Annotated in this window: 46 protein-coding genes; 27 read left to right on the top strand and 19 right to left on the bottom strand. The window is 47.6% G+C overall.

The genetic code is table 11. From position 1 onward, the window contains the following. Positions 1-110 precede the first annotated feature (110 nt). Both GWO68_RS07785 and GWO68_RS07780 read right to left on the bottom strand, forming a co-directional pair. Positions 111-566 carry a hypothetical protein gene (locus GWO68_RS07785; protein ID WP_162345870.1) on the bottom strand — a complete coding sequence of 152 codons (456 nt, stop codon included), beginning with the start codon at positions 564-566 and terminating at the stop codon, positions 111-113. A 194-nt stretch (positions 567-760) separates the two neighbouring features. Beyond that, on the bottom strand, positions 761-1,219 hold the full coding sequence (locus GWO68_RS07780; RefSeq protein ID WP_202923701.1) for a YbhB/YbcL family Raf kinase inhibitor-like protein: 459 nt from the start codon (positions 1,217-1,219) through the stop codon (positions 761-763). Positions 1,220-1,599: 380 nt separating this feature from the next. Between GWO68_RS07780 and GWO68_RS07775 the strand changes: the two genes are divergently transcribed. Both GWO68_RS07775 and GWO68_RS07770 read left to right on the top strand, forming a co-directional pair. Then, the gene (locus GWO68_RS07775; RefSeq protein ID WP_162345869.1) at positions 1,600-2,064 is read left to right on the top strand and encodes an Hsp20/alpha crystallin family protein; all 465 of its coding nucleotides are present in this window, start codon (positions 1,600-1,602) and stop codon (positions 2,062-2,064) included. 602 nt (positions 2,065-2,666) lie between these two features. Next, complete coding sequence (locus tag GWO68_RS07770; protein WP_162345868.1) at positions 2,667-9,173, top strand: malectin domain-containing carbohydrate-binding protein; 6,507 nt, start codon at positions 2,667-2,669, stop codon at positions 9,171-9,173. 106 nt (positions 9,174-9,279) lie between these two features. Here GWO68_RS07770 and GWO68_RS07765 read toward each other — a convergent pair whose 3' ends face one another. Then, a complete protein-coding gene (locus GWO68_RS07765) occupies positions 9,280-9,588 on the bottom strand; it encodes a hypothetical protein (RefSeq protein ID WP_202923700.1) in 309 nt (102 codons plus the stop codon). 303 nt (positions 9,589-9,891) lie between these two features. Here GWO68_RS07765 and GWO68_RS07760 point away from each other — a divergent pair, with 303 nt between their 5' ends. The 7 genes from GWO68_RS07760 (at position 9,892) to GWO68_RS07730 (ending at position 16,415) form a co-directional block, all read left to right on the top strand. Then, on the top strand, positions 9,892-10,452 hold the full coding sequence (locus tag GWO68_RS07760) for a c-type cytochrome (protein ID WP_235941985.1): 561 nt from the start codon (positions 9,892-9,894) through the stop codon (positions 10,450-10,452). Positions 10,453-10,490: 38 nt separating this feature from the next. Then, positions 10,491-12,536: a Sec-dependent nitrous-oxide reductase gene (nosZ, locus tag GWO68_RS07755; RefSeq protein ID WP_162345867.1), complete on the top strand. Its 2,046-nt coding sequence runs from the start codon at positions 10,491-10,493 to the stop codon at positions 12,534-12,536. Between the two features lie 86 nt (positions 12,537-12,622). Then, complete coding sequence (locus GWO68_RS07750; protein ID WP_162345866.1) at positions 12,623-13,234, top strand: hypothetical protein; 612 nt, start codon at positions 12,623-12,625, stop codon at positions 13,232-13,234. After that, positions 13,231-13,692 carry a nitrous oxide reductase accessory protein NosL gene (locus GWO68_RS07745; RefSeq protein WP_162345865.1) on the top strand — a complete coding sequence of 154 codons (462 nt, stop codon included), beginning with the start codon at positions 13,231-13,233 and terminating at the stop codon, positions 13,690-13,692. The genes GWO68_RS07750 and GWO68_RS07745 overlap by 4 nt, the downstream gene beginning before the upstream one ends. Next, a complete protein-coding gene (locus GWO68_RS07740; RefSeq protein WP_162345864.1) occupies positions 13,676-14,974 on the top strand; it encodes a nitrous oxide reductase family maturation protein NosD in 1,299 nt (432 codons plus the stop codon). The genes GWO68_RS07745 and GWO68_RS07740 overlap by 17 nt, the downstream gene beginning before the upstream one ends. Continuing rightward, positions 14,937-15,644, top strand: a complete 708-nt coding sequence (locus GWO68_RS07735; protein WP_162345863.1) for an ABC transporter ATP-binding protein — start codon at positions 14,937-14,939, stop codon at positions 15,642-15,644. Before GWO68_RS07740 ends, GWO68_RS07735 begins: the two co-directional genes overlap by 38 nt. 3 nt (positions 15,645-15,647) lie before the next feature. Beyond that, entirely contained in the window at positions 15,648-16,415 is a 768-nt protein-coding gene (locus GWO68_RS07730; protein WP_162345862.1) for an ABC transporter permease subunit, read from the top strand. Between the two features lie 63 nt (positions 16,416-16,478). Here the strand turns inward: GWO68_RS07730 and GWO68_RS07725 are convergent, their stop codons facing one another. From GWO68_RS07725 to GWO68_RS07710, 4 genes are all read right to left on the bottom strand, one after another. Then, entirely contained in the window at positions 16,479-16,703 is a 225-nt protein-coding gene (locus GWO68_RS07725) for a hypothetical protein (protein ID WP_162345861.1), read from the bottom strand. A 153-nt stretch (positions 16,704-16,856) separates the two neighbouring features. Continuing rightward, positions 16,857-18,053 carry a proline dehydrogenase family protein gene (locus GWO68_RS07720; protein WP_162345860.1) on the bottom strand — a complete coding sequence of 399 codons (1,197 nt, stop codon included), beginning with the start codon at positions 18,051-18,053 and terminating at the stop codon, positions 16,857-16,859. Between the two features lie 2 nt (positions 18,054-18,055). Then, a complete protein-coding gene (locus GWO68_RS07715; RefSeq protein WP_162345859.1) occupies positions 18,056-19,417 on the bottom strand; it encodes a cbb3-type cytochrome c oxidase subunit I in 1,362 nt (453 codons plus the stop codon). 8 nt (positions 19,418-19,425) lie between these two features. Beyond that, the gene (locus GWO68_RS07710; RefSeq protein ID WP_162345858.1) at positions 19,426-19,878 is read right to left on the bottom strand and encodes a c-type cytochrome; all 453 of its coding nucleotides are present in this window, start codon (positions 19,876-19,878) and stop codon (positions 19,426-19,428) included. Positions 19,879-20,091: 213 nt separating this feature from the next. On the opposite strand from GWO68_RS07710, the gene GWO68_RS07705 reads away from it, so the two are divergent. The 3 genes from GWO68_RS07705 to GWO68_RS07695 are packed head-to-tail and all read left to right on the top strand — an operon-like array spanning position 20,092 to position 22,529. Beyond that, a complete protein-coding gene (locus GWO68_RS07705; RefSeq protein WP_162345857.1) occupies positions 20,092-20,724 on the top strand; it encodes a thioredoxin family protein in 633 nt (210 codons plus the stop codon). Positions 20,725-20,778: 54 nt separating this feature from the next. Then, positions 20,779-21,219 (top strand): hypothetical protein, encoded by a 441-nt coding sequence (locus tag GWO68_RS07700; protein ID WP_162345856.1) that lies wholly within the window; start codon positions 20,779-20,781, stop codon positions 21,217-21,219. A gap of 5 nt (positions 21,220-21,224) precedes the next feature. Continuing rightward, positions 21,225-22,529: a hypothetical protein gene (locus GWO68_RS07695; protein ID WP_162345855.1), complete on the top strand. Its 1,305-nt coding sequence runs from the start codon at positions 21,225-21,227 to the stop codon at positions 22,527-22,529. A 30-nt stretch (positions 22,530-22,559) separates the two neighbouring features. On the opposite strand, the gene GWO68_RS07690 is transcribed toward GWO68_RS07695, so the two are convergent. From GWO68_RS07690 to GWO68_RS07680, 3 genes are all read right to left on the bottom strand, one after another. Beyond that, positions 22,560-22,988: a hypothetical protein gene (locus GWO68_RS07690; RefSeq protein WP_162345854.1), complete on the bottom strand. Its 429-nt coding sequence runs from the start codon at positions 22,986-22,988 to the stop codon at positions 22,560-22,562. A 13-nt stretch (positions 22,989-23,001) separates the two neighbouring features. Then, positions 23,002-23,397 carry a group III truncated hemoglobin gene (locus GWO68_RS07685; RefSeq protein WP_162345853.1) on the bottom strand — a complete coding sequence of 132 codons (396 nt, stop codon included), beginning with the start codon at positions 23,395-23,397 and terminating at the stop codon, positions 23,002-23,004. Between the two features lie 123 nt (positions 23,398-23,520). Next, positions 23,521-26,820 carry a vitamin B12-dependent ribonucleotide reductase gene (locus GWO68_RS07680; RefSeq protein ID WP_162345852.1) on the bottom strand — a complete coding sequence of 1,100 codons (3,300 nt, stop codon included), beginning with the start codon at positions 26,818-26,820 and terminating at the stop codon, positions 23,521-23,523. A 486-nt stretch (positions 26,821-27,306) separates the two neighbouring features. Here GWO68_RS07680 and ric point away from each other — a divergent pair, with 486 nt between their 5' ends. The 10 genes from ric to rnk all read left to right on the top strand — a co-directional run bounded on the left by ric (position 27,307) and on the right by rnk (position 37,051). After that, a complete protein-coding gene (gene ric / locus GWO68_RS07675) occupies positions 27,307-28,269 on the top strand; it encodes an iron-sulfur cluster repair di-iron protein (RefSeq protein ID WP_162345851.1) in 963 nt (320 codons plus the stop codon). A gap of 138 nt (positions 28,270-28,407) precedes the next feature. Next, positions 28,408-28,911: a hemerythrin domain-containing protein gene (locus tag GWO68_RS07670; protein ID WP_162345850.1), complete on the top strand. Its 504-nt coding sequence runs from the start codon at positions 28,408-28,410 to the stop codon at positions 28,909-28,911. A 2-nt stretch (positions 28,912-28,913) separates the two neighbouring features. Then, positions 28,914-29,747, top strand: a complete 834-nt coding sequence (locus tag GWO68_RS07665; RefSeq protein ID WP_162345849.1) for a DUF2249 domain-containing protein — start codon at positions 28,914-28,916, stop codon at positions 29,745-29,747. A 7-nt stretch (positions 29,748-29,754) separates the two neighbouring features. After that, positions 29,755-31,062, top strand: a complete 1,308-nt coding sequence (locus GWO68_RS07660; RefSeq protein WP_162345848.1) for a hypothetical protein — start codon at positions 29,755-29,757, stop codon at positions 31,060-31,062. Continuing rightward, positions 31,043-31,360: a metal-sulfur cluster assembly factor gene (locus GWO68_RS07655; protein ID WP_162345847.1), complete on the top strand. Its 318-nt coding sequence runs from the start codon at positions 31,043-31,045 to the stop codon at positions 31,358-31,360. Before GWO68_RS07660 ends, GWO68_RS07655 begins: the two co-directional genes overlap by 20 nt. 44 nt (positions 31,361-31,404) lie before the next feature. Continuing rightward, positions 31,405-31,893 carry an RrF2 family transcriptional regulator gene (locus GWO68_RS07650; protein ID WP_162345846.1) on the top strand — a complete coding sequence of 163 codons (489 nt, stop codon included), beginning with the start codon at positions 31,405-31,407 and terminating at the stop codon, positions 31,891-31,893. A gap of 58 nt (positions 31,894-31,951) precedes the next feature. Continuing rightward, complete coding sequence (gene nadA / locus GWO68_RS07645) at positions 31,952-32,998, top strand: quinolinate synthase NadA (protein ID WP_162345845.1); 1,047 nt, start codon at positions 31,952-31,954, stop codon at positions 32,996-32,998. 163 nt (positions 32,999-33,161) lie between these two features. Then, positions 33,162-34,727 (top strand): L-aspartate oxidase, encoded by a 1,566-nt coding sequence (nadB, locus tag GWO68_RS07640; RefSeq protein ID WP_162345844.1) that lies wholly within the window; start codon positions 33,162-33,164, stop codon positions 34,725-34,727. A 350-nt stretch (positions 34,728-35,077) separates the two neighbouring features. Further along, the gene (locus tag GWO68_RS07635; RefSeq protein WP_162345843.1) at positions 35,078-36,640 is read left to right on the top strand and encodes an FMN-binding glutamate synthase family protein; all 1,563 of its coding nucleotides are present in this window, start codon (positions 35,078-35,080) and stop codon (positions 36,638-36,640) included. Positions 36,641-36,646: 6 nt separating this feature from the next. After that, complete coding sequence (rnk, locus tag GWO68_RS07630) at positions 36,647-37,051, top strand: nucleoside diphosphate kinase regulator (RefSeq protein ID WP_162345842.1); 405 nt, start codon at positions 36,647-36,649, stop codon at positions 37,049-37,051. Between the two features lie 228 nt (positions 37,052-37,279). Here rnk and hrpB read toward each other — a convergent pair whose 3' ends face one another. The 9 genes from hrpB to GWO68_RS07585 all read right to left on the bottom strand — a co-directional run bounded on the left by hrpB (position 37,280) and on the right by GWO68_RS07585 (position 50,071). Next, positions 37,280-39,826, bottom strand: a complete 2,547-nt coding sequence (gene hrpB / locus GWO68_RS07625) for an ATP-dependent helicase HrpB (protein ID WP_162345841.1) — start codon at positions 39,824-39,826, stop codon at positions 37,280-37,282. Between the two features lie 144 nt (positions 39,827-39,970). Continuing rightward, a complete protein-coding gene (locus GWO68_RS07620; protein WP_162345840.1) occupies positions 39,971-42,277 on the bottom strand; it encodes a nitric-oxide reductase large subunit in 2,307 nt (768 codons plus the stop codon). Positions 42,278-42,513: 236 nt separating this feature from the next. After that, a complete protein-coding gene (locus GWO68_RS07615) occupies positions 42,514-42,651 on the bottom strand; it encodes a hypothetical protein (RefSeq protein WP_162345839.1) in 138 nt (45 codons plus the stop codon). A gap of 81 nt (positions 42,652-42,732) precedes the next feature. Then, positions 42,733-44,226 carry an amino acid permease gene (locus GWO68_RS07610; RefSeq protein WP_162345838.1) on the bottom strand — a complete coding sequence of 498 codons (1,494 nt, stop codon included), beginning with the start codon at positions 44,224-44,226 and terminating at the stop codon, positions 42,733-42,735. A gap of 109 nt (positions 44,227-44,335) precedes the next feature. Continuing rightward, positions 44,336-44,692 (bottom strand): hypothetical protein, encoded by a 357-nt coding sequence (locus GWO68_RS07605; RefSeq protein ID WP_162345837.1) that lies wholly within the window; start codon positions 44,690-44,692, stop codon positions 44,336-44,338. A 24-nt stretch (positions 44,693-44,716) separates the two neighbouring features. Further along, positions 44,717-46,453 (bottom strand): amino acid permease, encoded by a 1,737-nt coding sequence (locus GWO68_RS07600; protein ID WP_162345836.1) that lies wholly within the window; start codon positions 46,451-46,453, stop codon positions 44,717-44,719. Between the two features lie 15 nt (positions 46,454-46,468). Continuing rightward, entirely contained in the window at positions 46,469-47,563 is a 1,095-nt protein-coding gene (locus GWO68_RS07595; RefSeq protein ID WP_162345835.1) for a lysylphosphatidylglycerol synthase transmembrane domain-containing protein, read from the bottom strand. Between the two features lie 12 nt (positions 47,564-47,575). Further along, the gene (locus tag GWO68_RS07590; RefSeq protein ID WP_162345834.1) at positions 47,576-49,513 is read right to left on the bottom strand and encodes a KUP/HAK/KT family potassium transporter; all 1,938 of its coding nucleotides are present in this window, start codon (positions 49,511-49,513) and stop codon (positions 47,576-47,578) included. 195 nt (positions 49,514-49,708) lie between these two features. After that, positions 49,709-50,071 carry a hypothetical protein gene (locus GWO68_RS07585; RefSeq protein WP_235941984.1) on the bottom strand — a complete coding sequence of 121 codons (363 nt, stop codon included), beginning with the start codon at positions 50,069-50,071 and terminating at the stop codon, positions 49,709-49,711. Positions 50,072-50,258: 187 nt separating this feature from the next. Here GWO68_RS07585 and GWO68_RS07580 point away from each other — a divergent pair, with 187 nt between their 5' ends. From GWO68_RS07580 to GWO68_RS07560, 5 genes are all read left to right on the top strand, one after another. After that, the gene (locus GWO68_RS07580; RefSeq protein WP_162345832.1) at positions 50,259-51,911 is read left to right on the top strand and encodes a peptide MFS transporter; all 1,653 of its coding nucleotides are present in this window, start codon (positions 50,259-50,261) and stop codon (positions 51,909-51,911) included. A 169-nt stretch (positions 51,912-52,080) separates the two neighbouring features. Beyond that, positions 52,081-52,983, top strand: coding sequence for a magnesium transporter CorA family protein (locus tag GWO68_RS07575; protein WP_162345831.1), 903 nt, complete (start codon positions 52,081-52,083; stop codon positions 52,981-52,983). 124 nt (positions 52,984-53,107) lie between these two features. Continuing rightward, a complete protein-coding gene (locus GWO68_RS07570; RefSeq protein WP_162345830.1) occupies positions 53,108-53,485 on the top strand; it encodes a hypothetical protein in 378 nt (125 codons plus the stop codon). A gap of 100 nt (positions 53,486-53,585) precedes the next feature. After that, a complete protein-coding gene (locus GWO68_RS07565; RefSeq protein ID WP_162345829.1) occupies positions 53,586-55,877 on the top strand; it encodes a TonB-dependent receptor in 2,292 nt (763 codons plus the stop codon). 21 nt (positions 55,878-55,898) lie between these two features. After that, positions 55,899-57,164 carry an exo-alpha-sialidase gene (locus GWO68_RS07560; protein ID WP_162345828.1) on the top strand — a complete coding sequence of 422 codons (1,266 nt, stop codon included), beginning with the start codon at positions 55,899-55,901 and terminating at the stop codon, positions 57,162-57,164. Positions 57,165-57,671: the final 507 nt, after the last annotated feature.

Raw genomic sequence — 57,671 nt, 5'->3', positions numbered from 1 at the left:
GTTGTAACTTTATTTACGGAAGTGCAATACTTACTTTCGATGATTTTTACAGAACGGGCTTACTACTAATACAACAGCAGCTTAAAAGTATAGTGCAGCATTTGAGTTGGTTATAAGGTGTGATTAGTGTTTGGTACCAGTATTTTGGCCGGCAAACGATAAAACTGCATGTTCGGTATCAGCCAGGCCAGCGCTTCTTCTTCTGTCTCAAAAATCTCCATAAACTTTGTTTTCCCGAAAATACGGTACGCCTTTTCGCGTAAGGAAAGCAGCACAGGGTAATGCAATGAATTGGCAGGAACAACGGTTGCAATATATTTTATAGGGCTCTGTGTAAGCATCAGCCCAAAATCTTCAGCTACCCATTTCTGGTCTTCCAGGGCGCGTGGCGAAAGGTGGGTACTGTTCTGGAGCCACCGCGTTATCGCATTATCTTTTATCAGCTCGTAAGTATACTTCAGGCCTGACTGGTATTCGGCATTATTTACATCGCGCAGCCATTTGCCGTACAGCAGTTTTTTGTCTGCATCTAACCTGAACTCTATAAAATCAAATGGGTTCTCCATAGTAGTAAGCCGGCTGGCATGTTACGTAAAACTAATGATTAACTATAGTTGCACGGCACTACCTGCCATATAGCTGTTATAGTTATACTTATAATAATACAACAGTAAATATAACTAACTTATAACTACATAAGCAAGCCCATTTGTTTACGTTAAGTATGCCAGGATGTGTAGCTATAGTTGGTGGCTATAGGTTAGGAAGCATGGCTATACAGCCCCATTAACTCTCCTGATCCTATTACATGATACTCCATTGCTTTCAGTAATTCCTCGCGGGTGCTTCCGGTTGGTAACTCCAATGTTGTATCGAGAGCATAAACCCTGAAAAAGTAGCGGTGAATACCAATAGGAGGGCAGGGACCCTGGTAGTTTGTCGTTCCAAAATCGTTTATGCCCATAGTTCCTGCCTCACTTTTCTCTGCAATGTTAGTACCTGGGGCAATATCCCATACAAGCCAATGCGTCCAGGTGCCGGCCGGTGCATCGGGGTCATCCATTATCAAAGCCAGCGAGCGGGTGTCCGGTGGTATATCATTCAGTTCCAGGGCAGGATTAACGTTTTCACCATCGCAGGTATAGCGAGTAGGTATAGTGTCGCCGGCCTCAAACGACGGGCTTTTCAGAAGCATTTTCAGGAGAGTTGCCTGTTCCATAAAATTATAAGTGGTAAAAGTGTATGTGCAGCAGCCATTGTGCTAAACCGTTAAGCTATAGTATAAGCAGAGGGAATTTGCCGGGGGGTATAGTGCCTTGCCAAATAACGTAGGGTAAAGGCATACTGTCTATACGTTTGCTGTGGCGTTTCATACTGCTAATTGCTACTTAAATTTAGTGGATGTGTACTTGCACCGATTTTTACTTACGAACTATAGTTACCAACCTTAAATAGGTGTGATGTGTTGCCTTGTTAACACGCTGTAAAACAAGGTGTATTGGCTTAAAAATATCAACCTCCGGATTTTTTAACTCGTATAGCAAGATAGGTGAAGTATAACTATAGCTTCAAATTATATAATCTTAAACAGGAGGTAAAATGAAATCGTTATCAAGAAGAGAAGAACAGAAACCGGCCCAGCGCAACATGTTCTCTAACTTTTTCAGCGACATAGATCGTATGTTCGACGATGATATGTTTTTGATGCCCATGCACCTGAGCCGTTTTGGCAACAGTAACTTACCTGCCGCCAACATCCGCGAAACAGATAAGGACTATAACATTGAGCTCGCCGTGCCTGGCATGAAACGCGATGACTTTACAATAGAAGTAGACGAAAATATGATCTCGATCAGCAGCGAAAAAGAAGAGAACATAAACGAGGATAAAGAAAACTACCAGCGCCGCGAGTACAACTATAGCTCGTTTAGTCGTTCGTTCCGGTTGCCGGAAGCCGTAAAAGCCGACAGTATTAAAGCTCAGTACGATAACGGGGTGCTACACATAAAAGTACCTAAAGCAGAGCAGAACGTACAGCGCAAAAAACGCATTAATGTAGACTAACAGCAGGCATATTATAATCTAAATATTTAAAACCGGGGTTTACTAAAAGTAGCTCCGGTTATTTTTTTGTACATACTTATCTGCCGCGACTTATATTATATATACGGAAGCTGTGATAAACAGAATAGTTCAATTTGTTTAACAACATATAGTTGCACTGATTTATAGTAATATTAAAACTTAAACAGACTGATTAGCGTACTTTTTACAACTAACCTTTGTTTTTTTATAAGTTTATCAAGTTTTTAATTTGTGTCATTTTGAAGCTGCCGATTGTTGCTTGTTTTAATCGTACAATTCTTCCAATGCTTCTCATTTTACACTTGTAACACTAATGAGCAGGGAGGTGGCATCTGTGCAAACTATAGCCAGGCTGTAGTAAAGCAGGGAATACATGCTTCGGGCTTTCACACAAATTGCATGTTATGGAAAACATCTGTGCTCTTTTCATATTTCTTTTGCTGGCCTCAATTCCTGCATCTCCCGGAAAAATTGTCCAGACCATAGCGTGCACTATAAATTATTCCGGCAACTATAACAGCTACGGCACTGCATAGCCGGTTTTACAAAAAAACCTCCAACCCACCTTACCCTCTAACAATATGAAATATAACTTTACTATTGCTTTTAAAGGATCATCTTTTGTTTATAGTTTACTCATTATACTTTGCAGCGGCTTATCTGCCAGGGCTATTCAAAATGCTTTCAATACATATACCAAACCAGAAAATACACGCGTAGCAGCTGCCGATAACCAGCAATTTAATTTTGCAACCAGTAATCTGATCGGGGCAGAAATTGTAAATCCAACGTCGCTGCAGTTTGGGCCCGACGAAAGGCTTTATGTTTCGCAACAGGACGGCATCATAAAAGCATTTACCATTAACCGCCAGGCATCAAACAACTATAGCGTTAGCGCTACCGAAACGATAGACCTTATAAACCGCATACCTAACCACAACGACGATGGTTCCCTGGCCCCGGATATAACAACCCGACAGGTTACCGGCATTTTGCTTACCGGCACCCGGGAGAACCCTGTGCTGTATGTTTCATCAAGCGACAGCCGCATTGGCGGGCCGGAGGGCGATACCAACCTCGATACTAACTCCGGTATTATTTCGCGGCTGACATGGTCGGGCAGTTCGTGGGTTAAGGTAGACCTGGTGCGCGGCCTGCCCCGCTCCGAAGAGAACCATTCCAACAACGGCATGCAGCTTGATAAACAGACCAATACCTTGTATGTAGCAATAGGTGGGGCAACTAATGCAGGTTCGCCATCGGTAAATTTTGCTTACTGCAGCGAGTTTGCTTTGGCTGCGGCTATAGTTTCAGTAGACCTGAATACCATAGACGCCATGCCTGTAAAAGGTAGCGGGGATACTGCATATGTTTACGACCTGCCAACCCTGGATGACCCGAGCCGTCCGAACAACCCCGACGGGACAGACCCGAACGATCCTTTTGGGGGAAATGACGGCCTTAACCAGGCTAAAATTGTTCCGGGAGGACCGGTGCAGATCTACGCGCCCGGTTTCCGGAATGCCTATGACCTGGTGATTACAGAATCGCGCCGCATGTATACCGTAGATAACGGAGCAAACCAGGGCTGGGGTGGCTACCCCGATAAGGAAGGAGCTGACGGAACTGTAACCAATAACTATGTAGAAGGCGAACCAGGCTCTACCGGCCCCGGCGTTAACGATCCGCAGGTGAATAACCTGGATAATTTTCATTACATCGGCCACCTCGACAGTTATGTTCCCAACTCATATTATGGCGGGCATCCAACACCAATCAGGGCAAACCCGGCTGGCGCAGGCTGGTATACTTATAGCAATAACAAAGGCGTTTGGCGCACCAGCAAAACTGGCCTAAACCCACTGCCTGCCGACTGGCCGCCACTCCCTCTGGATATGGCCAACCCGATAGAGGGAGATTACCAGGCCCCCGGTGAAACTAATAGTGCCCTGCTGACTTTTGTAAACTCTACAAATGGCATTGCCGAATACCGGGCTACAAACTTTAACGGCGCCCTGAAAGGGAGCCTGCTGACTGCAAGTTTTGACGGCGCTATTTACCTTATAAACCTTACAGCAGATGGTACCGATGTAACTAACCATCGCGCTGCAGATAACAAGCTGAACGAAGCAACTCCTTTTGCAACAGGTTTTGGAGCTATCCCGCTGGATGTGATCGCACAGGCTGATGATGAGATATTTCCGGGTACAGTGTGGGCTGCAACCTATGGCGATCATGCCATTACCATTTTTGAACCCCAGGATTTTTTTGAATGCAGCGGTGCTTACACAACTATAGATGAGGACAAGGACGGGTATACAAATGCCGATGAGATAGATAACAATACCAATCCTTGCTCCGGGGCAAGCAAGCCCCGCGATTTAGACGGCGATTTGATCTCTGACCTGAACGACCCGGATGATGACAACGATGACATTGGAGACAACCTGGATTATTTTGCCATAGATGCACAGAACGGGAAAGCCACAAATCTGCCTGTAAAGTATGATTTGTTCAATAATAACCCCGGCACGGGACTTTTCGGGGTAGGTTTTACCGGCCTGATGACCAACCAGAAACCGGACAACAACTATAGCAAACTATACGATAACGGTAACCTGATTGCCGGCGGAGCAGTGGGCGCTTTTACGGTAGTTAATGTGAGTAGCGGCGACGCCCTCGGAACACAGAACAACCAGGAAAATGCTTTTCAGTTTGGGGTAAATGTAAGCGCATCTACAGGTCCTTTTACTGTTCGGTCACGCATGCTGGGCTCTTTCTTTAATAACCGCGCCCCTGTAAACGGGCAGTCGCAGGGGTTATTTATTGGCACCGGCGACCAGGATAATTATTTTAGTATCAGCCTGAATGCAAACGGAGGCGTCGGAGGAATAAAAGTGATACACGAAAATGGGGGAGAGCCTGTAAGTTACCAGTATCTACTTGCAGCAGGTATCCCAACTTCAACAATAGATCTTTATCTGTCCGTTGACCCTGTAGCCGGTTTTGTACAGCCAAAATACAGCGCCGACGGAGGTCCGGAGATTGCGTTAGGCGAACCTATTCAGCTAAAAGGAGACCTGTTGCAAACTCTTCAGGGTACCGATGCATTGGCCGTTGGTATTGTTTCAACTACAGGCGGCGCTTCAGCATTTACTGCCACCTGGGATTACCTGTATATCACCACCGACCCAGTACAGGTTTCAGGCTCTTGGAACGAAATTACAGCTGCATCTGGTACGCCTGTTGCGCGCCACGAGAGTTCTTTTGTGCAGGCTGGTGATAAATTCTACCTGATGGGCGGGCGTGGCATCAAACCGGTGCAAGCGTATATTCCTTCTTCCAAAACCTGGACAGATCATGCGCAGACACCAATAGAACTGCATCACTTCCAAGCTGTTACATTAGATGGGCTTATCTATGTGGCAGGCGCTTTTACAGGCGGCTATCCTTACGAAACGCCAGTACCACATCTTTATATCTACGATCCGGTAAAAAATACCTGGATACAGGGTCCGGCCATACCAGAAAACCGATTACGCGGCTCGGCGGGTGCTGTAGTATATAACAAAAAGCTTTACCTGGTAGGGGGCCTTACCGACGGGCATAATTCCGGTCATGTAACCTGGTTTGACGAATACGACCCTGCAACAAATACCTGGAAAACAATGCCTGATGCACCCAGAGCACGCGACCATTTTCATGCGGCTATAGTTCATAACAAACTATACTTGGCAGGGGGCAGGCGCTCGTCTTACGGCACCGGCGAAACCTTCAGCCTGACAGTGCCCGAAGTTGATGTTTTTGATTTTGCAACCGGAACGTGGCAAACCTTACCTGCCGCAAGCAACATACCTACACCGCGTGCCGGCACCACTACTGCTGTGCTCGGTGAAGAAGTTATAGTGATAGGCGGGGAAAGCGTAGCCCAGACCCAGGCCCACCAAGAAGTTGAAGCGCTTAACATAAACAACCATACCTGGCGACGGCTTGCCAACCTGCAGCAGGGGCGGCATGGCATGCAGGCTATCGTAAACAACAACGGAATTTATGTGGCAGCAGGATCGGGGCAGCAGGGAGGCGAACCGGAGCTTAATACCCAGGAAGGCTTTTATATGTTTGCGCCATCCCAGCCTACCGGCACTGCGCTTTCAGCCGGATCGCTGGTAGCACCTTCAGCATTAAATTTTGGGGCATCAGCAGGTACAAAAATAATTGCAATTGCAAATAATGGCACAAACCAGGCAGTTGTAGTAACCGGTTTAACTATAAGCGGCTCTTCTGATTTTAGACTGAAAGAGGCAGTAGCATTCCCATTTATAGTTGCACCGGGAGCCAGTAGAAATATTGAAGTTAACTTTACTCCACAAACTACAGGCGAACAGTTTGCTACTTTAACCCTGCAACATTCCGGGTCAGGCGGTAGTGTAACAGTAGCACTTTCGGGCGGTGAAACTGCACCTACACAGCCTTCCACAGTGCTTCGCATAAACGCAGGTGGCAGCCAACTAACCAACTCCATCGGCACCTTCTCAGCGGATAACTACTTCGTGCCAGTACCTGGCTTTACATACACTAACGCAGTAGCCATTGCCGGAACTTTAGACGATGCCATGTACCAGACCGAGCGCAGTTCAGTAGCAGACAATGGTTCCTTCAGCTATAGTATCCCGGTGGAAAATGGCCAGTACACGGTAAAGCTACATTTCGCGGAACTGTTCTGGTGGGATCAAGGCCAGCGCGTGTTCGATGTGAGCGCAGAAGGTGTGAAGGTGCTCGATAACTATGATATCGTGCAGAAAGCAGGCGCTTCGGAAAAAGCCGTGGTGGAAACGCTAACCGTAAATGTAGCGGACGGAAAACTCGACCTTTTCTTTACTGCAGCCATTGCGGAAGGAGGCAAGAACCGGCCAAAAGTTTCAGCTATCGAAGTGCTGGGCACAGGTCCTGCGCCAAACCAGCCACCTGTAGCCAATGCCGGTCCCGATAAAACCATAACCCTACCCACTAACAGTGTGCAGCTTACCGGTTCCGGCACCGATGCCGATGGTAGTATTGCAGCCTATAGCTGGTCGCAGGTTAGCGGGCCAAATACGGCTACGTTCAGCAGCAAAACTATAGCCCAGCCAACTATAAGTAACCTGGTGCAGGGCAGCTATAGTTTCAGCCTGCTAGTTACGGATGATAAGGGGTTAGTCAGCGAAGCCGACCAGGTTATAGTTACCGTGAATCCTGCATCAACACAACAAACAGCTATAGTCCGGATTAACTCCGGTGGCGGGCAGCTTACGAACTCCATTGGCACTTTCGCAGCAGACAATTATTTCTCGCCGAGCCCTGGTTTTACATACACCAATGCTGTGGCCATTGCCGGAACTTTAGACGATGCCATATACCAGACCGAGCGCAGTACTACAACAGACAATGGTTCCTTCAGCTATAGTATTCCGTTAAGCAACGGTCAGTACACAGTTAAGCTACATTTTGCAGAACTGTTCTGGTGGGATCAAGGCCAGCGCGTGTTCGATGTGAGCGCAGAAGGTGTGAAGGTGCTCGATAACTATGATATTGTACAGAAAGCAGGCACTTCGGAAAAAGCCGTAGTGGAGACCATAACCGTAAATGTTACAGATGGGAAGCTTGACCTCTTCTTTACTGCGGCAACTACAGAAGGAGGCATAAACAGGCCGAAGGTCTCGGCGATAGAAGTGCTAAGTTCAGGTCCGGCTCCGAACCAGCTACCAATAGCCAACGCCGGGCCAGACCAGACCGTAACGGCTGCTTCGGATGGTTTTGCAAGCGTACAGCTAAACGGCAGTGCTTCTTATGATCCTGACGGTACGATAATAGCCTATAAATGGACCAAGGGAAGCACACAGCTTTCAACTAATGTTTCCTTTAATATCAGTCTGGCAACGGGCACGCATACCTTCACGCTTACAGTTACCGACGATAAGGGTGTCACAGCTTCAGATGATGTGGTTGTAACTATAAATGCTGCCACTGCAAACCAACCACCTATAGCCAATGCAGGTCCCGATAAAACCATAACCTTACCAACTAACAGTGTGCAGCTTACCGGTTCCGGCACCGATGCCGATGGCAGTATTGCAGCCTATAGCTGGTCGCAGGTAAGCGGCCCGAACACCGCCACTTTCAGCAGCAAAACTATAGCCCAGCCAACTATAAGTAACCTGGTGCAGGGCAGCTATAGTTTCAGCCTGGCAGTTACGGATGATAAAGGTTTAGCCAGCGCAGCCGACCAGGTTATAGTTACCGTGAATCCTGCACCAACAAAACCAACAGCTATAGTTCGTATCAACGCAGGCGGCAGCCAGGTCAGCAATTCAATCGGCACTTTCGCAGCAGACAATTATTTCTCGCCGGCGCCTGGTTTCACATACTCCAGCGACGCACCTATTGCCGGCACTACCGACGATGCCATGTACCAGACCGAGCGCATTTCAGCATCAGACAACGGTTCTTTCAGCTATAGTATCCCGGTGGAAAATGGCCAGTACACGGTAAAGCTGCATTTCGCGGAACTGTTCTGGTGGGATCAAGGTCAGCGCGTGTTCGATGTGAGTGCAGAAGGCGTGAAGGTGCTCGATAACTATGATATTGTGCAGAAAGCAGGGGACTCGGAAAAAGCCGTGTTAGAAACGATAACCGTAAATGTAGCGGACGGAAAACTCGACCTTTTCTTTAGTGCAGCCATAGCGGAAGGAGGCAAGAACCGGCCAAAAGTTTCAGCTATCGAAGTGCTGGGCACAAGTTCAGTTTCAAGCGCGACTACTATAGCTACTTTATCTAAGGCATCTACAGTCTCAGGTCTGCAGGTTTATCCCAATCCTGGAAAGGGAGACATGGTTAAAGTTGATGTGGAAGGCTTTGAAGCAGGCGAAGCAGTTATGCTGAAACTATACGATATGAACGGCCGGGAGCTTTATACCGAAACACTTACTACCGACCTGCATGGAAACGCAAACACAGACCTTAAACCAGAAAGGCAACTTAACAGTGGTGTTTACCTTATCAGGGCACAATCAGAAAAACATAAAGCCACTGTAAAACTTGTTATACTATAGTTCTGATCACGAGTTCTGATCACGCCTCATTTTTTACCTTTAAACAAAAGCCCCGCCTATAGTTGGCCGGGGCTTTTGTTTTAAAAGAGTAAGTAAAGCGCTTGTCTTAACGACGGTTGCCTTTATCCACTTTATCGTGGCCTTCTACTTTTACGATCTTGTTATATAAACCAAGCAGCAGGAATGGGGCAGGCCACTGACCTACAAAAAGGGCTTCATCGTCCTTCTTCATAATTTTAAGTGTAGCCGATACTGCCATAGATCCCAGCGCTGCCCATAAAAATAAATCAGATGGTAGCTTGGCAGTATATTCTTCTATAGTTCGGGCAACAGGGCCTTCTCTGTGGTCCGGGTTCATTCTGTCGGCTTTATTCTTCAGATCCTGTGCTTCCTTTTTCAAATCTTGTGTTTCCATAGTTTGTTATAGTTTATAGTGTAAAACTGTATTGCATTAAAAAAACGGATAAGTAGCCTTAAAGTTTACCGTATTGCCAAATTCATAATACAACCAAGGAAAAATATAGTAAAAATAACCTACAGTTTTACCAGACGTACCATAAGCTTATTGTTCAGAGAAGCCATTATACAAGAAAAGATGACAAAGGTCATTAATAAAAGAGATAAAGGTCTTTTAATAGGTGCAGATTGAAGCATACTTTTGCTATGTAAACAATCACCACCCTATGTTTATACACTTACAATTTAAGTTTTAAAAATCATGAAAAACCAGATTAACAAAGTAACAACCTCCCTAACTACTGACTTACTGAAGTCTGTGAAACTTGGTATGATGGCAATGTTTTTCAGCGCCGCTCTTTTCAGCTGCTCATCAGGTGAGAACGAGAACCAGGGTGCCGATGCAGCCGAAGAGCCAGGCCTGGCACAAGAGCAGACTACCGATGAAGCTGCAGCCACAGAAGAAACAGCTGCTGCCGATGATGGCAAAGGCGTAGGCCCTGTAACTACTGTAGAAGTAGGCGCTGACATTGACGAAGCCCTTGCCGGTACCGGTAAAACTTTGTTCGAAGGTAAATGCTCTGCCTGCCACCAGTTATCTGACCAGAAAGTTGTTGGTCCTGGCCTGGCTGGTGTTACCGAGCGTCGCAAACCAGAGTGGATCATGAACATGATCATCAACCCTGAAGAAATGACCAAGCAGGACCCGACTGCTAAAAAACTGTTAGCTGAGCACTTAACTCAGATGACAAACCAGAACGTTAACGAGCAGGATGCAAGAGCTATACTTGAATTCCTGAGAAAGAACGACAAAGCTAGCTAAGCTTTAAAAAAAGAAACAATAGCTAAATAATCCATCATATGGAAACTCTGATCAATAAACTAAAAACCGCAGCGCCTAAGGCCGCCCTGCTGATGGCTATCGCGGCCGGCTCAGCGCTGCAAAGCTGTTCCAAGTCAGATGGTAGCGGCAACGGTGGTGCCACCGCCGATGCCCTGTCTTCTGATGCTGCTTCGGCAGTGTATGTAGCACCAGGCAAGCACGATGAGTTATACTCCTTCCTGTCAGGTGGCTTTAACGGACAGGTGTCTGTGTACGGCATACCTTCCGGCCGATTGTTAAAGATCATACCGGTGTTCTCGCAGCACGCCGAGAACGGTTATGGTTACAACGAGGAAACCAAGGCCATGCTGAACACCTCGCACGGTTTTGTGCCCTGGGATGACCTGCACCACCCTAAACTGTCCCGTGCAAACGGAACAACCGACGGGCGCTGGTTATTCGTGAATGGTAACAACACGCCACGCGTTGCCCGTATCGACCTGAAAACGTTCGAGACTGTGGAGATCATGGAGATACCTAACTCTGCTGGTAACCACTGCTCGCCTTATCCAACCAACAACAACGAGTATGTAATTGCAGGTACCCGTTTCTCTGTTCCGCTGGATATGAAAGGTGGTACAAGCGATGTGTCGCTGGAGAATTACGAAAAAGAATTCCGTGGCTCTATCTCTTTCATCAAGATCGATCCGAAAGAAGGCGACATGGAGCTTGATTTCCAGATTCTGGTACCAGGTTTCGACTACGACTTAGCTAACGGTGGCAAAGGCCCTTCAGAAGACTGGGTATTCTTTACAACGTATAACTCTGAAAAAGCCGGTACATTAAAAGAGATTGGTGCTTCTCAGAACGATAAGGATTACCTGGCTGCAATTAACTGGAAACTGGCTGCCAAGTATGCCAAAGAAGGTAAACTGCACGAAATGCCGGCTAACTACTATCACAACAAAATGGATAAGGGCACGCATACTGCCAAATCTACTGTGAAGAAAAATGTACGTTACCTGCTGCCGGAAGAGTGCCCTGGTATGATGTACCTGCTGCCTGCACCTAAATCACCACACGGTATCGACGTAGACCCATCAGGTGAGTTTATGGTTGTAAGTGGTAAACTGGCCTCAGCTATTCCGGTGTTCTCTTTTGCTAAAATGCAGGATGCTATCAAAAACAAAGCGTTCGATGGTGAGAAAAACGGTATCCCAGTACTTAAGTACGAGTCTGTACTGAAAGGCGAAGTAAAAGAGCCGGGCTTAGGACCATTGCACACTGAGTTTGACGGCAAAGGCAACGCCTATACTTCAATGTTCGTGTCTTCTGAAGTTGTAAAATGGAAACTGAACGACCTGAAAGTGGTAGACAGAATTCCGGTATACTATTCAGTTGGTCACTTAATGATACCTGGTGGCGATACAAAAGAGCCATATGGCAAGTACCTGGTTGCGATGAACAAGATCACAAAAGACCGTTACCTGCCAACCGGACCTGAGTTAGCGCACGCTGCCCAGCTGATCGACATCTCTGGCGAGAAAATGAAACTGCTGCTTGACTTCCCGACTGTTGCTGAACCACACTACGCCCAGGCTATAGTTGCCAACAAGGTGGCGCCAAACAGTGTTAAGTTCCACAAACTGGATGAGAACAAGCACCCGCAGGCAGCTAGAAAAGAAAGCGAAGCCAATGTAACCCGCAAAGGCAATGTAGTACACGCGAAGATGACCTCTATCCGAAGCCACTTTACACCAGATAACATTGAAGGTGTGCAGGTTGGAGATACCGTTTACTTCCACGTAACTAACCTGGAGCAGGACTGGGATGTACCACACGGATTTGCCGTAATGGGTGCCAACACTTCAGAAACCCTGATTATGCCAGGCGCTACACAAACCCTGAAATGGGTACCTAAAAAAGCAGGTGTTTACCCAATGTACTGCACTGACTTCTGCTCTGCGCTGCACCAGGAAATGCAGGGATACATCAGGGTATCTCCAAAAGGATCCAACGTGCCGATCAAATTCTCGACCGGTAAAAAGAAACAGAATATTCCAGGAGTAGCATCAACTAAATAGTGCTTTAACTGGGCAAATCAGCGGAGGTTGCCCCCGGTAGCCTCCGCTGAATTTTTTTAAAACATTTCACCTTAACCTATAAAAGGATGAAAGCTTTTCACAGAGTGCTGATGATCATTGCGGCACTATCCCTTGGCTTGCTGTTTTTATTCCCGATGTGGAAGATCTACCTCAAAGCCCCCCAATACCCCGAAGGTCTTGAAATGCATATTTGGGTAAACAAAATATCCGGCAGTTCAGAAAGTGTCCTTCAAAACTTCAATATCCTGAACCACTACATTGGTATGGAACCGATCCATGCAGAGTCTTTTGCTGAGCTCAAATTTATGCCTTACATCGTGATCGCGTTTATGATTACCGGTGTACTGATAGCACTGATAGGCAAACGAAACTTAGCCGGGGCCTGGACGGGACTATTAATGGGAGCCGGTGCAGCCGGTATATTCGATTTTTATCTATGGCTGGTTAAATTCGGTACCAACTTAAGCCCGCAAGCGCCTATAAAAGTACCCGGCATGACCTATATTCCGCCGCTGCTTGGCCGTAAAACGTTGCTTAATTTTGAGGCCCTTTCGTTACCGGCCCTGGGCAGTTTAGGCATCTTCCTGGCAATTTTATTTGGTATACTTGCCTTTTATCTGAGCTACAGAACAGCCAAAAAAAAAGTAGCAAATACACCAGTACATTCAGCCGCATGAAACCAGTTGCAACTATAGTTGGCCTTTTGTTGATACTTTGTGTTATAGTTAGCTGTGCACCAGAGCAAAAACCCATACCGTATGGCGCTGCCAACTGTGCGCATTGCAACATGACCGTAGCCGATAACCGGTACGGGGCCGAACTGGTAAACGACAAAGGCAAAGCTTACTTTTTCGACTCGGCGGAGTGTTTGATGGCTTATGTAAACGAGCAACCCGAGCTGGCCGAAAAAGCTGCCTTTTTACTGGTAAGTGATTTTACTAACCCCGGTAACCTGACAGATGCCAAAAATGCACAATACCTGCAATCTAAAGCGCTGCCAAGCCCAATGGGATTTTACATGACGGCCGTAGCCGATAAAGCTGCAGCCACAAAAATGCAACAGGAGTATGGCGGGCGCCTGCTAACCTGGAACGAAGCGGTTAAAGCCGTTAAAAATAATGAAAAACCCGAATAAACATATTTTAACTATAGTAAGCACTTTGGTGATGCTGCTGTGGGCTCCTCTTGCTTTCGGCAGTACACTTAAGGTGTGTCAGTCCTGTACCTACACGTCGGTAAAACAGGCGGTAAAAAAGGCAAAGGCCGGCGATACCGTGCTGATACAGGGAGGTGTGTACCGGGAACATGGAATTGTAATTGATAAACCGCTGACGGTACTTGGTCAGAACAAGCCGGTGATAGACGGAAACTATAAAGGCCAGATAATAACGGTTGTAGCAGACAATGTAACTATAGAAGGCCTTACCCTTAAAAATATTAAAACCAGTTACCGCCAGGATGATGCCGCCATCCGCGTGGTAGAACGTAGCAACATCCGCATCCTGAACAACATTATCCTGAATACATACTTTGGTATTTACCTGCAAAACTCCGATAACTGCGTGATAAAAGGAAATGTGGTGAGCGGTCGCGATGTAACAGGCTTAAACGAATCGGCGCTGGGCAATGCCATACACTTATGGTACTGCAACAACGCCGACATCAGCAACAACAAAGTAAGCGGCCACCGCGACGGCATATACCTGGAGTTTGTGCAGGACAGCGAAGTAAAGAATAACCTGAGCCAGCTTAACTTGCGCTACGGGCTGCACTTCATGTTCTCGGATGGCAACGTGTACACGCATAACACCTTCCGTAAAAACGGTGCCGGCGTGGCCGTTATGTATACCCACAACATCCGGATGGAGCATAACACGTTTGAAGGTAACTGGGGTGCTGCCGCCTATGGTTTGTTATTAAAAGAGATAACAGCCAGCGTTATTAAAAGTAACACGTTCCGAAGAAATACCACCGGCATTTACATGGAAAGCTCCAGCCGCCTGGATATACAAAAGAACGAATTTGACAAGAACGGCTGGGCCATACGGTTACTGAGCAGCTGCATAGATGATACCTTTAAGCTGAACAACTTTACAGGTAACTCTTTTGATGTGAGCACAAACGGCAACTCCAATATGAACCACTTCGAGAACAACTACTGGGACAAGTATACTGGCTACGACCTGGATAAAAACAGGGTAGGAGATGTGCCGTATCGCCCGGTTAGCCTGTACTCGATGCTGGTAGAGAAAGTGCCGCCATCTGTTATGTTTATGCGTAGCTTTATGGTGGATATGCTGGATAACATTGAAAAAGTGCTGCCGAGCTTTATACCGGAAAGCCTGATAGATGAACAGCCGATGATGAGGAAGATAGATTATGATAACGATAGAAAACTTACGCAAGTCGTACGGTAAGCTGCAGGTTCTGAAAGATATCAACGTCAGTTTTGGCGCTGGCAGGGTTATATCTATTATCGGACCTAACGGCTCTGGCAAAACCACCATGAGCAAAGCTATACTTGGCATGGTGCTGCCCGACAGCGGCGATATTAAAGTTAACGGCGAAAGTATAGTTAAAAAACACGCCTACCGCAGCCAGATAGGCTACATGCCACAAATTGGCCGCTACCCCGAAAACATGAAAATCCGCCAGGTGATCGATATGATCCGCGACATACGGAAAGATGTGAAGCAGGCAGATGAAGAGCTGATCGGGTTGTATGGGCTGAAAGACATGTATGAAAAGCGCATGGGGTCCTTATCGGGTGGTACCAAGCAGAAGGTAAGTGCCGCACTTGCCTTTATGTTTAACCCGCAGATTCTGATCCTGGACGAACCAACCGCCGGCCTCGACCCGATCTCAGCAGAGATACTGAAAAGCAAAATACTGAAAGAAAAGAAGAAAGGGAAGCTTATACTTATCACATCCCATATTATGAGCGAGGTGGAAGAAGTAGCCGATGAAGTGATGTGCCTGGTAGACGGACAAGTGAAGTTCCATGAAACGATAGCTGACATTAAACTGCAGACGCAGGAAAGCCGTCTGAGCCGCGCCATTGCCAAAATTCTGAACGAGGAGGACTAAGCCATGAACAAGATCATAAAATACGTTTTCTACGACATCATCCGTAATAAGATTGTACTGGCTTATACCTTGTTTCTGCTGTTACTTTCTTTCGGTTTATTTAACCTGGGCGGCAGCCCCGACAAAGCTATACTTAGCCTGCTGAACCTGGTGCTGCTAACCGTGCCCTTGATAAGCATTGTGTTTGCTACTACGCATTTTTACAACTCTTATGAGTTTATGGAACTGCTGGTAGCGCAGCCAATCAACCGCAAGAAGATATTTATGAGCGAATACCTGGGGGTGGCCTGTTCCCTTTCCGGGGCATTTGTACTTGGCGTAGGCATACCGATGCTGCTTTTTGGGGCAACTATAACTGGCTTATACCTGGTACTGACGGGCGTCTTTATCACGTTTATATTTGTGGCGATGGCGTTCCTGGCATCGGTTATAACCCGCGATAAAGCTAAAGGAATAGGTATAGCGCTGTTGTTGTGGTTTTATTTTGCCCTGATCTACGATGGTATTGTGCTGTTCATCCTTTACTCGTTCAGCGATTATCCACTAGAGAAAACTACCCTTACCCTGACAGCACTTAACCCGATAGACCTGGGCAGAATTATAGTCTTGCTAAATCTGGATGTGTCGGCGTTGATGGGCTATACCGGTGCGCTTTACAAGAGTTTGCTGGGCAATTTGTGGGGTATCGGGTTAGCGTTTGGGTTGTTGCTGCTTTGGGTTATTTTGCCGCTGTTCAGTTCCAGAAGAATTTTCTCGAAAAGAGATTTATAGTATTGTAAGTTTAAATGTTTGGTGATTTTTAAGAGCGCAGGGCTACACCCCTGCGCTCTTTTTTTATTGTTTCTGCTCGTTTGCTTCGGTGGCTGTAGAAATGGTATCTACCTCCAGGCGTGCGGAATCATCATCTACCTCCAACTGTGGCGATACATCTTCGCCGGCGCCGGCATCCATACCTTCTTCAGTAGCGGGGGCATCGTTGGTGGTTTCATTTTCTTTATTACCGGTATCTCCACAGGCAAACGCGAAAACTCCAAGTGCTATAATCAGTAGCTTTTTCATAGTTGTAGTATTTGGTTAAGCTATAAAAACGTGCTGCAGCTGAGGGAGTTACAGTAAACTATAGTTGAGGGTATGCTTCCTGTTCAGGCAAAATAAAATGGCCCTGACTGTAGTTGAACGGTCAGGGCCATGAAAAGAGCAGTGTAAGGTAAACTATAGTTTGCGGCGGCGCATTTCTTCCTGCAGCATACTTAGCTCACGGCCCATTTGCCCTGCTATAGAGGTGTTTTCTTCAGCCCTCCGGATAAGGTAAGGTACAGCTGTGGCAACATCGCCGTAAGGCACATACTTGGATGCGTTAAAACCGGCATCGGCCAGGTTAAAGGTCAGGTTATCGCTCATGCCGTATAGTTGCGAAAAATGGATCCGCTTCTGCTGGTTCTCGATGTTATCTTTCCGGATGCGCTTGGTGAGGTATGTGGTGCTGTACTCATTGTGGGTAGCAGCGCAGAGTTCGGCCTGTTGCAGGTGGTTCAGGGTGATATCAATGGCCTGGTTAAAGCTGTGGTCGGTATCTTCTTTAACTGTAAACACCGGGCAACTATAGTTATACTTGCGGGCACGCTCCTGTTCTTTTTCCAGGTACGCACCGCGCACTATTTTTATACCAGCAATTACCCCGGTTTCTGCGCAACGTTTCAGGCAGGCCTGCAGGTACGCAACCCGGTCTACGCGGTACATTTGCAGGGTATTAAAGATCACGGCCCTGTTTCTGTTATACTTAACCATCATCTGCTCGGCCAGCTTATCCATCGGGTCCTGCATCCAGCTTTCTTCGGCATCAATGTACAGGGTAAGGTCGGCTTTGGCTACGGCACTGCAAACGGCATCCAGGCGCTGTTCGGTACGGGTATAAGCGGCCTGTTCAGCCTCCGTCAGCAACCTTTTTTCCTGTAGTTTCTCAAAAATATCTTTATGGCCTATACCGGTAAGCTTTATACTCAGGTACGAAAAAGATTTAAGTTTATCGGCAAGGGCAATATTTCTCAGTATCTCATCGCGAACGGCATCAAAACCAGCTTCGGTTTCCTGGGCTTCGGCGGCATAATCCAGCACGGTATGCACGCGGGCAGCTGCCAGCCTGGCCACCACCTCCTGGGCTTCCTGAACGGTTTCGCCGCCACAAAAATGCCTGTATACCGTTTTCCGGATCAATCCTTTTATAGGCAGGCCCATTTTTAGCCCCCAGTTAGTTGCCACGCCACCCATTTTTACCAGCGCAGGTTTCCCCATCATGGTAAACAGGAAATTGGCCAGCTTTAGCTCGTCGTTTGTTTTGGTGCAGAAAGCCACTTGCAGATTGCCAGGTTCGAAGCGGCGGGTTGGTTGTTGTACGGTTGTATGATTCATGATTAGGATGGCTGTAATTGTCGTTTTTGAAGTTGTTGTTTGTTTTTCCGGTTAAGTATGGATGCCAGCAGGGGCCAGATGATAAGTATAATGCCGGATGCGATACCGAAACCTGACACGGCAAAGCCCACAAACCACGGTACAAGCTGCTGCATGAGCAGGGCATGGGGCAGGTTTGGATTTCCGGTCTGGAGCACTGTTTTACTTATACCCGCCCCGATCAGGGCAACCCAGAAAATGAGCAGTGAAAAGTTGCTCAGGTAGAGGCCGCGGTTGAGCAGTTTTAGTTTGGATGCGGTAAAATCTCCCAGGAAGCGCTTGCAGGCATAACATACTGAGGCCAGCAGCAACATGGTATTTATACCTATAGTTGTGCCCATGGCATGTGCTACCGTTATATGTGTACCGTGCGTGTAAAGGTTAATGGCCGGCACCGACATAAGTATAGCCATTACCAGGTTCAGCAGTATCCAGATATCGGCGGCAGTAAAGAAGCGGTAGGCCAGTATGTGGCTGTGTTTTTTGGCATGGGTAAGGCTGCTGCGCCAGTTCCAGATAATTTTGGCAAGTATAAGCAGCTCCGTCATGCTCACAATATAAGCCGTGTAGCGAATGGTGTTGCTGACAGGCAGGCTGTAGATGTGGTGGCCCCAGTTAAACATGAGGTTAAACAAGCCCAGGAAAAACATAAAATAAGTGAGTGGCTTGCGGGCTGCGGTTTTGTCGCCGCTTATCTTTTCCATCACAAAAAGGGCGCTTCCGTTTATCAGCATGTTCCAGGAACCTACCAGCGAGCCGTATGATTTCCATTGCACGGCCATGTCGCGCACCAGGTTTTGCTTAAAGTAGGGGATGAGCCACAAATACGATTCGGCAAAGGATAAGATGAAGAACAGGATACCGGAAAACCACATCCAGCGGTAAACAGGCCAGGGCTCGGTTGCAGGCTTGTGCCGGATACTTTTATAAAAATTGATACCCAGCAGTACAAACGATGCCGCAATTAAAGCGCCAAGCACAGGCGGGTACTCCCAGTACTCGCGGCCGCCAAAAATGCCAGCCACATAGCAGCCAAGTATAGTTATTGCCGCCGTAAAAAGAAGCATATACTGACCCAGCCCCAGTTTGGTAGCCAGCCTGTTTTTATGTTTCGGTAAGTATAGGTACAAGCCGCCAATGGCTGTAAAAAGTATCCAGAAAATTATGGATGAGACGTGCAGCGGCCGTAGTTTGGTAAAGGGCAAAAGGTCGCGCAGATCCTGCGGAAAGAGGTAAAAGATACCGCCCAACGTACCGAATACAATACCTGCTACCAGGAAGCAAAGTCCGGTGGCTATACTTAAAAATCCAAGAGACTTGCTCATGCGTGGGGTTATTTTTGTGGAGGCTTGTTGCCTTTTGGGTGTATCTGGCCATAGGTGTCGGCCATAAAATGGTGTCTTTCAGATTTACCTGTTTTGTCCGCCTCCTGCAAAAAAGCAACCAGCGCATCTATGTCTTTCAGGGTAAGGTTAAAGTTGGGCATGGTAGCGGTGCCGTGCGTAAGTATGGCGCGTACATAGGTTTCTCCTTTGCCTTTTGCAGAGATTACATTAGTAACATCGGGGCCGATGTAGCCGCCCAAACCGTAGAACTGGTGGCAGGCACCGCAATTTTGTTTCTGCCAGATATGTTTGCCCTGCAAGGCTAATTCGCGGGTAGGTAACGAAGTCGTATCAGGTACTTGGGAGGTATAAACGAAAGCCGTAAAAAACAGGAAGCACACAAAAAGGCTTCCATAGATCAACTTTATTCCGAACGATGTACTGATGATACGATCTGCCATAAGCGTAAACGTTGGTACTAAAACATCCTGCAATGTAGCTATAGTTACCAGTGTCAGAAATGAGCATCATCAGTCCCAAAAGTGACTTCCGTCATTTACCATCTATAATATGAGTACCACGTGGGTGAACTGATAAAATACTTAGTATAAGTGACTTGTATCACTTTATAGGTTTACTGTTTGTGTTATACTTGCAGGGTAAAAAAGCACATCATGACAACTGCAGAAACATACTATAGCGAACTGGTAAACCCGATGACCTACCAGCAATTTAAAACCTTAACAGAAGACCTTGTTGCCCAGGGAAAAACAACCGGCGATGAGCAGACAGAGCAACGGATAAATTTTACAAAACTGAACCAGCAACGCATGAAACGCGTGGAGAAACAGTTTGTAATAGAGCCTGAACTCAGCGCGCTGCTTGTTCAAAAAAAGCAGGACTGGAACTGGCTGGTGCTGGTTGAAAGCTGGTGTGGTGATGGTGCTCAGTTGCTGCCTGCCATTACGGCCATTGCCGAGCAAACACCAGGCATAACCCTGACCGTACTGCTGCGCGACGAAAACCCTGAACTGATGAATACCTGCCTGACGAACGGAAGCAAATCGATACCAAAACTGATCTGCGAAGATGCTGAAACCGGTGAACGCTTATTTACCTGGGGCTCTCGCCCGTCAGCCATTCAGCAACAGGTAGTTCAGTTTAAAGCCGGAAACCCGGATGCAGGCCACGACGAACTGGTGCAGCAGGTGCAACTATGGTATGCCAAAGACCGCAGCCATGCCCTGCAACAAGACCTTATTAGCTTAGTGCGCGAAGCGCTTACAGCCCGCGAAACTATAGTTTAAGTTAGATAAACAGTGTAATTTGGATGGTATATTTGTAAACTTAAATCGGTGATTATGAGATTTTACCTTGTAGTGTTAGTTGCAGTAAGTCTGCTTTTTTCCTGCACGCACCAGCACAACGAAGAAGCCGGCCATAGCAAGGTGCACGCTGCCCAATCAGAACTTTCCCTGAACGGAACAGAGCGCTGGCAGGCCGATGCTGCTACCAACGAAAACATACAGCAACTACAGCAACTGATGCAGGACCACCTGCGGCAGCCCGATGCCAATGACCTGGAAGTGGTAAACGAACTTAGCAACGTACTGCAGCTTGGGTTTGATGAGGTATTTAAGGAATGCCGTATGGAAGGCCCGGAACACGATATGCTGCATGTTTACCTGGTGCCCATGCTGGACGATGTAAAAGCCATGAATACAACAGATCAGAAAGCAGCCGTAACTGCCCGCGACCAACTGGCATCCAGGCTCGATGAGTATCAAACTTATTTTAAATAGTGGCTGTGACCTCAACTAAAGCAACTATAGCAATAGGCCAGTGGCGACTGCCCCTGTTAAGTGCCCTGCTCAGCCTGGTTATTATTGCCTTGCTGGGTCTGGTGCTGCGCTATACGTTTGTAGCACCTATTCCCGGCCTCAACTATAAGTACCTGTTGCATGCACACTCGCATGTAGCGCTGTTGGGCTGGCTTTTTCCGGTGCTTTTTATAGCATTACTGCACACTTACCTGCCAGCCTCTTTCCGCGACAAAGCCGTTTATAGGTGGCAATTCTGGCTGGCGCAGGTAGCGGTACTGGGTATGCTATTGAGTTTTCCGGTGCAGGGCTATGCGGCAGTTTCCATTACTTTCTCTACGGCCCACATTTTAATCACTTACTGGTTTATTTACCGGTTTTTAAAAGATTCAAAAGCCGCAAAGGTAAGTGCTGGTAGCTATAGTTTGTCGTTCCGGTTTGTGAAGGCTGCCCTGTTTTTCCTCGCGCTTTCGTCGCTGGGGCCATGGGCTATGGGGCCTATTATGGCTACCGGGCACAGCGGTTCTGAACTATACTATAATGCCATTTACTTTTACCTGCACTTTCTCTACAACGGTTGGCTGACCTTTGCTGTGTTTGGCCTGTTGTTCTGGCTACCCGAAAAATATAACATCAGTTTTAACCGGAACTATAGTTTGCTGTTTTTCAGGTTGATGTTCTGGGCGTGTCTGCCAGCATACTTACTGTCTGTGCTCTGGATAAAACCGCATGCTATAGTTTACCTAGTGGGTGGAGTTGCAGCTCTAGCGCAAGTGGTAGCGCTGGTGTTCTTTGGAGCTATAATTTGGTCGGTTAGAAGGCAATTGCTTAGCTTATTTGGTACCTGGAGCAGAGCTATTGTTTTACTGGCTGCAACTGCTTTTGTGTTTAAGGTTTTAATGCAGTTCTCAACAGCTTTCCCGTACATGGCCGACCTGGCATATACTATTCGCCATTTTATTATCGGTTATCTGCACCTGGTACTGATCGGCTTTGTAAGCTTTTTTATAGTTGCTTTTTGTGTTCAGCAGGGCTGGCTTAGTTTTAAATCAACGATGAGCCGTTTGGGGATTGGTCTGTTTATTACAGGCTTTATCAGCAGCGAAGCATTGCTTTTTTTGCAGGGTGTTTTCTATTGGGCGGGAGCCGGAACTATAGCAAACTATCACGAAATGCTTTTCGGAGTAAGTATACTTTTGCCAGTTGGGTTAATTCTGTTCTTTATCTCGCAGCTGCAAACCTTAAGCGTAACCGCTGAAATTAAAACTACATCTGTTATGAAGAAAGCGTAGTCAGATATATTCTGCAAAACCACTTGCCGTTTACAGATTTCCGAGCAGCGTAACACCGAATGCGAATAACAGAACAACCTTTACAAGCTCAGCCCCAATGTAATAGAAGTGTAAAGCAGATTTAGGTAACTCTGCACCCGAAATAACCATTTCAGCACGTTTATCCATGGCAGGTAACAGCCAGGTAGTTTGCAAAAGCAGAACTACGATAGGTATGAACAGGAGAAAGGACGTTGTAATACCTAGGCTGCCACTACCGATAATCAACACCAGAGAAGCCAGTCCGAAGAACCATTCCACTTTGTTCATTCCGCGAAAGATAAGGCGGCCTATACTTAAACCGATTGGTAAGGTAACGCCAGGTGCCCTGAACTTGAGCCAGGCTTCCATAAAACTGATCGCGCTTACAAAGCCAACCCATAAAAAAGTCAGCAATATGAGATACTGTTCGGAGTTCATTTATAGTTGAGTTTTAGAGGATGGTTCTGCCTTTGTTCTGCTTATAAAATTCGATTTTGCTGGCGAACATGTCGGCCATTTTCTGGGCACGCCACTTTGCTTCTTCTGCTTTATGGCCGGTAAACAGCTCATCTATAGTTGTAAAAAAAATACTGATCCACCGGTCAAAATGCTCAGCGCCAACCGGCAAGGTAATATGCTTTGTACCCGGACTACCCTGATACGTAAGTTCTTCCAGCAACACAGTCTGCCAGAAACGATACATAATATCCAAATGCTTCGCCCAGCGGTCCTGTATGCGTTCGTCAAAGATCGGCCCCAGCAACTCATCGGCTCTTACCCTAGTGTAAAAGGTATCTACCAGCAATTTTACATCTTCTAAAGTCAGTATATCTTTCTTTTCCGTCATGTTGCAAGTTACTTAAATATTGTCTGGAACGTAATAACCTCCCCCAAACCCCCTCCTAAAAACAGGGAAGCTTTTTTATAAAACCTCCCCTGTTTTTAGGAGGCTGGGGTGAGGTGATACTTGTTAACTACAGCCTAAACTATTGCCGCAGTTCAAACATTTATAACAGGTGCCGGAGCGTATAGTTATGTGGCCGCACACGTTACAGATCGGGGCGTCGCCCATCATGTTGGCCAGCACCTGCTGCGTTTGCTCCATCAAAACTGTTCTGCTTTGTGTAACAACTGAGTAGCCTTTTCCATTGCTTTTTGTAGCTGAAGTTTCAGAAACTATAGTTACCGCTTGCTCCGGTAAGTTCTCTGTAGCAGGTTTTTCATCTATGATTTCCGGTTCTTCGGGGTGCACATGCACCAGGTCCTTTCTGTTCAGGTACTCATAGCCCAGCATCCTGAAAATATAGTCGAACACTGATGTGGCTGATTTTATGTTCGGATGCTCCACGCGGCCTGCCGGCTCAAAACGGGTAAAGGTAAAGCGGTTCACAAACTCATCCAGCGGTACGCCATACTGCAGCCCCAGCGAAACCGAGATGGCAAAGCAGTTCAGAATAGACCGGAAGGAGGCCCCTTCCTTATACATATCTATAAACAACTCGCCAAGTGACCCATCAGCATACTCGCCTGTTCTGATGTAAACCGTATGACCGTCAATTTTTGCTTTCTGGGTAAATCCGTTGCGTTTGTCTGGTAGTTTGCGGCGTTCTACCATGCGTGTCAGTTCCTCCCGGAAACCGTTGTTGGTAGCATCAGCAAGTATGGCTTTGGCAGCCTGTAACACCTGTTCGGCGTTAAATTGCGCTTCGGCTATAGTTGCCTTTTCTTCGGATGCTTCCTCGCTTTCTGTGCTGCTGCTTTTTGAGGTGAGCGGCTGCGAAAGTTTGCTGCCATCGCGGTAAATAGAGCAGGCTTTCAGGCCCAGTTCCCACGACAGTTCGTAGCAATGCGCCACTTCTTCCACAGTGGTTTCGTTGGGCAGGTTGATTGTTTTAGAAATAGCGCCTGATATGAACGGTTGCACGGCAGCCATCATTTTAATGTGCCCTTCGGCATGGATAAAGCGCTTGCCTTTGTTACCGCAACGGTTGGCGCAATCAAAAACAGCGTAATGTTCCGGTTTCAGGTAAGGCGCGCCTTCTACGGTCATGGTGCCACCTACATAATCGTTCGCTTCCTCTATCTGGGTTAAACTATAGCCAAGTTCCTGCAGCAAATTAAATCCGGGCTTCTGGTACTGTTCCGAACTATAGCCTAACCGTTCCAGGCAAGCCTCCCCAAGTGTATACACATTAAAGAGCGACGACAGATCGTAGGCTTTTGGCAGAGCTGCTTCCAGCAGGGTAATTTCTTCTTCCGTAAAGCCTTTTTGGAGCAGGGTTTCCGGGTTGATGTGTGGTGCGCCTACAAGTGTACTATGGCCTTTTGCATAGTTTACGATGGCATCTATCTCTTCCGAACTATAGCCCAGCCTGGTAAGCGCACTTGGTATAGACTGGTTGATGATCTTGAAATAACCGCCACCTGACAGTTTTTTATATTTTACGAGCGCATAATCCGGCTCTACGCCAGTCGTGTCGCAGTCCATCAGCAAACCTATAGTTCCGGTTGGGGCAATTACAGTGGCCTGTGCATTGCGGTAGCCATATTTTTCGCCTTGTGCCAGGGCCTCGTTCCAGGAGTTCTGGGCTGCTTTCAGCAGGTAATCCGGGCAAAGTTGCTGGTCCAGGCCGTGCGGTTTAATGCTTAGCTTATCATAGTTTTCGGCTTCGTTGTAGGTAGCAAAGCGGTGGTTGCGGATCACGCGCAGCATGGCGTCGCGGTTCTGGTCGTACTTGGCAAAAGCACCCAGACAGGCAGCCATTTCAGCGGATGTGCGGTAAGCCGTTCCGGTCATCAGCGAGGTGATACCAGCCGACAACGCACGGGCTTCGGCGCTGTCGTAAGGCAGGCCCTGCACCATCAGCAGCGCGCCTAAGTTGGCATAGCCTAAACCAATAGTTCTATAGTCGTAAGAGCGTTGCGCTACAGCTTCTGAAGGGAACTGCGCCATCAGTACCGATATTTCCAAAACTACTGTCCATAGTCGGCAGGCATGTTCAAAAGCGGCTACATCAAATTTTTGTTTTTCTTCATCGTAAAAGCGTAGCAGGTTCAGCGATGCCAGGTTGCAGGCCGTATCGTCCAGGAACATATATTCCGAGCACGGATTAGAGGCATTTATTCTGCCTTCCGCCGGAGAAGTATGCCACTCATTTATAGTTGTATCAAACTGCAGACCCGGGTCGGCACAGGCCCAGGCTGCATCGGCTATCTGGTTCCATAAACTACAGGCCGGTATCGATTTCAGCACTTTGCCATTGGTGCGGGCAGTCAGGTGCCAGTCGCCGTTCTGGTGCAGCGCTTTAAAGAACGAATTTGGTACCCGTACCGAGTTATTGGAGTTCTGGCCTGATACCGTATTATAAGCTTCGCCTTCAAAGTCACCGGAGTACCCGGCTGCAATAAGGGCAGCTACTTTTTTCTCTTCGTCCTTCTTCCAGTTTATAAATTCCTGTATTTCAGGGTGATCTAAATCTAGGCACACCATTTTAGCGGCCCGGCGTGTGGTGCCTCCCGATTTTATAGCCCCGGCTGCGCGGTCGCTCACCCTTAAAAAAGACATCAGCCCCGACGAGGTTCCGCCACCAGATAAAGCTTCTTCTTTACCCCGGATATTCGAAAAGTTAGTGCCCACACCAGAACCATACTTAAATACCCGCGCTTCCTGCACCAGCAAATCCATAATGCCGCCTTTCTGTGCCAGGTCGTCCTGCACCGAAAGTATGAAACAGGCATGTGGCTGCGGTCGCTCAAAAGCAGAGGTCGACTCTTTCATTTTGCCGGTGTCGGGGTCTACATAATAATGGCCCTGCGATTTGCCAGAAATACCATAGGAATTGTAAAGCCCGGTGTTGAACCACTGCGGCGAGTTAGGAGCAGCATACTGACCCAGCAGCATATATACCAGTTCATCATAAAACACCTGCGCATCTTTTTCGGATGCAAAATAACCATACTTGGTGCCCCAGTCCTGCCAGCACTTTACCAGGCGGTGCACCACTTGCTTTGCAGATCTCTCAGCACCGGTTCTACCATCGGCCTGAGGTACGCCAGCTTTACGCAGGTACTTCTGAGCAAGGATATCTGTCGCGATCTGCGACCACTGTGCAGGTACTTCCACGTCGTTCAGCTCTGCTACCACATCGCCGGTCGGGTTGCGGATAGTGGAGGAGCGGAGCTCGTAACGGAACATGTCGTAGGCATTTTGCGCTGCGGTGGTAAAGTGCCGGGCGAAGGACAGGCCGGCAGTTCTCTTACTTTTCTTCATAGGGGTAGCTCTATAAATTTTTAAGGGTTTCGGATTAATGTTTTGCGCTTTTGCCTGCGGCGGGTTGTATGCCGGTAGGGCCGTTAACTATAGTTGTGCCACAAATACTAACTATAAAACTATAGGGTGCAGGCAGCAACCAGAACGGCTATATATAAAACCGCTATACTTTGAGTTCACTAAGCTATCAACTATAAACCCGACCCTTAATGAGCAAGGTCACTCAAATAAATGACTTCGGTCATTTTTGCCCCTTCAGGATAGTGGTAAACTTGTGTAATTAATTTAAGTGGCTGTAAATCAAAATTATAGTTGCTGTTTGCACCCCTTAAAAATAATTTTAAAAGTAAAATCTGCTTGTTAATGAACCTGTTGTAAAGGTAACACGTTGAATAAAATAATAAAATACCTTTTTATCTTTTATTTTAAAAAATCGTCTTATACCTTTACGCCGGTGATTGATTACAACAACAAAAAATAACCAATATGGAAACCACACAACTTACAGAAAAAAAATTAGACGTTACCGTTCTGGAACCACGCATGAAGCACCCAACCATTTTTGAATGGTTTGATGCCCTGAAAGGTGGGGAATCTTTTGTGATACATAACGACCACGACCCGAAACCACTTTACTACCAGTTACTAGGTGAGCGCGGCAACATATTTAAGTGGGAATACCTGGACCAGGGACCTGAGATCTGGGAGGTACGCATCAGTAAACTAACACCTGAAGAAGGCGAGACGGTAGGCGAACTGGTAGCAAAGGATTACCGCAAGGCTCAGGTGTTTAAAAAGTTCGGTATCGATTTCTGCTGCGGCGGTAAAAAGTCTGTGAAGCAGGTGTGCAAAGAGAAAGGTATCAGTGAAGATCAGCTGGAGCAGGAACTATTGGCCCTGGATGCAACTGAAAAAGCGCGCGAAACAGAATATGATAAGTGGGAACCGGGCTTCCTGGCAGACTATATCGTGAACATGCACCATAAGTATGTGCGTGAAGCCATCCCTGCTTTATATGAATACACCACTAAAATTGCCCGCGTACACGGCCAGCGCCACCCTGAGCTATTGGAGGTAGTGAAACACTTTACCAATGTAGCCAACGAGCTGGAGTCGCATATGCCGAAAGAGGAGCGCGTGCTGTTCCCGTACATCAAACAGCTGGACGAAGCCAGGAAAAGCGGTGTGAAAATGGAGCCTGCTGCCTTCGGATCTATCCAGAACCCGATAAACATGATGGAAATGGAGCATGACCATGCCGGCCGCGAGCTTGAAATGATCCGTGAGCTGACCAACGACTATACATTGCCTGCTGATGCCTGCGCTACTTATACTGTAGCTTTCAAAAAACTGCAGGAGTTTGAAGATGATCTTTTCCGTCACATCCACTTAGAGAACAACATCCTGTTCCCGAAAGCGCTGGAAATGGAAAAAGAAGTAGTGAAGTAGAACTATAGTTTACGGGCTTGAAGGATTGGCAGGATTACCAACTATACTTTTCCTGCGATTAAAAAAAATCCTGCTGATCCTGATTTCCTGTAACTACCTGGTTTAGAAATTACAAAACGGGCACTGCCCACCACTGCCATGAAAAAGGCGATTACTCCCCAAAAAAGAGATAAAAGTTTAGTACCGCTGTCGCGGGAACACCACTTTGGCCTGTTGTTCTGCTGGAAGCTTCGTCAGGGGCTGAAAAACGGAACCGACCTGAGCCTGATGCGTGCCTATGTGCGCTATTTCTGGGATACTATTTTAAAAGCGCATTGCGACGAAGAAGAATGGGTGCTGAAAAGACTGCTGAAAGCCGATGACACCGTGCGGGGCCGCCTGGAGGAAGAACACCGTTTGCTGCACTCGCTGGTTGAGTTGATTGAAGACGGCAGCCCGATGAACAAAGACCTGTTTAAAGTGCTGGAGCAGGACCTGACCGACCACATCCGTTGGGAAGAACGCGAGCTGTTTCCGTACCTGCAATCTGTGGCGCACTCTGATGATTTGGAACTGGTAGGAGAGCTGCTGAGCCACAAACACGATCCGCGTATGGATAATTTTACCCCTGAGTTCTGGACAAAAAAAGCGCAGGCCGAATAGCCATGAACATAGCTGCCAACACCAAAATATCGGCGCTGATAAAAGAAAACCCTGCCGCCATAGATGCGATTGCTGGTATAAACAAGCATTTCGAGAAACTGCGTAACCCGGTGCTGCGCAAAATTCTGGCATCGAGGGTAACTATAGCCGATGCGGCCCGCATAGGTGGCTGCGATGTAAAGCAGTTTTATGAAAAGCTTGCCCCACTGGGCTTTATAGTCAGCGAAACCAATAACGGAAATATCACAAACCAGACAACAATGCAGACACCTGAAACAACAACTACTGCCATGCCGGCTTACTTGGCACAACTACCCGAGCCAAACATACATACCCTGGATGTGCGCGAAGATATAGCCACCGGTAACGATCCGTTTTTAAAGATCATGAGCGCAGTAGATGAAATAAAGGAAAACAATGCCTTGCTGATCATCAACACTTTTGAGCCAACGCCACTCATCGCCATCCTGAAAAAGAAAAGCTATAGTTTCTGGACTGATGTGAAGCATGAGAACCTGGTTTATACTTACTTCTGGCAGGAGAACACACCTGAGCCTGAAGCCGATGCAACTATAGCAGCCCAGGAAAATAGCTTTGAGGAGGTAATGACCCGCTTTGCCGGCAACGTAAAACGCATTGATGTGCGTGCCATGGAAATGCCGCAGCCTATGGTAACCATACTTGGCGAGCTGGAGGTTTTGCCAATCAACCAGGTACTATACGTAGTACATAAACGTGTGCCACAGTTTTTATTACCCCAGCTGCAGGACCGTGGCTTTAACATAACTATAAAAGAGATCGGCCCTAACCAAGTTGATTTACTGATCTATAAATAACAAACCGATGAGCACTGCCACTACATCCAATTCGCCGGGCAAATGGGTTGTGCTGCCGCACTACGCTTTTGCAGCCCTGGCTTTTGTAGCGCTAAGTATTTTACTGCTTTTCTCTACGGATGCTTTTGGCGGGCACTACTTTCACCCAAAACTGCTGACCTTAACGCACGTAGCGGTGCTGGGCTGGGCCACCATGCTTATTTTCGGGGCGCTTTACCAGTTATTGCCGGTGGTACTGGAGTGTAAACTATACTCTGAAAAGCTGGCAACTATAGCTTTCGGGTTTTTAGGAGCAGGTACTATACTTTTGGCTTGGTGCTTCTGGCATTTCGAACTGGGCTGGCCCATGCATGTCGCCGCCTGTAGCCTGGTCATTTCGTTTATCCTTTTCAATATCAACGTTATCCAGACCGCGCGGCTGGCACCCAAATGGACCATCGAATCTGACTTTATAGTTACTTCGGCTATCTGGCTGCTGGTTACGGGTATAGTTGGGCTGATCATGGTGCTGAACTTTACAATAGCTTTTCTGCCGGTAGAGCACACCCATTACCTGAAACTGCACGCACACATTGGTATGGCCGGTTGGTTCCTGCTGCTGATAATAGGAGTAGGCTCTAAACTGATCCCGATGTTTTTGCTGGCCCATGCCGAGAGCACCAAAAAACTGAACTGGAGCTATAACCTGATCAATGCCGGGCTGGTGTTTTTCATTTTCGATCACCTGTTCTTCCACACGGCTTTGGTGCCGGTTTATGCAGGCCTGGTGGTTGCTGGTATTGTGCTGTTTATGCTGTTTATTTACGAAACCAGCAAAACCCGCCAGCGCCATGACGTGGACCTGGGCATGAAACAGACTTTTGTCGCGCTCGCTTTGCTGGTAGTACCCATCGTGCTGGTGTTTATTGTTAGCAGTAAGGTAGCTTTGCCACAGCAGCTTTTATCAGCAGTTTATTTAGTGTATGGCATCTCGGTTTTCCTGGGCTTTATATCAGCTATTATACTTGGACAGACCTTTAAAACCTTGCCGTTTATAGTTTGGATGCACGCTTACGAAGACCATGTAGGCAAGTTTAAAACCCCGCTGCCAAAAGACCTTTACAACCATACCTTGCAGCGTTTACAAAACTATAGTTACCTGGTAGGGTATGTACTGCTGGTAACCGGAGTGCTGCTGCACAACCAACAGATCATCCTTGCCGGTGCTATCGGCTTTACCATCACATCGTTGCTATACACAGCCAATGTGTTTCAATTGCTAATGCATAAAGTTCAGGAACTAAAACCATTTTCCTATGGAAACGCAAGTGTCTGAAGACTTCGGAAATGAAGTTTACGAAACCTTAAAATACATCATCGACCCTGAAGTGGGTATAAATATAGTGGACCTGGGGCTGATCTATAGTGTGAGCCTGGATGGCGACGTGCTTGAAATAGAGCTGACCCTGACAACACCCGGCTGCCCGATGAGCGGCACTATTACAAATGCAACTGAACAGATCCTGTTAAAACGTTTTCCGAATCTGGATGTAAAAGTTAACCTGGTGTGGTCGCCGCCGTGGTCTACCGAAATGATCACGGAAGAAGGGATGCGGCAGTTGGAAGGGAAATAGTACCTTTGCAGCCGTGTTAGTGTTAGACGTTTAAACAGATTCTCATGTTATCAAAAACTGCGGAATATGCCCTGCGTGCCATTGTGTACATCGCCCTGAGTGATGCGCAGGGGCTGAAAGCAGGCATCAAGGAAATAGCCAAGGAGCTGGAGCTGCCCGCGCATTTTATGGGCAAGATACTGCAGGACCTGGTTCGCAAAGGGGTGATAGCCTCGGTTAAAGGACCGGGTGGCGGCTTTTTTTTGCACCGGCAGGCCAGCGAGATCAGCCTGTTAGAAGTTGTAAAAACGATTGATGGACTGGAAGCTTTCCGGAAATGTGGCATGGGCATGAAGATGTGCTCTGATTTGCACCCTTGCCCGTTACACAATGAAATAAAGGCCTATCGCAACCAACTGTTACAGGTGTTTGATTCTAAAACCATACAAACGCTGGTAGACGGCATTAATTCGGGGAAATTTTTTATAACCAACCTGCACGAAGAGCTGCCAAAAGAAACAATCCCTGACGCAGGATTAAAGAGTAAACTATAGTTCTTACCTAACTATAACAATATTAGCATCTTAGTCTAACACAAACACACAACGCAAAATGCTTACTACCCAAACACGGGGCACTTTCTCTGAAAAACTCAGAGCCATGGAACCTGTTGCCCTGCCCGAACAAGATGAAGCCGCTTTACTGGATGCCGTAGAAGAAATACGCGAACTGAAAAAGAAGCATAACGCAGTAGTTCTGTCCCACTTTTACATGCCAGCAGAGCTGCAGGTAAAACACGAAGATGGCGGCATTGCCGATTTTGTTGGCGATTCGCTGGGATTGAGTGTGGCGGCCAAAACAGTGGAGGCGGACTATATAATCTTCTGTGGGGTAAAGTTTATGGCGGAAACGGCCAAGATCCTGAACCCGGCAAAACAGGTATTGCTGCCAAGTTTTGATGCCGGCTGCTCGCTAGCAGAAAGTATAACCGGAGAAGACGTGCGGTTGCTGAAGAAACTATGGCCGGGTGTACCGGTAGTGGCCTACATCAACACCTACGCCGAAACCAAAGCCGAAGCCGACATCTGCTGCACCTCCCGCAACGCCATGGATATTGCCCGCTCCCTGGGTGGCGACAAGCTCATCTTTTTGCCGGACCTGTACATGGGGCGCAACCTGCAGACCAAAATAAAAGCCGAAACCGGCAAAGAGCTTATACTCTGGGAAGGCAAATGCGAAGTACATGAGCAGTTTACGCCACAACGTATTAACGGTCTTAAACTGATGTACCCTGAAGCGCAGGTACTGGTGCACTGGGAGGTTCCGGACGATACGGTGACCGATGCCTTGAAAGGAGCCGGTGGTATCGTTGGCAGCACCTCTGACATTATCCGTTTTGTGGGCGAAAGCGAAAGTAAGCAGTTTATACTTGGTTCGGAGTGTGACCTGGGAGCAACCTTACGCGGTATGTATCCAAATAAGGAATTCATCGTACCATGCATCAAGTGCCCACACATGAAACAGATAACCATACCACGCACCCTGGATGCGTTGCGGGCTATCGGTTCTGAAAAAGAAAAACTATTTGAGATAACCCTGGAAGAAGAGATAAGCAAACGTGCCCTCATCCCGATCGAGCGAATGCTGGCTTTCTCCTGACCAACCCTTTCCTGAAGCAGGAAGCGAACGTGTAACAGCAGCAACATAGCTGTTGGCTGTAGTTACATACTGCGTTAAGCGCTGTTATTTACTGTTTTATGTGCCGGAGCGATAAATAATTAAAAACATTCTCTTGTTAAAGGAGAGCGCAGGGAAATAATATATGAACTCATTATACTTTGATTACGCGGTACTGGGCAGTGGCATCGCCGGCCTGACCTTCGCCCTGGAAGCAGCAGCTAAAGGTAAGGTACTGCTCATCAGCAAAACCAACCTGTCCGAAACCAACACGGCTTATGCGCAAGGCGGAATAGCGGCAGTTTTAAGCGCAGTCGATTCTTTTGAGCAACATGTGCAGGATACGCTGACAGCGGGCGCTGGCCTTTGCGACGAACATGCCGTGCAATGGATGGTAGCGCGCGCGCCACAAAGTATAAAATGGTTGCAGCAACAAGGTATACATTTCGATAGCGAACCAGACGCAACTATAGCATTGGGCCTGGAAGGCGGGCATTGCCAGCACCGCATTGCTCACGTTAAAGACCATACCGGTTTAAGCATTCAGCAGGCACTCAGCAAAGCAGCACAGCAACACCCGAACATCACTATTCTGGAGCACCATATGGGCATCGAGTTGCTGACACAGCGCGCTTACCAGGAAACAATCTGTTATGGCCTGCGGGTGCTTGACCTTGAAAAAAGCACGTACAGAGCTGTACTGGCCAAAGCAGTAGTGCTGGCAACAGGCGGCTCTGGGCAGGTGTACCAGCACACAACCAATCCAACTATAGCTACCTCCGACGGACTGGCTATGGCTTACCGGGCAGGTGCTGCTATCAAAAATATGGAGTTCTTCCAGTTCCACCCGACGGCACTTTACAACCCGGCATCTAAAGAAACCTTTTTGATAAGTGAAGCTTTGCGTGGCGCAGGCGCAGAACTGGTGTTACCGGATGGCACTGCCTTTATGCATTTGTACCACGAGCAGGGCTCGCTGGCTCCGCGCGATATAGTTGCCAGAGCGGTTTACGAGCAAATGCATGTACATAATTCTCCCTGTTTATACCTGGATGCAACCCGTTTACCTGCGGGCCATCTGCAAAAGCAGTTTCCGTTCATCTACAGCAAATGTAAGAGTATAGGCATAGATGCGACAGTTGAGTTGATACCTGTTATTCCGGCGGCGCATTACCAGTGCGGAGGCATACAGACAGACCTGCAGGGCCAAACCACTATTACCGGACTATATGCCGTTGGCGAAGTGGCTTGCACCGGCGTGCATGGGGCTAACAGGCTGGCAAGCAATTCGTTGCTGGAGGGCGTTGTATTTGGCAGGGCGGCGGCTGCACATGCTGCTTTACATGCAAAACAGCGTTTTACGTGCTTTAAAAGCATTGTCTATAGTTTGCCTGATACCTGCAGCGATGCGTGCGTAAGTGAAATAAAAACGGAGGTGCAATCGTTGATGTGGGAATATGCCGGCATTGTACGTACAACTGAAGGGCTGACGATTGCGAAAACAAAACTGGCTGAACTAAACTATAAACTGGAGCAATGCGGAACCTTTTCGGCTGCCGTACAGGAACTACAAAACATGCTTACTACCTCCAGTCTTATTTTAGAAGCTTGCCTCACCCGGACCCAAAGTATAGGCGGCCATTACCTGGCACCTGACTCAGCAAAACTGGAGCCCGAGCTACCGGAAAACATTAGTGCAGTTTGTTTGTAGTATAAAGTAGTAAAGCTTATATGCTATTACAGGTTGCTTTTCAATTTATTAACTGCTTATTTTGCCAGAAAAATTAAATAACCGTGCTGCCATACAGTAGATATACTTATAGTTTACAATTGCCGCTCACTGGCTTTGTAGCAGCTTCTCATCACGTTTCCCTGAGCGATGAGCTGAACGGATATTGCCTCAACTTTTTCTCAGCACCTAAAGACTTTAACAAGTAAGCCGGAAACCTCTCCGGCCGTAGTTACCTTCGCCTTTAGCGCATTTTGCCTGCAGCCGGTTTTGGTTTGCAGCCAGTCTGCACAAGTTGTTTTTCCTATTCAATAAATTTTCTTAGCACCAATATGTTAACCAAACTTAGCGTAAGGCAGCTGATGGCAGTTGCTTTTATTGCCGTTTATGCCATTGTTTTATCTCTGAGCTATACAAATGCTGCTTACCTGGCGTTGCTAGTGCTGGTTTTGCCGCTGCATGTTATCTATTTCCGGAACATACGGCAGCCAAAACACTCTATACTTCGCAACTACCCGCTTTTAGGATATCTGCGTTACTTTTTTGAGAGCATACGCCCGGAACTACGCCAGTATTTCTTCGAGTCTGACCTCGATGGCAAGCCATTCAGCCGACGCCAGCGTTCTATAGTTTACCAACGCGCCAAAAACGTGCGCCAGACTGTACCCTTTGGGATGCAGGCCAACAGCCAGGAAAACGGTTTTGAGTGGATTGCACACACCATGTTTCCGGTGCATGTAAAGGCTGAGGACCTGCGCGTAACAGTTGGGAGCAAGCGCTGTGCTCAACCGTATAGTGCCAGCATTTACAACATTTCGGCGATGAGCTATGGATCACTGAGTAAAACGGCCGTAACAGCGCTGAGTGCAGGGGCTAAATTAGGTGGCTTTGCGCACAACACCGGCGAAGGTGGCGTGAGCCCATTCCATATTGAGGGCGGCGGAGACCTGATCTGGCAGATTGGTACAGGTTATTTCGGTTGTCGCGACAGCAAAGGCAATTTCTCTGAAACGCTTTTTGAAGAGCAGGCAGCGCACCCGCATATCAAGATGGTGGAAATAAAACTATCGCAGGGCGCGAAACCAGGCCATGGGGGCATACTGCCGGCTGCTAAAAATACGCCTGAGATAGCTGCCATCCGTAAAGTAGAGCCATTTACAACAGTTGCATCACCGCCAGCTCATTCTGCCTTCTCCGACCAGTTTACCATGCTGCTGTTTATTGAGAAGCTACGTATTTTATCGAAAGGAAAGCCAGTTGGCATAAAGCTATGTATTGGTAACAAGCAGGAATTTGAGCGCCTTTGCCAGGAAATGATGCACAACCAGATCTTCCCGGACTTTATAACGATAGATGGAGCCGAAGGAGGTACTGGTGCCGCACCGCTGGAGTTTACCGATAGTTTAGGGATGCCGCTTTACGATGCGCTGGCCTTTGTGCAGGATATGCTTATAAAGTATAAGTTACGCGATGAAATAAAAGTGATAGCTGCTGGAAAGATCATTACAGGGGTTGATATCATTAAAGCGATCTCGCTGGGTGCGGATATATGCTACAGTGCCCGTGGTATGATGTTCGCGTTGGGCTGTATACAGGCGCTGCAGTGCGACTCAGGGCGTTGCCCGGTTGGTATCGCTACCCAGGACGAGAACCTGTATAAAGGATTGGATGTGGCTGATAAGCGCGTGCGCGTAGCAAACTTCCATGGCAACACCATTAAATCAACTATAGAAGTGATGGAAGCCTGCGGGTTTGATGGCATTAACAGCATTACACCTGATAAGATCTTCAGAAGGGTGGAATCTGGTAAAACGCTGAGCTTTAAAGATATTTATTTTACACCGTCTGAACCCGGCTCTATACTTACCAAAGAGCATCAATTTATACTAAACTGAACATTTATGAACCCGATCTATTTAACCGAAAAAGATTACGAGCGCTTGCATAGCCTAGTGCAGTTACAACGCCAGAATGGTGGCGCTGCATCTGTAGAAGGGTTGTGCCAGGAGCTGAAGCGCGCCAAAGTCGTAGCCTCAGAAGAAGTGCCGAAAGAAGTAGTGACCATGAATTCGGTAGTGCGCCTGAAAGACCTTAAAACCGGCAACGAAATGGAAATAACGGTAGTGTACCCAAAGGATGCGGACCTGAGCAAACGAAAGATATCGGTACTGGCTCCGGTGGCAACGGCTATACTTGGCTGTAAAGTTGGTGACGAAGTTGAGTGGCCTGCTCCGCAGGGAATGCTGTCTTATAAAATAGCGTCTATACTTTACCAACCCGAAGCAGCCGGAGACCTTTACCTGTAGACTACATTTATAAACTATAGTTTTATAGTTTACTGTGGTCTTTTCACACGCTCTCGCTCGCGTCCCGTGAGTGTGAGCTACCAGTGGCGTCCCGCCACGCGTTATTTTTACTAAAGCTTATTTTGAACTATAGCGGCCAGAGTCCGCTGGTATCCCACACTCGCGGGACGCGAGCGAGTGCATAAAACAGTAAAGCCACCATATTTGGTGGCTTTACTGTTTTATAATTTACTGCGGTCTTTTCTTGGTGCCACGTGTAGGTACAGCTGCTAACGGGTCGTCGGGCCAGTGGTGTTTGGGGTAGCGGCCGCGCAGGTCTTTGCGCACATCAAAATAGCCGGTTGCCCAAAAGCTGCGCAAGTCGCGGGTAACCTGCACAGGGCGCGAAGCCGGCGAGAGCAAATGGATGAGCAACGGCACCTTTCCACCACCGATCCGGGGCGTATCCAGCATCCCGAAAATTTCCTGCAGCCGCACGGCAAGTACAGGTGTGTCTGGCTCTGTATAATCTAACGCAATGCGCGAGCCGCTTGGTACCTCCAGGTGTGTAGGGGCCAGCCGGTCCATTTCCTGCCGTTGTTCCCAGCTAAGCTCAGCAAGTATAAGCTCGTTAAAATCTAACCTGGCAACTTGTTCTATAGTTCTTACTCCAACCAGGTGTGGCAACAGCCATAGTTCTATAGTTCCTGCTAAGGTTTCATCAGACACATCCGGCCATAGTTCAGGGGAAAGCTGATGCAGAAATGTTAGTCGTTGCCGGGTTTTAATGGCTTGTTCAGTCCAGGGCAGTTTTTCGATACCTCTTTGCTTAATTGCCTGCAAAAGTATAGTGGCTACCTGTTCGGCATCTGGGTTGGGTTGGTTTGTTTCCTGCAATATGAGCGCGCCAAGTCGGGTTATTTTTCGGGCTATAACTTTACCTGTAGCTTCCTCAAAACGAACTTCATCCAGTTCTTCCAGTTGTGCTGTAAAATGCTCCAGCAGTTCGGCTTTACTGAGCGGCGCGGCTAGCAATACCCGGGGCTGGTTTCCAGTTTCCAGGTGAGCTATACTATAGTATTCGGTTTCGCTGAAAAGCTCGGTTGGTAAGGTTGCCCGTTGCCCGGTTATTAGTCTTACCCGGCCGGAGCTTTCGCGCTGGGCCAGGCGGTCGGGGTAGGCGAGGGCTGTTAAAATACCGGCGGCCTCAGGGTTTATAGTTTGGTTAGTGGTGCGGGTGCGTTGCATTAAATGCTGGGCCTGTTCTTTTACACGTCGCAGGGCATTTTCGTCTAAAACAAACCCGGGGACAGGAAGGCGTTTGCCTGTTAAAATTTCTAACCGTAATGTGAGGTCAGGCTGTACATTGCCCCGGCCGGCTTCCGATTGCCTTAGTACATCTTTTTCAGAGAGGATAGCTGCCAGTGCGCAGGCAGTAGCCCCAAAAGCAAACTCTTTGCCCCGGATAACCAAATGACCAAGCCTGGGCGAAAGTCCTAAAGAGGCAAGTGCTTTTCCGTGCGCTGTGGCATTTCCGTTTGCATCGATGGCTTCCAGCCGGAGCAGCAAATCCCGGGATAAAGCCAGTGCCGGGGCGGGAGGCGTATCGAGCCAGTTTAAGGCAGTTACATCTTTTACACCCCATATAGCCAGTTCCAGTGCCAGGCCGGTCAGGTCGGCTTCACAAATTTCAGGGTTTTGCCTTTCTGCTAACTGCAACTGATCGGCGGTAGACCAAAGCCGGTAGCAAACCCCGGGGCCCAAACGACCGGCGCGGCCTCGGCGTTGGTCGGCAGCAGCTTTTGATACAGCTATAGTTGCCAGGGTGGTAAGCCCGGTACGTGGCACAAATTTAGGAACACGCGAATAGCCGCCATCTATTACAATTTTTACACCTTCAATCGTTAAGCTGGTTTCGGCAATGCTGGTAGCCAATACTATTTTGCGCCTGCCGTTAGGGGCAGGTTGTATAGCTGCCATCTGTTTGGAAAGTTGCAGATCGCCGTGCAATATGTGCAGGTCTATAGTTGGGGCCAGTTTGCCTTCCAGTTGCGTAGCTACACGTCGCATCTCGCCCATGCCGGGCAAAAATACCAGCACATCACCCTCCGGTTCATCAACCAGCGCTTTCCGGATGGCTTTAGGTACCAGGTTGCTCAACCGCTCTGCCGGACGGTTTCCGGCGGCGGCTACTTCAGCTATAGGCAAATAATGTGTCTCTACGGGGTACTGACGGCCTTCGCTGGAGATAACCGGTGCGTCTAACCATTTGCCAATCGTTACAGCATCCAGTGTGGCACTCATCACCAATATCCGTAGGTCAGGTCGCAGCACAGCCTGTGCATCCAGCGCCAGCGCTAAACCCAGGTCGGCCTGCAGGTTACGCTCATGAAACTCATCAAAAATAATGGCCGCAATTCCTTCCAGTGCCGGGTCGTCCTGTATCAGTCGGGTAAGTATTCCTTCAGTTACTACTTCAACTCTGGTCTTATCAGCTACCACATGCTCCATGCGTACCCAGTATCCTACTGTCTGGCCAAGTGGCTCATGTAGCAGATCTGCCATGCGTTGTGCTGCTCCGCGGGTTGCCAGTCGGCGTGGCTCCAGCACCAGAATTTTGCCATCGTTGCGCCAGTTGGTTTCCAGCAAAGCCAGTGGTACTAATGTAGTTTTACCGGCTCCGGTCGGTGCTTCCAGCACAACCCTAGTGTTGTTTTCCATGGCATGTAGCAGGCGTGGCAAGGCCTCTTTTACAGGCAGATCAGGTAAATGATGAAGTATAGCAGTGGATGACATTATATGCAAAGGTCTGCATTATAGAGCAAAAAGTATAGCATTTATAGTTGCGAACTATAGGAGATACAATCCTAGCTAAAAAGAAATGGCCATCCAAAGTTGAACGGCCATTTCGGTGATTTATAAATCGTATAACTATAGTTATTACTTGCTGCTGGTTACTTCTTCTTTCTGTGTATCGATTAAATCGATATCCTGTACGTCTTCATCCAGCTCCAGCGACCAGCCGGTTTTCAGGCCGATGATGAACCAGGCCAGCGCTACCACTCCACCTGCAAAAATCGTGTCGCCGACAACACGCAGCCAGCGCAGTATTTCCATGGTATCGGTCTGCATAAACTCCATAGAGCGGGCGTACCATAAGCCGTATTCCACGCTGGCCCATGTCTGCATCAACCCGATAGGAAGCACACTGATAAGCACCATCAGAATTAGACCAATGTTTATAGACCAGAAAGCAAAACTGATCACGCCATCTTTCCAGCGGCGACGACCGGATAACCCTTTCAGAACGAACAGCATCAGGCCAATACCCAATATACCATATACCCCAAACAATGCAGTGTGTGCGTGCACCGGTGTGGTGTTAAGCCCCTGCATATAGTAAAGTGCTATCGGTGGATTGATGACGAACCCGAACACACCGGCACCAACCAGATTCCAGAAAGCTACTGCCACAAAGCAATAGATCGGCCATTTGTAGGCTTTTATCCATTGGGTGAGCTTACTTATCTTCAGGTTATGGTAGGCTTCAAAACCGATCAGCACGAGTGGCACCACTTCCAGGGCACTGAAGGTTGCACCTAAGGCCATAACAGCAGTTGGCGTGCCGCTAAAGTATAAGTGGTGAAAAGTACCGATGATACCGCCAAACAGGAAAATAATGGTGGAGAAAAGTACGGTTGATGTTGCCATTTTCGTGTCTAGCAGGCACATGCGCACAAACAGGAAGGCAATTACCACGGTAGCAAATACTTCGAAGAAGCCTTCTACCCACAGGTGTACTACCCACCAGCGCCAGTATTCGGCAATGGCCAGGTTGGTGTGCTGCCCCCACATAAGCCCGGAAGCATAAAAGATAGCAATAGCAGCCGATGAGATCAGGAACATACCCAGTAAATGGCGGCCTTCAGCATCGTTGCGGAAAGCAGGCATAATAGCACGCACCATCAGGCCCAGCCACAGGAACAAGCCAACCAACAGGAATATCTGCCAGAAACGACCCAGGTCTACATACTCATAGCCCTGGTGCCCGAACCAAAAGTTTTCGGTATACCCCAGTTTTTGCATGATGCCGTACCACTGGCCAGCCAGCGACCCGGCAACTATAACAAGCAGGCAGATAAACAGGAAGTTAACTCCCAGTTTCTGGAATTTTGGTTCATGACCTGACACGGCAGGCGCGATGTATAAACCAGTTGCCAGCCACGAGGTAGCTATCCAGAAAATGGCAAGCTGCACGTGCCAGGTTCTGCTGATGGAGTAGGGCATGTAATCGGCGAGCGGGAAACCATACAAGGCCTGGCCTTCCACGCCATAGTGTGCCGACACAACCCCCAGTGTTACCTGCACTAATATAAGCGCTGTCACGATCCAGAAATACTTTAAGGTGGCTTTCATGGATGGTGTGGCATTTAAGCCAAGCAACGGATCTTTCTTCGGCAATTTGCTCAGGTCTATGTCATCCTCTTTGTTAGCGGCATAATAGTAAGCCAGCATACCTACGCCTGCTATCAGGATTATAACACTGAACCCTGTCCAGATGATGAGGTCGCTGCTTGGCTCGTTGGCTACCAGTTTTTCGGCAGGCCAGTTGTTGGTGTAGGTTATACTTTTGCTCGGGCGCTCGGTAACACAGGCCCACGAAGTCCAGAAGAAGAAAGCATTCAGTTTCTGCATACGCACCGGGTCATTTACCGTGTTATCAGACATGGCATACGCATCGCGGTGTTTGGCCAGTGCCGGGTCATCCATAAACAGACCAGTATAGTGTTTGCTTACATTTGTTATGGCCTCAGCACGAAGATCTGAAATAGTTAATTGGCCGGTTTCCGGGTTATAGGTATTTGCCCTGATCTGTTTCTGAAGGCGTGCCTCCAGCATGGCTTTGGTCTCTTCGTCAAGCGCATCGTAGTTTACACCTTTTTCCTGCTGTGCCCACGTATCCAGAAAATATATAGCTTCTTTGTGTAACCAGTCGGCACTCCAGTCGGGGGCTACATAAGCGCCGTGGCCCCATACAGAGCCTAGTTCCTGGCCGCCCACCGACTGCCATACATTTTGTCCGTCCTTAATATCCTGCTCAGTAAAAATTACTTTACCGGATGCGGTAACCACCTGTCGGGGTATAGGTGGTGCTTCTCTGTAAATCTCTATACCAAAGTAACCGAGCACGGCAAACGAGCCAACGATTACGGCTATAAACCCCAGCCATAGGTTTCTGTATTTCATATATGTAGCTATTTATAATGTTTGAAGAATGTATTTTTCTGTGCTGATGGTAACATCACCGTTCGGGTGTGCTTTTATCTGCATCAAAGGTCAGCACGGAAGGGTAGGTGGGAAATGACTTGTATCATGTATAAAAGAGACTATAGTCTTTTATTAGTTGCCGATATCAAAGCCATTGTATACCTATCAGGTATAGCCAACTCATGACCTATAGCATTCCTTCTACTACATGAATTTTAACTTGCCAATAGCTGAATAAACCTGGCGGGAGCCAACGAGGCAGAAGAGAAGGAGCTTTCACGGGAAACTATAGTTGCAACATTCACCAGGATGTCTAGAAAACTATAGTAGTTTGTTGCTGGTATAAGCCCCATTAGTTTAAAATAAAAAACCACCCGGCTACCCGGGTGGTTTTCTGTGAGCACTATAGTTTGCTCGGTATTGAGTTTATAGCCTTAGCCTACGGTAACTCTATCAGTTTCCGGCGCCTCGTTTTGCTGGCGAAGCTTGCTGTGCTTACGGCCATACAGGAAGTAAATTGCAATACCAATTGCCATCCAGATAATTAGGCGCATCCAGGTATCAAAACCAAGGTTCACCATCATGTAACCGCAGATAAGAATACCCAAAATCGGAACAAGCGGCACAAAAGGAGTTTTAAAAGGACGCTTCAGGTCTGGGCTAGTACGACGCAGTAAAATGATACCGGCACAAACAATTACGAAAGCTAGCAGTGTTCCAATACTTACAAGTTCGCCTAACAAACCAATCGGGAAGATACCGGCAATAATAGCTGCTACAACACCTGTAATAATCGTTGTTACGTAAGGCGTGTTGAATTTAGGGTGTACTTTACCAAATACTGCTGGTAATAAACCATCGCGGCTCATTGCGTAAAAAATACGCGGCTGGCCCATAAGCATAACCAATACTACCGAAGCCAGACCAGCTACTGCACCAAGACCAGTAAAGAAGTATAACCAGCTAAGTGCAGGGCCTGCTGCCTGAAGCGCTACAAGAACCGGATCCGGCACATTCAGCATTTTGTAAGGTACAAGGCCTGTCATTACAAGAGACATTAACACATAAAGCAATGTACAGATACCAAGAGACGTAAGCATACCTATTGGCATGTCACGCTGTGGGTTCTTTGCTTCCTGGGCTGCAGTACTAACGGCATCAAAACCGATGTAAGAGAAGAACACAATGGCCGCACCGGCCACTACACCCTGCCATCCGTAACGGGTAGCGCCATCAGCCAGCACTTCTTTGTCAGGAATAAATGGAGTCCAGTTAGAAGGATCTATATACTGGAAACCAAAACCAATAACCAGTAATACAATAGCCACTTTTACAATAACGATAATGTTATTGAATTTAGCTGACTCCTGAATACCAATTACCAGTAAAGCTGTCATTACAAGTATAAGTATGATAGCAGGAAGATTGATAAAAGAGCCTGTTGCCGTAAATGAGCTGCCATCGTATGCCAGCGGAGCAGCTGCAATGGCAGCCGGCACTGTAATACCAATTGATTTCAGCAAGCTTACAAAGTTACCGCTCCAGCCCACAGCTACAGTAGCTGCTCCAAACAGGTATTCCAGTATCAGGTCCCAGCCAATAATCCAGGCAATAAACTCACCTAATGTAGCATAGCCATAGGTGTAAGCGCTACCTGCAATCGGGATCATGGAAGCAAACTCAGCGTAGCAAAGGCCTGCAAACAAACAGCCAAGGCCCGCAATTATAAAGGAAATAACTATAGCCGGACCAGCAGCATTGGCAGCAGCAGTACCGGTCAGTACAAAGATACCAGCTCCAATAATGGCTCCTACGCCAAGCATGGTAAGGTTAGTAGCGGTAAGCGTGCGTCTGAGATTATGCTCTCCGCTCTCCGACTCCTTAATAAGCTTTTCGACAGACTTTGTCGCAAATAAATTGTTTGACATTGATTTAGTTAGATTAGGTAATAAGATAAATTTAGTTGGTTGAAAGAGGGCAATACCTACAAAAGTATTGTAAAACGTATATTAACTACAATAAATAGCGGATTTTAAATTAGGGTGCGTTGGGCTGCACCAGGTCGCGAATAGTAGCACCAGTATAGGTTATAAACCTTTTATTCGGCTTTATTGAGCATACACGTTCTGCATGGCCGCAGAGCCAGGAGAGAGGGAAATGTGTAGAAAGAAACGATTTTAATTGTTCAGCAGCTAATTCAGAAGCAGTAGGTTCCGTCCAGGATAACGGTATCTTTTGATCTTCGGGTGATAATTTTTCCTGGTGATGTGAAGAGGTAGTTTTGCTATAAACCAATGGGGCTGGCTTATGCAAGGTAAATAATACAGCAAAGCAAAACATAGCAGCCCACACCAGCAGGAATAAGGTATTTGCTATGTTTTGCTTCTTTTTCAAGGTATAATCAGAAAAAAACGGACGTTATAGTTGGTGCTTGCCAAGCTTACTGTTGCGGTAGCCGTAAGCAAAGTATAAAATTAGACCAAAAGCCAGCCAGCCCAGGAAACGTGCCCAGTTGGTAATACCCAGTTCCGTCATTAGGTATAGGTTGGTCAGCAGGCCAAGCACCGGTATCAGCGACAGGTTGCGGGTAAAGGATAATACCGTCATAATAATGGTAATAACAATAAAGCCCAACAGCGGTAATTTATGCTGAAATACTTCCCAGCCACCTTCTGTGCTTAAATAAGATGTCATGGCCTCGCCGTTATATACATACAACAGCGCCAGTAAACCAATAGTTAACAAAGGCAAGGTATACTTCGCGTTAATGTAAGGCACCTGGAAGCCCTTATGTAATGTTTCTACTTCCTTCTGTTTTTCTTCCATCAGCAATATACCGCCACACACCAGCACAAACGCGAACAGGGTACCTATACTTGTCAGGTCGGTAACTTCTGTCAGGTTCATGAACAGGGCAGGCACAGCCACCACAAAACCGGTAACTATAGTTGCAAACCACGGAGTTTTATGTTTCGGATGGATGTCAGAAAAGATCTTTGGCAATAACCCATCGCGGCTCATGCTCATCCAGATACGTGGCTGGCCATACTGGAAAACCAACAACACACTGGCCATGGCAACTATAGCACTTACGGCAACTATACCAGCCATCGCATCCATGTTTACTCTGGAGAAAACATAGGCCAGCGGGTCGCCAACTGCCAGTTCGTTGTAAGGTACCATACCGGTAAGTATAAGTGCCAGAATTACATAGAGCGTGGTACAGATAACTAAAGCAAGTATCATAGCACGCGGCAGATCGCGTTGCGGGTTCTCACATTCTTCGGCAGTAGTAGAGATGGCGTCAAATCCGATATACGCAAAAAACACAGCAGATACACCTTTCAGGATGCCGGAAATGCCATTGGGTGCAAACGGCGACCAGTTATCGGTATTCACATAAAATGCACCTACTGTTATTACTAAAAGTATAACGATCAGCTTGAGCAGCACCAGCAGGTTAGCCGTGCGCTTCGATTCTTTGATACCGATATAAACCAGGTAAGTGATCAGCACAGTTATACCTAAAGCTGGTAAGTCAGCTACCAGTTTAACACTGCCAAGGACAGGGGCGTTTTGCCACGCCAGGAACGCTTCTTGCATGCCTGATGGTAGCTCAGCCAGGGTTTGGCCTTTAGCCATAAGTTCCTGCGCTGCCGCATAACCGCGCGACGCACTCAGGAAATCCATGGTCAGGTATTCCGGCATTCCTATACCTACGCCCTGCAAAACAGCAGTAAAATAATCAGACCACGAAATAGCCACGGCAATGTTACCGATCGCGTATTCCATCAGTAAGTCCCAGCCAATGATCCAGGCTACCAGTTCCCCAAACGAGGCATAAGCATACGTATAAGCGCTACCCGAAACAGGGATTGATGAGGCAAACTGCGCATAGCAAAGTGCCGAAAAACCGCAGGCAATGGCTGTAAAGATAAACAGTAACGATACACCCGGACCTCCGGCAGCACTGGCATTACCAATTGTACTGAAAATACCGGCCCCGATGATGGCAGCTATACCGAAAGAAACCAGGTCTTTGAGGCGGAGTGTGCGCACCAGGTTCGTGCCTTGTATGTTGTCGTCCAGTTCGTAATCGGCTAGTAGGGCGGTGCCGCTTTTACGCCGGGTAATGTTCTGTAAAAATTTACGCATGTAGTACGGGTGTCGTTAAGCCATCAGCTGATGGTCAGGTTGTGTTACAGTGTCAGGGTTTTTTTCCGGTGCATCCTTACTAAAAACACGTGCCGCCCAGCGTGGAAAAATGATCGCGCCAGCCAGCAAATAGAGGTAATAAGTAAGCAAGCGGTACAGCAATATAATAATTGTTGTGAAGCTCCCAATAAAAACACCGAAAAAAGCCGGAAAAGCCAGCTCTGCAAAGCCTGCACCACCGGGGGTAACTGACACAAATAGGACGATCTTATAAATCAGATTGCGGGAAAAGATAAGCACATGATCGCTGAAACTCAGGTGTGTGAATGCTGCGATCAAACAACCAATGATGATGTAACGTGCCGTCCAGACAAAGAAGGTGGAAATGCTGGCATGCAGCCAGTATGCTGTGTTTTTGGTGCGCAAGTGTTTGGAGGCGATCAGCAGCTCGTTGGCATGGTGGAAAAACGAAATGCGCCATCTGCGGAATAGTTTTATCTGCCCGATCCGGATCATCAGCCTTTTTACAGCTTTCGGGTTAATGAACAGGGCATAAAACATCACAAAGGCATATATCGCTATCAGCAGGTACGAAACAAAAAAAGCTACGCCAAGGCTGTTACGCATAGTGTCGCTGATGCCCGCAATTTCTGGCAGTAGCTGCTCCTGGGCCAACAGTATAACCACAGGCACCGCCAGCACAAAGTACAGGTTATCGAGCATGGCCGTTACCATTACCTGCGCGATAGACTTGCCCAGCGGAATTTTTTCTTTGAAGAGCATGAAAGCGGCTATAGTTGTGCCGCCCACCACCGAGGGCAGGGCACAGGAAGCAAACTCCCACAGCATGATCACGGTAAAGCTTTGTTTCCAACTCAGGGCTTTTTCGGTGATGTACCGGATGCGGTACATGTAGCCGAAATCACGGATAAAAAGAACAACCAATGCAATACCCGCCCAAAGCAGGTTTGCCTGCAAAAGCGTTTGCACCTGGCTGGGGTCATAGTTCTGGTACAGCATATACCCAATCACACCCAGCCCCAGCAACATAGGCAGCAGGATTTTACGGGCAGAGAATTTCTTCTGAAGTTGTTCTTTGGTTAATGCCATCGTAAACTATAGTTATGCCGATACGCGCTTTAGTTCGGGTAGCTTGGCCGGTCTGATCACGAGCGGTACTTTTTCCACTTTTACAGAGCTGGTATCCAAGCCAAACCACTTACTCTCGGAACTGGTGTATTTTTTAATATTGAAATACCACTCCATGATCAGGCGATTTACAAAAGGCAGGTCGTTTTCGTAAGACAGGAATTTCTCCAGCACCACAAACCGGAAGTCACCGATCAGGTTCTGTTTGCTCAGGGAGTCGTAGCGGCTGGTAATATCCACTTCGCCGTTTTCCACCAGTTCTTTCACCACCGTCCTGAAAAACAGGTTAATGCGCTGCTCCACCCTAAAACCAAGTTTAAAGTCGATACGGATCACATCACCTGAGTCCAGTTTCTTTACTTTATACTCTGTAGTGTAGGGCTCATCGGTCGTCTCGACGTGCACAAACCAGTAAATATCAGCACGCTTCGGGCGTTTCTGGAAGATAGAGTAGATCACTTTCGATTCCACATCCTTAGGTTTTGGCGCGCTGGTCATAAAGACCAGGTGCGTGGTATATTTTGGTATCGTTTCGTCTGCACTCAGTTCTTTCAGGGCTGGCAGGTAGTCTTTCAGGCGTACATATTCTGTAAGGCTGCGCTTAATGTAAAAGGCTCTTATCCAGATATACATTACCAGCAACAGCACACACGCAATCATCAGCGATACCCAGCCACCTTGCGTAAACTTGCTCAGGTTGGCGATCATAAATGATGACTCGATAGCGAAATAAACCGTGAAGAACAGCACCACCAGCAACCAGGATTTATACCTCACTTTCAGGAAGTAGCTCATCAGGATGGTAGTGGAAAGCATAGACATGGTAATCGCCATACCATAAGCCGCTTCCATATGCTCAGACTCCCGGAAGTATAAAACCACCCCAATACAGCCCGCCCACAACAGCCAGTTGATACTTGGTACATATAGCTGCCCCTTCTGGTTAGTTGGGTAAACCAGTTTTACACGCGGCCACAGGTTCAGGCGGATAGCTTCAGAGATGAGTGTAAAGGAGCCCGAAATAAGTGCCTGGCAGGCGATAATGGCAGCTATAGTTGCAATAGCAATACCTATTACCAGGAACCACGATGGCATAATACCATAAAATGGGTTCTCGCGAAGCACACTTCCTTCCTGGGTCATTAGCCAGGCGCCCTGGCCAAAGTAATTAAGTAACAGGCATAGTTTTACAAATCCCCAACTTAATCGGATGTTCGATCTGCCGCAATGCCCCAGGTCAGAGTACAGAGCTTCCGCACCCGTTGTACACAGGAAAACAGCACCCAGTATCCAGAAGCCATCCGGGTAATTAACCAGCAGGTCATAGGCATAGTAGGGGTTAATTGCCCGTAGTATTTCAGGGTGTGCCGCCAGCGATATTGCACCCAACGCGCCCAGCATAGTAAACCAGACCAGCATTACCGGGCCAAAAGCTTTACCTACTATTTCCGTTCCGAAACTCTGCATTAAAAAGATCATGGTCAGGATAGCAATCACGATCGGAACAGTTGGAATATCGGGGTTAAGAATTCGGAGACCCTCGATGGCAGAAGAAACCGAAATAGGCGGAGTTATAAGCCCGTCGGCTAAGAGCGCGGCTCCCCCGATCATGGCCGGAACAATAAGCCATTTCGCACGGCGGCGGATCAGGGTATAAAGCGTCAGAATACCACCTTCGCCGTTGTTATCGGCCTGCAGGGTAAGCAGTACATACTTTATAGTTGTTTGCAGCGTTAAGGTCCAGAATACACAGGAAATACCCCCGTAAACCAGCGCTTCTGAAATAGGTGCCCCTCCAAGTATAGCTTTCATTACGTAGAGTGGCGATGTACCTATATCGCCGTAAATAATACCAAGTGAAATCAGGACGCCGGCTGTTGACGCCGCACTTGTTTTAGAAAGATTACTCATTAATTACTATATAAAAAGCCAAGCTACAACAGTTTCAGGAGCCATATAAGTTTAAAATAAGCGAAGTTTTATGGCCGGTAAAAATTCAGAAATCTGAGTGTTCAGGTAAAGTATAAGTTTGCGTAGTGACTCGGTGCCGCAATTGCCGGCAGAGGCGTATAGTTAGTAAAGTTGGGTTGCGGGTGTGCACGCAGGTTAGGGGCCTGCAGTTAGGATGGTGTGAAGGCCGTTACTATTATGGGCAGGCACCGTGCCAGAAAACAGCGGTTTGACATTTGCTCCCTCAAAGTATAGTTGCAAAAGCAGTTCGTAACAAGCCACCGCTGTTTTATTTTCCAGTTCAGCTATAGTTTCAGGGTTTGTTACAGTTTCAGCTGGTATAAACAGGGGGGCAGGTAATGCTTGGTTTGCGCTAACTGCCTGCTGCAAAATATCTTGTGTGGTGTTTAATGCCGTATTGGCCTGCAATGGCAACGCCAGTACACTGCACAGAAGCACTATCAACCAAACCCGCAGCATTTTCATCAAATCTGTACCTGTCGCTAAATAAGACGGCAAAGGAATAGAGTAGTAACTTCCAAAACAACAATTCGGGCAAAAGATTTTAAAAATGATGCCGGCAAGCAGTTCAGTGTGAGTTTGTTTAGGGGCGTTAAGTGGCCTTTATTTACGCTGCAAACCACTTTTTATTTTGCCACTTGCCAAAGTCTGCTTATTTTCAAGCATCAATAACACCTACACCCTCATGTCTACAACTAAATCCAAACACCCTAAAGGACTTTACTACCTGTTCTTTTCCGAGATGTGGGAGCGCTTTGGCTTCTACCTGATGCTGGCCATCTTCTTCCTGTACATGATCGATGCGCAGAACGGCGGACTTGGCTTATCAAAAGAAAACGCCTCGGATATCTTCGGTACGTTCATCGCGTTTGTATACTTAACTCCTTTTGTGGGCGGCCTGCTTGCTGACAGGGTGTTAGGGTACAGGCTGGCCATTTCGATAGGCGGTATTCTGATGGCGATCGGTTACATTGGGCTTGCCCTTCCCGGAGACCTGGCCATGGTAGCATCGCTTGGCCTGATCATCATCGGAAACGGTTTCTTTAAGCCGAACATTTCTACGTTGCTGGGTGGTTTATACTCGACACCTGAGTACCAGGACCAGAAAGACACCGGCTATAACATCTTTTACATGGGTATAAACCTGGGTGCTTTTATTGCGCCGTTTGTGGCATCGTACCTGCGTAACAACTATGGCTGGGGCTATGCATTTGCGGCTGCCGGCGTGGGTATGTTATTAGGTGTACTTATTTTCTGGTTGGGTAACAAGCATTACAAAGAAGCTGACGTGCGCAAACCCGTAGCTGCCAACGACATGCCACTGATGCGCATTTTCGGTATTGTGATTTTACCTGCTGTAATTGCGGGCGTGCTGGGCTGGGTACTTATACCAGGCGATATTTTCGGTTCTAACTCTACAGATGCGTTCATTTTCGGCGCTATTCCGATCATGGTGTTCTATGGTTCGCTTTGGGCCAAGGCATCAGCAGAAGATAAACGGCCAATTGCAGCGCTGCTCTCTATTTTTGCAGTGGTTATCGTTTTCTGGGCGATATTTAAACAGAACGGTACGGCACTAACTACCTGGGCTGAATACTACACCGACCGCGAAATGGCAGAAGGATTAACCGGCCCGGCCGGCGCTATTGGTATGGTGCAGAATGTAGACCAGAGCCTGGCTACCGTTCCGGATTACGACCAGAACTTTAGAGCAAGAACCGATGCCGAAGGCAAAGTTATAACCAAAGAAGGCGTGGCACCTTACCTGAATAACCTGCCAAAGCAAGACTGGCCGCAGGAGGGCAAACCGCTCTCGCTTATTTCAACGGAGCTTTTCCAGTCCATCAACCCGTTCTTTGTTATTTTACTTACGCCGCTGGTAGTATGGTTCTTTACTATGCTGCGCCGTCGTGGCAAAGAGCCTTCTACACCTGCTAAAATTATGTGGGGCTTGGTAATTACGGCCATGAGTACGCTGGTGATGGTTGGGGCTGTATTTGCCAGCATGAATGGTGCCGAAAAGAGCTCTGCGCTATGGCTGGTTGGTTCGTATGCCGTTATCACGATAGGGGAGCTTTTCCTGAGCCCGATGGGCTTATCGCTGGTTTCAAAACTGAGCCCGCCACGTTTAACCGCGCTTATGATGGGTGGTTGGTTCCTGGCGACTTCTATTGGTAACAAACTATCAGGCGTGCTGGCCAGTATGTGGGATAAATACGACCATAAAGCGTACTTCTTCCTGGTAAACTGTGCCGGTTCGTTACTGGCGGCTTTCGCTATTTTCCTAATGCTGAAATGGCTGCGCCAGATTGTGCAGGAGCACACCGGGAAAAGCTAAGTTTATAGTTACAGTTGCAATGTATTTCAGGATCCGCCCGGGCTATAGTTCGGGCGGATCTTTAGTTTGCAGTGGTTTATAGTTTAACCCGTGGGGTACTGGCAAACACCAAACTATAGCTTGCGTAAACCCATTGTTAAATACTAACTATCACTCTAAAAAACTACCTGTGCAACAAACTTTGCTGTCTTTTGAAAAGTATGGCTGGGAATGGATAGACGTAGAAAATCCTTCGGCGGAAGAACTACAGCTACTGGAAAAAAAGTATGGCCTGCACCCGTCGTCGGTACGCGATTGTTTACAACCCGAGCATTTGCCAAAGTTTGAAATTGCCAACGACATCGTTTTTATTATTGCCCGCATTTACGACAACAAAGCCCACCTGGAAGCCGATACCATACAGGAACTGACCAACAAAGTAGCCGTTTTTTACAAGGATAAATTCATACTCACCATTCACCGTTACCCCGTTGCGTTTATAGCTGAGCTCAGGGAAAAGTTTATCGACACTGCCCTGTTAAAAACGCCTATAGGGTTGCTCAGTAAGATCGTCCGGGCAGCTTTTCGTACTTTTGATGAGCCTGCCATTAAACTGGCCAACGACCTGGATTATTACGAAGCCAAAACGTTTCTGCAAACCAAACCCAGCTCACTTACCAAAGGCCTTTACCATTTAAAGCGCAAAGTTTCTGTTTCAAAAAGGGTGCTGCAACTCTCGGAGGTTATTCTTACAAACCTGCGCCTCCAAAACCTGCCCTCCACCGAACTACAAGATTTGCAGGACCTGTATGTGCACCTCATTACGCTTTACGACGAGCTCAACGATAGTACCAACCACCTTGTTAATACCTACATCTCGCTCTCGTCGCAGAAAACCAATGAGGTAATGCGCGTGCTTACCATCTTTTCGGTGTTCTTTATGCCGCTCACGTTTATAGTTGGTATTTACGGCATGAACTTCGATTTTATGCCCGAGTTGCACGCCTGGTATGGGTACCCGGTAGTGTTAGGCATGATGGCCCTGATCACGCTGGTGGTATATGTCTGGTTCCGGCGCAAAGGCTGGCTTTAATTGATAAAGATCAGCCATATAATTGATGCAGGTCATTATTTAGCGGAGCATTGCGGTCTACTTTTGTAACGTAAAGGCAGAACTGTACGGATGACAGTGGCTTGCCTTGCTACCAGGGTAAACCATGAAAAACATCTTTGTTATATCGCTTATCGCCGTGATACTGCTGCAAACCTTCAGTAAGGTAGTAGTGCTGGCAGATTACCAGGCGAACAAGGCGTATATCATGGAGTTTTTGTGCATTAACCGCGACAAGCCCGAACTGAAATGCGAAGGCAAGTGCCACCTCACCAAAAAACTGAAAGCCCAGCACGACTCCGACAAACAGGCCAATGAGCGCGGCCAGAAACAGGAAGTACAAGTCAACCTGTTTTACCAGTGCATGTTTGCTTTCAGTGCCCGCCGTTTTGCAACCATGGTTTCCTACCCATCAGTTTATAGTTGCGCTTACCGTTCTGTTACGTATCATAGCATTTTCCATCCTCCTCGGTTTATAGTTTAAGCAGTTGGCGTTTGCGCCGCCAGGTCAGGCATGGGTTTTTACCTGCAGCCGCTACTGTTGCGCACTTTTAAAATCTGATAAACTATAAATTTTTACTTCCATGAGAAGTCTGCTAACCTGTGTTATGTGCCTGCTGGCACTATGCCACACTACCTATGCCCAAACTATAACCAAAGGGCAGGTAATTGATGCCTTAACAAAAGAACCACTTTACGGTGTTACCATACGCACCACCCAATCCAAAACCGGAACTATAACCGGGGCCGATGGTAAGTTTAACCTGCCTGCAACTATAGCTTCCGACTCTTTGGTATTCTCTTACATTGGCTACGATGCCCAGAAGAAGTCGCTGAAAAACGGTGATGTGTTCGTACAACTACAACCGTCTGCCAACCAGTTAAACCAGGTGGTTGTGTCAGCCAGCCGTGAGGCGGCCGTGCGCACCGAAACGCCGGTTGCTATCAGTGCCATTTCAAAAGAAGTGTTGCTGGAAACGAAAGCTGTATCGCTGGAGCAGGTACTGAACAAAGTAAGCGGCGTGTATATGGTAAACCTGGGCAACGAGCAGCACACCATGGCCATCCGCCAACCGATTGGCTACAAAAGCTTGTTTTTATACTTAGAGGATGGTATTCCGATCCGGGCGACCGGCGACTTTAACCACAACGCGCTGATAGAAATTAACATGGGTGCGCTTCGCAACATAGAGGTAATCCGTGGGCCGGCATCCTCGTTATACGGCAGTGAAGCCATTGGCGGCGCCATTAACTTTATAACACAGGCACCCGCACAGGTTTTTACGGCCAAAGTACAAGCCGAAAGCAGCGATAAAGGCTATCGCCGAACCGATTTCAGCGCATCAAATACAATTGGTAAACTGGGCGTGTATGTGGCTGGCTACTATGCCGCGCAACGAAATGGTATAATTGAGCACAGCGATTTCGATAAACTGGCACTTACCCTGCGGGCAGACTATAGTTTTAACCCATCTACAAAACTGATCACTTCGGCCAGCCTGATAGATTATAAAACCGACCAGACCGGTGGCCTTGACAGCACCCGTTTTTACAGCAAAGAGTATAGCAGCCTGCACACTTTTACTTACCGCAAAGTAAATGCGCTGCGGGTTAGAACCACCCTGGAGCAAACCTGGAACACACAGCACAGCACACAGGTAACCGCCTTTTATCGCAATAACGCCATCGGCCAGAACCCTTTTTATGCCATCAAAAATGTAAAGGATAATCCCCTGAAAGCGAAGGGAGAACTGAATGAAGACGCTTTCCAGAGTTTCGGTTTGATCGCGCAGCACAAAGTCATGTTCCCGTTTCTGAATGCGCAACTTATTAGTGGTTTAAGTGCAGACTATAGCCCTGCTACTTACCATGCAGAACTGATTGATATTGACCGCTCCGAAACCGGAAAGTATACCAACTATAGCCACACCGGCACCTTGCTGACCAATTATAACGTGGACCTGATAAACACCGCAGCTTACACCCAGTTAGAACTAAACCCGCTGGAAAAACTGAAAGCTGTTGCCGCCCTGCGTTACGACCGCTTAGACTATAGTTTTGATAACCACCTGGAGCCGGGCGCTTATACCGGCGCTCCTGATGAAAAAAACGGTTTCAAAAGCCTGACGCCTAAACTTGGTTTAACTTATGACCTGGGCAAAGGTATGGGCGCGTACAGCAACTATAGCGTAGGTTTTACGCCACCGCAAATTACCGAACTATACCGTGGCGTGCAGGTGCCAACCCTGAAGCCGGCCAACTATAACAACTACGAAGTAGGTGGCTGGATTAGCTTTGCCGATGCCAAAGGCTACCTGGATGTGAGTGTATACCAACTGGATGGCCGCAACGAAATTGTGAATGTAAAACTGGAAGACAACTCTTATGAGAACCAGAATGCAGGCCGAACCCGCCACCGTGGCCTGGAATATACCTTAAAATATGCCCCTACCGAAACCTTGAACTTCCGGTTTAGTGGTACCAATGCCAAACATACGTACATCGACTACACCGAAAAAGGAACTGAGTTTAGCGGCAAAGAAATGGCCACAGCGCCTCGTTTTATAAGTAACACGGAAGTTTGCTTTAAGCCAACAACTATAAAAGGACTGCGCCTGGGCCTGGAGTGGCAGCACATGGGCAGCTATTACCTGGATGCCGTTAACTCCGAAAAATATAACGGCTACGACCTGCTGAACGCACGCATCGGCTACAGCAAAAATGGTCTGGAACTATGGACCAACCTCCTGAACATGACCAACCAACTATACGCAACAACCGTCGATAAAAATGCCTGGGGCAAAAGCTACCGACAGGGTGCACCCCGCACTATACACGTTGGCATAGGCTATACGTTTGGAGAAAAGGCTAAGTAGACTATAAAACCCGCACAGATCATGACACGCTCATTCAATATAATTTACACCTGCTTCCTGGCCTTGCTGTTTATAGTTACGGGTTGCACCAATCACGCATCAGAGAAAGAAAAGGCTACTAGTACCGCAGCTCCGGCTGTGCCTGTCCGTATTTCAGATGACGGCCTGACTGCTTCGTGCCCTTACCTGACAAAAGATGAAAATGGAAATACGGTGCTAAGCTGGGTGCAAGCCATAGATACGACGGGTAATTTCCTGATGAAATATGCTGTATCCGGAGACGGTGGAAAAACATTTGGGGAAGCGCAAACGATACCAACCACCAGCGCGGTGCATCCGCACGACGAGAACCTGCCCAAGATCCTTTTCAGAAAGAATGGCGATATCATTGCGATGTTCCCGGTAAGCAACCCAAACCCGAAGAACAGTTATGCTGGTTTGGTTTTTTACACGCAGTCGTTTGATGGTGGTAAGAGCTGGACCGAGGCAAAGCAGCTAGCCGAAGACACTATAAACAGCATTGACGAACGTTATTTTGACATGGAAGTGCTACCTAACGGCGAAGTAGGTGCTATCTGGCTCGACTCGCGCAAAAATACAGACAAGGAGGGTTCCAGTTTATACTTTGCCAGCACCAACGGCCGCAAGGGTTTTGTAGGCGAGATGGTAATTGATACGCAACTATGCCAATGCTGCCGCACTGATCTGTATCTGGATGCGCAGCAACAACTGCACGTAGCCTACCGCGGCATTTTAAACGACAGCATCCGCGACATGATGCATTTGGTTTCTGTGGATGGGGGGAAATCGTTTGCCAAGCCCGAGCGCATCAGCGCCGATAACTGGGTGATAGATGGTTGCCCGCATACAGGTCCGGCTATGGTTTCAAACAAATTCGGGATGCATTATGCCTGGTTTACAATGGGTGGTGGAAGTGGCGTATACTATAGCCAGAAAGAAGCAGGTAAATCATTTACTCCCCGCGAAACGATCAGCAACGCACCCGCCGCCCGGCATCCACAGCTAAGCACCTTTAACAACGGTAAATTGGCCGTAGTCTGGGACGAACGCGGCAATGATAGCACCAAACCAAATAATTACATAGGCTTACAGATAAGAAACGACAACGGCGCTCATTTAAAAACCACACAACTCACAGAAGCCAACGGAAGTGCCGTGTACCCGGTCATCACAACTATAGATGATAAGGATTTGCTGGTTGCCTATACTATAAAGAAGGAGAAGGGCAATGAAGTTTGGTGGCAGCTGGTAAGGCCAAGGATTTAATTGTTCTTTGTTGCTATAGTTGGCACTTTAACCAAGCTATCCTTCCAAAGTTTCCTCTAATCCTGGGAGCTCTACTTGCCTATCGTTTCAATCCAACTTGGTTCCCTCACGGCCGGGAGGCCCCGTCTTCGGGCATCGCGCTGCTGCCTTCTTGCTATCCTCCTGCGTCGGATTGGCTCACGCCACCGCAACAACTCAAAGGCGCTCAACCCAAAGACTGATATGAGTTCGATAGCTAAACTATAGTTATCGCTACAGCTATAGTTGCATCGCTTTGTCGTGGTTGTAATTCCGTAGGAACAGGTAAACCTGTCCTGATCAATATCGTGAACTATAAAACTAGAACTACAACTATAAAATGGCAGCAAGTCCCCCTTTGAAGGCAGGGCCGTTAAGTTCTAGCAAATTCTCCCCTTGAGGGGAGCGCAGAGGGGTGTTTGCATTAGCGGGTGAATTTAAAACTGGCTAACAATTGGCATTTTGGCCCTGAATAACACCCCTATAATC

The sequence above is a fragment of the Pontibacter fetidus genome (genome assembly GCF_010119545.1).
Lineage (GTDB): Bacteria > Bacteroidota > Bacteroidia > Cytophagales > Hymenobacteraceae > Pontibacter > Pontibacter fetidus.
This window is presented reverse-complemented; position numbering and strand designations above follow the sequence as displayed.

Coding starts and splice junctions, on each gene's coding strand:
- GWO68_RS07785 (WP_162345870.1), bottom strand. CDS start 566: ATGGAGAACCCATTTGATTTTATAGAGTTCAGGTTAGATGCAGACAAA.
- GWO68_RS07780 (WP_202923701.1), bottom strand. CDS start 1,219: ATGGAACAGGCAACTCTCCTGAAAATGCTTCTGAAAAGCCCGTCGTTT.
- GWO68_RS07775 (WP_162345869.1), top strand. CDS start 1,600: ATGAAATCGTTATCAAGAAGAGAAGAACAGAAACCGGCCCAGCGCAAC.
- GWO68_RS07770 (WP_162345868.1), top strand. CDS start 2,667: ATGAAATATAACTTTACTATTGCTTTTAAAGGATCATCTTTTGTTTAT.
- GWO68_RS07765 (WP_202923700.1), bottom strand. CDS start 9,588: ATGGAAACACAAGATTTGAAAAAGGAAGCACAGGATCTGAAGAATAAA.
- GWO68_RS07760 (WP_235941985.1), top strand. CDS start 9,892: ATGAAAAACCAGATTAACAAAGTAACAACCTCCCTAACTACTGACTTA.
- nosZ (WP_162345867.1), top strand. CDS start 10,491: ATGGAAACTCTGATCAATAAACTAAAAACCGCAGCGCCTAAGGCCGCC.
- GWO68_RS07750 (WP_162345866.1), top strand. CDS start 12,623: ATGAAAGCTTTTCACAGAGTGCTGATGATCATTGCGGCACTATCCCTT.
- GWO68_RS07745 (WP_162345865.1), top strand. CDS start 13,231: ATGAAACCAGTTGCAACTATAGTTGGCCTTTTGTTGATACTTTGTGTT.
- GWO68_RS07740 (WP_162345864.1), top strand. CDS start 13,676: ATGAAAAACCCGAATAAACATATTTTAACTATAGTAAGCACTTTGGTG.
- GWO68_RS07735 (WP_162345863.1), top strand. CDS start 14,937: ATGATAACGATAGAAAACTTACGCAAGTCGTACGGTAAGCTGCAGGTT.
- GWO68_RS07730 (WP_162345862.1), top strand. CDS start 15,648: ATGAACAAGATCATAAAATACGTTTTCTACGACATCATCCGTAATAAG.
- GWO68_RS07725 (WP_162345861.1), bottom strand. CDS start 16,703: ATGAAAAAGCTACTGATTATAGCACTTGGAGTTTTCGCGTTTGCCTGT.
- GWO68_RS07720 (WP_162345860.1), bottom strand. CDS start 18,053: ATGAATCATACAACCGTACAACAACCAACCCGCCGCTTCGAACCTGGC.
- GWO68_RS07715 (WP_162345859.1), bottom strand. CDS start 19,417: ATGAGCAAGTCTCTTGGATTTTTAAGTATAGCCACCGGACTTTGCTTC.
- GWO68_RS07710 (WP_162345858.1), bottom strand. CDS start 19,878: ATGGCAGATCGTATCATCAGTACATCGTTCGGAATAAAGTTGATCTAT.
- GWO68_RS07705 (WP_162345857.1), top strand. CDS start 20,092: ATGACAACTGCAGAAACATACTATAGCGAACTGGTAAACCCGATGACC.
- GWO68_RS07700 (WP_162345856.1), top strand. CDS start 20,779: ATGAGATTTTACCTTGTAGTGTTAGTTGCAGTAAGTCTGCTTTTTTCC.
- GWO68_RS07690 (WP_162345854.1), bottom strand. CDS start 22,988: ATGAACTCCGAACAGTATCTCATATTGCTGACTTTTTTATGGGTTGGC.
- GWO68_RS07685 (WP_162345853.1), bottom strand. CDS start 23,397: ATGACGGAAAAGAAAGATATACTGACTTTAGAAGATGTAAAATTGCTG.
- GWO68_RS07680 (WP_162345852.1), bottom strand. CDS start 26,820: ATGAAGAAAAGTAAGAGAACTGCCGGCCTGTCCTTCGCCCGGCACTTT.
- ric (WP_162345851.1), top strand. CDS start 27,307: ATGGAAACCACACAACTTACAGAAAAAAAATTAGACGTTACCGTTCTG.
- GWO68_RS07670 (WP_162345850.1), top strand. CDS start 28,408: ATGAAAAAGGCGATTACTCCCCAAAAAAGAGATAAAAGTTTAGTACCG.
- GWO68_RS07665 (WP_162345849.1), top strand. CDS start 28,914: ATGAACATAGCTGCCAACACCAAAATATCGGCGCTGATAAAAGAAAAC.
- GWO68_RS07660 (WP_162345848.1), top strand. CDS start 29,755: ATGAGCACTGCCACTACATCCAATTCGCCGGGCAAATGGGTTGTGCTG.
- GWO68_RS07655 (WP_162345847.1), top strand. CDS start 31,043: ATGGAAACGCAAGTGTCTGAAGACTTCGGAAATGAAGTTTACGAAACC.
- GWO68_RS07650 (WP_162345846.1), top strand. CDS start 31,405: ATGTTATCAAAAACTGCGGAATATGCCCTGCGTGCCATTGTGTACATC.
- nadA (WP_162345845.1), top strand. CDS start 31,952: ATGCTTACTACCCAAACACGGGGCACTTTCTCTGAAAAACTCAGAGCC.
- nadB (WP_162345844.1), top strand. CDS start 33,162: ATGAACTCATTATACTTTGATTACGCGGTACTGGGCAGTGGCATCGCC.
- GWO68_RS07635 (WP_162345843.1), top strand. CDS start 35,078: ATGTTAACCAAACTTAGCGTAAGGCAGCTGATGGCAGTTGCTTTTATT.
- rnk (WP_162345842.1), top strand. CDS start 36,647: ATGAACCCGATCTATTTAACCGAAAAAGATTACGAGCGCTTGCATAGC.
- hrpB (WP_162345841.1), bottom strand. CDS start 39,826: ATGTCATCCACTGCTATACTTCATCATTTACCTGATCTGCCTGTAAAA.
- GWO68_RS07620 (WP_162345840.1), bottom strand. CDS start 42,277: ATGAAATACAGAAACCTATGGCTGGGGTTTATAGCCGTAATCGTTGGC.
- GWO68_RS07615 (WP_162345839.1), bottom strand. CDS start 42,651: ATGGGGCTTATACCAGCAACAAACTACTATAGTTTTCTAGACATCCTG.
- GWO68_RS07610 (WP_162345838.1), bottom strand. CDS start 44,226: ATGTCAAACAATTTATTTGCGACAAAGTCTGTCGAAAAGCTTATTAAG.
- GWO68_RS07600 (WP_162345836.1), bottom strand. CDS start 46,453: ATGCGTAAATTTTTACAGAACATTACCCGGCGTAAAAGCGGCACCGCC.
- GWO68_RS07595 (WP_162345835.1), bottom strand. CDS start 47,563: ATGGCATTAACCAAAGAACAACTTCAGAAGAAATTCTCTGCCCGTAAA.
- GWO68_RS07590 (WP_162345834.1), bottom strand. CDS start 49,513: ATGAGTAATCTTTCTAAAACAAGTGCGGCGTCAACAGCCGGCGTCCTG.
- GWO68_RS07580 (WP_162345832.1), top strand. CDS start 50,259: ATGTCTACAACTAAATCCAAACACCCTAAAGGACTTTACTACCTGTTC.
- GWO68_RS07570 (WP_162345830.1), top strand. CDS start 53,108: ATGAAAAACATCTTTGTTATATCGCTTATCGCCGTGATACTGCTGCAA.
- GWO68_RS07565 (WP_162345829.1), top strand. CDS start 53,586: ATGAGAAGTCTGCTAACCTGTGTTATGTGCCTGCTGGCACTATGCCAC.
- GWO68_RS07560 (WP_162345828.1), top strand. CDS start 55,899: ATGACACGCTCATTCAATATAATTTACACCTGCTTCCTGGCCTTGCTG.